At 69.0% G+C, this 55,483-nt stretch carries 52 protein-coding genes and 1 riboswitch (1 of these 53 cut by a window edge); of the genes, 19 read left to right on the forward strand and 33 right to left on the reverse strand.

What is annotated here, in order from left to right; all coding sequences use genetic code 11:
* The coding region (locus AC1PPL_RS17860) for an ABC transporter substrate-binding protein (protein WP_479973827.1) at positions 1–306 on the reverse strand (306 nt) is incomplete at its 3' end.
* 259 nt (positions 307–565) lie between these two features.
* Here AC1PPL_RS17860 and AC1PPL_RS17865 point away from each other — a divergent pair.
* On the forward strand, positions 566–1,339 hold the full coding sequence (locus AC1PPL_RS17865) for a ferredoxin--NADP reductase (RefSeq protein WP_088887909.1): 774 nt from the start codon (positions 566–568) through the stop codon (positions 1,337–1,339).
* A gap of 169 nt (positions 1,340–1,508) precedes the next feature.
* Here the strand turns inward: AC1PPL_RS17865 and AC1PPL_RS17870 are convergent, their stop codons facing one another.
* Positions 1,509–2,351, reverse strand: a complete 843-nt coding sequence (locus AC1PPL_RS17870) for an outer membrane lipoprotein (RefSeq protein WP_479973828.1) — start codon at positions 2,349–2,351, stop codon at positions 1,509–1,511.
* Between the two features lie 125 nt (positions 2,352–2,476).
* Positions 2,477–3,394, reverse strand: a complete 918-nt coding sequence (locus AC1PPL_RS17875) for a YihY/virulence factor BrkB family protein (protein ID WP_088887911.1) — start codon at positions 3,392–3,394, stop codon at positions 2,477–2,479.
* Between the two features lie 131 nt (positions 3,395–3,525).
* Here AC1PPL_RS17875 and AC1PPL_RS17880 point away from each other — a divergent pair, with 131 nt between their 5' ends.
* Positions 3,526–4,062: a shikimate kinase gene (locus tag AC1PPL_RS17880; RefSeq protein WP_012655272.1), complete on the forward strand. Its 537-nt coding sequence runs from the start codon at positions 3,526–3,528 to the stop codon at positions 4,060–4,062.
* Positions 4,063–4,131: 69 nt separating this feature from the next.
* On the opposite strand, the gene mepK is transcribed toward AC1PPL_RS17880, so the two are convergent.
* The 4 genes from mepK to AC1PPL_RS17900 form a co-directional block, all read right to left on the reverse strand.
* Positions 4,132–4,704: a peptidoglycan L,D-endopeptidase MepK gene (mepK, locus tag AC1PPL_RS17885; protein ID WP_172205309.1), complete on the reverse strand. Its 573-nt coding sequence runs from the start codon at positions 4,702–4,704 to the stop codon at positions 4,132–4,134.
* A gap of 33 nt (positions 4,705–4,737) precedes the next feature.
* On the reverse strand, positions 4,738–6,339 hold the full coding sequence (locus AC1PPL_RS17890; protein WP_479973829.1) for a L,D-transpeptidase family protein: 1,602 nt from the start codon (positions 6,337–6,339) through the stop codon (positions 4,738–4,740).
* A gap of 35 nt (positions 6,340–6,374) precedes the next feature.
* Positions 6,375–9,164: a methionine synthase gene (gene metH / locus AC1PPL_RS17895; RefSeq protein ID WP_479973830.1), complete on the reverse strand. Its 2,790-nt coding sequence runs from the start codon at positions 9,162–9,164 to the stop codon at positions 6,375–6,377.
* A 30-nt stretch (positions 9,165–9,194) separates the two neighbouring features.
* Positions 9,195–9,316: riboswitch (S-adenosyl-L-homocysteine riboswitch) on the reverse strand.
* A 166-nt stretch (positions 9,317–9,482) separates the two neighbouring features.
* The gene (locus AC1PPL_RS17900; RefSeq protein WP_047350179.1) at positions 9,483–10,835 is read right to left on the reverse strand and encodes a sigma-54 interaction domain-containing protein; all 1,353 of its coding nucleotides are present in this window, start codon (positions 10,833–10,835) and stop codon (positions 9,483–9,485) included.
* 203 nt (positions 10,836–11,038) lie between these two features.
* Between AC1PPL_RS17900 and petA the strand changes: the two genes are divergently transcribed.
* A complete protein-coding gene (petA, locus tag AC1PPL_RS17905) occupies positions 11,039–11,653 on the forward strand; it encodes a ubiquinol-cytochrome c reductase iron-sulfur subunit (protein WP_479973831.1) in 615 nt (204 codons plus the stop codon).
* Positions 11,654–11,697: 44 nt separating this feature from the next.
* On the forward strand, positions 11,698–13,110 hold the full coding sequence (gene ccoG / locus AC1PPL_RS17910; RefSeq protein ID WP_252101635.1) for a cytochrome c oxidase accessory protein CcoG: 1,413 nt from the start codon (positions 11,698–11,700) through the stop codon (positions 13,108–13,110).
* A gap of 86 nt (positions 13,111–13,196) precedes the next feature.
* Here the strand turns inward: ccoG and AC1PPL_RS17915 are convergent, their stop codons facing one another.
* The 4 genes from AC1PPL_RS17915 to AC1PPL_RS17930 are packed head-to-tail and all read right to left on the reverse strand — an operon-like array spanning position 13,197 to position 16,713.
* Positions 13,197–14,189, reverse strand: coding sequence for a tripartite tricarboxylate transporter substrate binding protein (locus AC1PPL_RS17915; protein ID WP_479973832.1), 993 nt, complete (start codon positions 14,187–14,189; stop codon positions 13,197–13,199).
* A 26-nt stretch (positions 14,190–14,215) separates the two neighbouring features.
* The gene (locus AC1PPL_RS17920) at positions 14,216–15,139 is read right to left on the reverse strand and encodes a dioxygenase family protein (RefSeq protein WP_479973833.1); all 924 of its coding nucleotides are present in this window, start codon (positions 15,137–15,139) and stop codon (positions 14,216–14,218) included.
* A gap of 46 nt (positions 15,140–15,185) precedes the next feature.
* A complete protein-coding gene (gene catC, locus AC1PPL_RS17925; protein WP_011803610.1) occupies positions 15,186–15,482 on the reverse strand; it encodes a muconolactone Delta-isomerase in 297 nt (98 codons plus the stop codon).
* Between the two features lie 28 nt (positions 15,483–15,510).
* Complete coding sequence (locus AC1PPL_RS17930; RefSeq protein WP_479973834.1) at positions 15,511–16,713, reverse strand: muconate cycloisomerase family protein; 1,203 nt, start codon at positions 16,711–16,713, stop codon at positions 15,511–15,513.
* Between the two features lie 149 nt (positions 16,714–16,862).
* On the opposite strand from AC1PPL_RS17930, the gene cynR reads away from it, so the two are divergent.
* A complete protein-coding gene (gene cynR, locus AC1PPL_RS17935; protein ID WP_012655261.1) occupies positions 16,863–17,789 on the forward strand; it encodes a transcriptional regulator CynR in 927 nt (308 codons plus the stop codon).
* Positions 17,790–17,833: 44 nt separating this feature from the next.
* On the opposite strand, the gene AC1PPL_RS17940 is transcribed toward cynR, so the two are convergent.
* Positions 17,834–18,322, reverse strand: coding sequence for a PACE efflux transporter (locus AC1PPL_RS17940; RefSeq protein ID WP_220638303.1), 489 nt, complete (start codon positions 18,320–18,322; stop codon positions 17,834–17,836).
* A 71-nt stretch (positions 18,323–18,393) separates the two neighbouring features.
* Between AC1PPL_RS17940 and AC1PPL_RS17945 the strand changes: the two genes are divergently transcribed.
* The 4 genes from AC1PPL_RS17945 (at position 18,394) to AC1PPL_RS17960 (ending at position 23,080) form a co-directional block, all read left to right on the forward strand.
* A complete protein-coding gene (locus tag AC1PPL_RS17945) occupies positions 18,394–19,317 on the forward strand; it encodes a LysR family transcriptional regulator (RefSeq protein WP_012655259.1) in 924 nt (307 codons plus the stop codon).
* Positions 19,318–19,346: 29 nt separating this feature from the next.
* The gene (locus AC1PPL_RS17950) at positions 19,347–20,264 is read left to right on the forward strand and encodes a PPK2 family polyphosphate kinase (RefSeq protein ID WP_287803907.1); all 918 of its coding nucleotides are present in this window, start codon (positions 19,347–19,349) and stop codon (positions 20,262–20,264) included.
* Positions 20,265–20,444: 180 nt separating this feature from the next.
* Positions 20,445–21,749: a Glu/Leu/Phe/Val family dehydrogenase gene (locus AC1PPL_RS17955; RefSeq protein WP_479973835.1), complete on the forward strand. Its 1,305-nt coding sequence runs from the start codon at positions 20,445–20,447 to the stop codon at positions 21,747–21,749.
* Positions 21,750–22,099: 350 nt separating this feature from the next.
* A complete protein-coding gene (locus AC1PPL_RS17960) occupies positions 22,100–23,080 on the forward strand; it encodes a porin (RefSeq protein ID WP_479973836.1) in 981 nt (326 codons plus the stop codon).
* A gap of 7 nt (positions 23,081–23,087) precedes the next feature.
* Here AC1PPL_RS17960 and AC1PPL_RS17965 read toward each other — a convergent pair whose 3' ends face one another.
* Complete coding sequence (locus tag AC1PPL_RS17965) at positions 23,088–24,374, reverse strand: CaiB/BaiF CoA transferase family protein (protein WP_479973837.1); 1,287 nt, start codon at positions 24,372–24,374, stop codon at positions 23,088–23,090.
* A 128-nt stretch (positions 24,375–24,502) separates the two neighbouring features.
* Between AC1PPL_RS17965 and AC1PPL_RS17970 the strand changes: the two genes are divergently transcribed.
* On the forward strand, positions 24,503–25,417 hold the full coding sequence (locus AC1PPL_RS17970; RefSeq protein WP_088888632.1) for a LysR substrate-binding domain-containing protein: 915 nt from the start codon (positions 24,503–24,505) through the stop codon (positions 25,415–25,417).
* Positions 25,418–25,505: 88 nt separating this feature from the next.
* Here the strand turns inward: AC1PPL_RS17970 and AC1PPL_RS17975 are convergent, their stop codons facing one another.
* The 12 genes from AC1PPL_RS17975 to AC1PPL_RS18030 all read right to left on the reverse strand — a co-directional run bounded on the left by AC1PPL_RS17975 (position 25,506) and on the right by AC1PPL_RS18030 (position 38,136).
* Positions 25,506–25,928: a PaaI family thioesterase gene (locus AC1PPL_RS17975; protein WP_103736886.1), complete on the reverse strand. Its 423-nt coding sequence runs from the start codon at positions 25,926–25,928 to the stop codon at positions 25,506–25,508.
* The gene (locus AC1PPL_RS17980; protein WP_479973838.1) at positions 25,925–27,082 is read right to left on the reverse strand and encodes an acyl-CoA dehydrogenase family protein; all 1,158 of its coding nucleotides are present in this window, start codon (positions 27,080–27,082) and stop codon (positions 25,925–25,927) included. The genes AC1PPL_RS17975 and AC1PPL_RS17980 overlap by 4 nt, the downstream gene beginning before the upstream one ends.
* Positions 27,083–27,108: 26 nt before the next feature.
* Positions 27,109–28,317: a thiolase gene (locus tag AC1PPL_RS17985; RefSeq protein ID WP_479973839.1), complete on the reverse strand. Its 1,209-nt coding sequence runs from the start codon at positions 28,315–28,317 to the stop codon at positions 27,109–27,111.
* Positions 28,314–28,697 (reverse strand): Zn-ribbon domain-containing OB-fold protein, encoded by a 384-nt coding sequence (locus tag AC1PPL_RS17990; RefSeq protein ID WP_172205255.1) that lies wholly within the window; start codon positions 28,695–28,697, stop codon positions 28,314–28,316. The genes AC1PPL_RS17985 and AC1PPL_RS17990 overlap by 4 nt, the downstream gene beginning before the upstream one ends.
* Positions 28,698–28,792: 95 nt before the next feature.
* Positions 28,793–29,770, reverse strand: a complete 978-nt coding sequence (locus tag AC1PPL_RS17995; protein ID WP_312792454.1) for a tripartite tricarboxylate transporter substrate binding protein — start codon at positions 29,768–29,770, stop codon at positions 28,793–28,795.
* 17 nt (positions 29,771–29,787) lie between these two features.
* On the reverse strand, positions 29,788–31,302 hold the full coding sequence (locus AC1PPL_RS18000) for a class I adenylate-forming enzyme family protein (RefSeq protein ID WP_479973840.1): 1,515 nt from the start codon (positions 31,300–31,302) through the stop codon (positions 29,788–29,790).
* A gap of 1 nt (position 31,303) precedes the next feature.
* A complete protein-coding gene (locus AC1PPL_RS18005; protein ID WP_103736889.1) occupies positions 31,304–32,278 on the reverse strand; it encodes a Bug family tripartite tricarboxylate transporter substrate binding protein in 975 nt (324 codons plus the stop codon).
* Positions 32,279–32,537: 259 nt separating this feature from the next.
* Positions 32,538–33,746, reverse strand: coding sequence for an acetyl-CoA C-acetyltransferase (locus tag AC1PPL_RS18010; RefSeq protein ID WP_479973841.1), 1,209 nt, complete (start codon positions 33,744–33,746; stop codon positions 32,538–32,540).
* A gap of 66 nt (positions 33,747–33,812) precedes the next feature.
* Entirely contained in the window at positions 33,813–35,093 is a 1,281-nt protein-coding gene (locus tag AC1PPL_RS18015) for an acetyl-CoA hydrolase/transferase family protein (RefSeq protein ID WP_479973842.1), read from the reverse strand.
* A 171-nt stretch (positions 35,094–35,264) separates the two neighbouring features.
* Positions 35,265–36,059: an enoyl-CoA hydratase/isomerase family protein gene (locus tag AC1PPL_RS18020; protein ID WP_479973843.1), complete on the reverse strand. Its 795-nt coding sequence runs from the start codon at positions 36,057–36,059 to the stop codon at positions 35,265–35,267.
* A 78-nt stretch (positions 36,060–36,137) separates the two neighbouring features.
* Positions 36,138–37,031, reverse strand: coding sequence for a MaoC family dehydratase (locus AC1PPL_RS18025; RefSeq protein WP_479973844.1), 894 nt, complete (start codon positions 37,029–37,031; stop codon positions 36,138–36,140).
* Between the two features lie 187 nt (positions 37,032–37,218).
* Positions 37,219–38,136: an SDR family NAD(P)-dependent oxidoreductase gene (locus AC1PPL_RS18030; protein ID WP_011803589.1), complete on the reverse strand. Its 918-nt coding sequence runs from the start codon at positions 38,134–38,136 to the stop codon at positions 37,219–37,221.
* 193 nt (positions 38,137–38,329) lie between these two features.
* Here AC1PPL_RS18030 and AC1PPL_RS18035 point away from each other — a divergent pair, with 193 nt between their 5' ends.
* The 8 genes from AC1PPL_RS18035 to AC1PPL_RS18070 all read left to right on the forward strand — a co-directional run bounded on the left by AC1PPL_RS18035 (position 38,330) and on the right by AC1PPL_RS18070 (position 46,983).
* Entirely contained in the window at positions 38,330–39,235 is a 906-nt protein-coding gene (locus AC1PPL_RS18035; RefSeq protein ID WP_088887931.1) for an HTD2 family dehydratase, read from the forward strand.
* 71 nt (positions 39,236–39,306) lie between these two features.
* Positions 39,307–40,467 carry an acyl-CoA dehydrogenase family protein gene (locus AC1PPL_RS18040; protein WP_287965031.1) on the forward strand — a complete coding sequence of 387 codons (1,161 nt, stop codon included), beginning with the start codon at positions 39,307–39,309 and terminating at the stop codon, positions 40,465–40,467.
* A gap of 168 nt (positions 40,468–40,635) precedes the next feature.
* A complete protein-coding gene (locus tag AC1PPL_RS18045; protein ID WP_479973845.1) occupies positions 40,636–41,826 on the forward strand; it encodes a CaiB/BaiF CoA transferase family protein in 1,191 nt (396 codons plus the stop codon).
* Positions 41,827–41,876: 50 nt separating this feature from the next.
* Positions 41,877–43,241, forward strand: coding sequence for an MmgE/PrpD family protein (locus AC1PPL_RS18050; protein WP_479973846.1), 1,365 nt, complete (start codon positions 41,877–41,879; stop codon positions 43,239–43,241).
* Positions 43,242–43,329: 88 nt separating this feature from the next.
* A complete protein-coding gene (locus AC1PPL_RS18055; RefSeq protein ID WP_479973847.1) occupies positions 43,330–44,337 on the forward strand; it encodes a tripartite tricarboxylate transporter substrate binding protein BugD in 1,008 nt (335 codons plus the stop codon).
* Between the two features lie 63 nt (positions 44,338–44,400).
* The gene (locus AC1PPL_RS18060) at positions 44,401–44,778 is read left to right on the forward strand and encodes a VOC family protein (protein WP_287952290.1); all 378 of its coding nucleotides are present in this window, start codon (positions 44,401–44,403) and stop codon (positions 44,776–44,778) included.
* A gap of 29 nt (positions 44,779–44,807) precedes the next feature.
* Entirely contained in the window at positions 44,808–45,677 is an 870-nt protein-coding gene (locus AC1PPL_RS18065) for an HpcH/HpaI aldolase/citrate lyase family protein (protein WP_479973848.1), read from the forward strand.
* Positions 45,678–45,759: 82 nt separating this feature from the next.
* On the forward strand, positions 45,760–46,983 hold the full coding sequence (locus tag AC1PPL_RS18070; RefSeq protein WP_012655235.1) for an MFS transporter: 1,224 nt from the start codon (positions 45,760–45,762) through the stop codon (positions 46,981–46,983).
* 36 nt (positions 46,984–47,019) lie between these two features.
* Here AC1PPL_RS18070 and AC1PPL_RS18075 read toward each other — a convergent pair whose 3' ends face one another.
* From AC1PPL_RS18075 to AC1PPL_RS18110, 8 genes are all read right to left on the reverse strand, one after another.
* Positions 47,020–48,132: a CaiB/BaiF CoA transferase family protein gene (locus AC1PPL_RS18075; protein ID WP_479973849.1), complete on the reverse strand. Its 1,113-nt coding sequence runs from the start codon at positions 48,130–48,132 to the stop codon at positions 47,020–47,022.
* 43 nt (positions 48,133–48,175) lie between these two features.
* Positions 48,176–48,964: an IclR family transcriptional regulator gene (locus AC1PPL_RS18080; RefSeq protein WP_088887938.1), complete on the reverse strand. Its 789-nt coding sequence runs from the start codon at positions 48,962–48,964 to the stop codon at positions 48,176–48,178.
* Positions 48,965–49,004: 40 nt separating this feature from the next.
* Positions 49,005–49,799: an enoyl-CoA hydratase/isomerase family protein gene (locus tag AC1PPL_RS18085; RefSeq protein ID WP_479973850.1), complete on the reverse strand. Its 795-nt coding sequence runs from the start codon at positions 49,797–49,799 to the stop codon at positions 49,005–49,007.
* Positions 49,796–50,602, reverse strand: a complete 807-nt coding sequence (locus AC1PPL_RS18090) for an SDR family oxidoreductase (protein WP_479973851.1) — start codon at positions 50,600–50,602, stop codon at positions 49,796–49,798. The genes AC1PPL_RS18085 and AC1PPL_RS18090 overlap by 4 nt, the downstream gene beginning before the upstream one ends.
* A gap of 10 nt (positions 50,603–50,612) precedes the next feature.
* Positions 50,613–51,611 (reverse strand): Bug family tripartite tricarboxylate transporter substrate binding protein, encoded by a 999-nt coding sequence (locus AC1PPL_RS18095; RefSeq protein ID WP_479973852.1) that lies wholly within the window; start codon positions 51,609–51,611, stop codon positions 50,613–50,615.
* 100 nt (positions 51,612–51,711) lie between these two features.
* Positions 51,712–52,476 carry a crotonase/enoyl-CoA hydratase family protein gene (locus tag AC1PPL_RS18100; RefSeq protein WP_479973853.1) on the reverse strand — a complete coding sequence of 255 codons (765 nt, stop codon included), beginning with the start codon at positions 52,474–52,476 and terminating at the stop codon, positions 51,712–51,714.
* Between the two features lie 211 nt (positions 52,477–52,687).
* On the reverse strand, positions 52,688–53,455 hold the full coding sequence (locus AC1PPL_RS18105) for an SDR family NAD(P)-dependent oxidoreductase (protein WP_088887943.1): 768 nt from the start codon (positions 53,453–53,455) through the stop codon (positions 52,688–52,690).
* A 65-nt stretch (positions 53,456–53,520) separates the two neighbouring features.
* A complete protein-coding gene (locus tag AC1PPL_RS18110) occupies positions 53,521–54,699 on the reverse strand; it encodes a thiolase family protein (RefSeq protein ID WP_172205190.1) in 1,179 nt (392 codons plus the stop codon).
* A gap of 209 nt (positions 54,700–54,908) precedes the next feature.
* Between AC1PPL_RS18110 and AC1PPL_RS18115 the strand changes: the two genes are divergently transcribed.
* A protein-coding gene (locus AC1PPL_RS18115) for an AMP-binding protein (RefSeq protein WP_479973866.1) crosses the window boundary here: on the forward strand, positions 54,909–55,483 show its start. Its footprint extends 1,000 nt past the window's final position; 575 of the gene's 1,575 nt are visible here — the first part of the coding sequence; the start codon lies at positions 54,909–54,911; the stop codon falls past the right edge of the window.

Below are 55,483 nucleotides of genomic sequence, written 5' to 3' on the forward strand. Positions count from 1 at the left end.
GCCCACGTGCGACAGAAAGCTGCCCATGAGCACATCCACCTTCTCGCGCGCGATCAGTTCCTCGGCCGCGCGCACCGCGTCGCCGGGGGTGGCGTTGTCGTCGCGCGTGACCAGCCGCAGTTGCTTGCCCTGGATGCCGCCGGCCGCATTGATCTGCTCGACCGCCAGTTCCATGCCCTTCTTGTAGGGCTCCAGGAAGGCGGGCTGGGCCTTGTAGCTGTTGATCTCCCCGATCGTGTAGGCCCCCTGCGCATAGGCGCCACCTGCAAACAGCAGGGCGAGCAGGGGGGTGAAGGGCTTGTGCATGGTCGAATCCTTTGCCACAGGTCAGCTTCCGGGCAACGCAACTGTACCGCTGCCACGAGTTTGCCCGACAATGTGCGGGTTTGCCCGCATGGCAGGGGGCAGCCAACGCCCGCACGCGATGCTTGACGGGTGCCGTGGACACAGCGCAAATGTCGGCTTATGCCGAGAGCGCATATCAAAGCCGCGACACTAACGCCACCGGCCCTGCCCCCACGGCTCCCGTTCGCCCTGTTTTCGTTCATTTTTCTGGCACCCATCCATGAGCGCATTTCACGAAGAGCGTGTACTGACCGTACACCACTGGACCGACCGCCTGTTCTCCTTCACCACCACGCGCGACCCGGCGCTGCGGTTCTCCAACGGCCACTTCACCATGATCGGCCTGAAGGTGGACGGCAAGCCGCTGCTGCGCGCCTACAGCATCGTCAGCGCCAACTACGAGGAGCACCTGGAGTTCCTCTCCATCAAGGTGCCGGACGGCCCGCTGACCTCGCGCCTGCAGCACATCCAGGTGGGCGACTCCATCATCGTGGGCAAGAAGCCCACGGGCACGCTGCTCATCGACTACCTGCTGCCCGCCAAGCGGCTGTACCTGATGTCCACGGGCACGGGCCTGGCGCCGTTCCTGAGCGTGATCCGCGACCCCGAGACGTACGAGAAGTTCGAGCAGGTGATCCTGATCCACGGCGTGCGCCAGGTGGCCGAGCTGGCCTACCACGACTACATCACCAAGGAACTGCCCCAGCATGAGTTCCTGGGCGAGCTGATCACCAAGCAGCTCAAGTACTACCCCACGGTCACGCGCGAGCCCTTCCGCAACCAGGGCCGCATCCCCGACCTGATCGACAGCGGCAAACTGGCCGCCGACCTGGGCCTGCCCGAACTCAATCCGCTGGAAGACCGCGTGATGCTCTGCGGCAGCCCGGAGATGCTGGCCTCGCTCAAGGAACTGCTGGAAAAGCGCGACTTCGAGGAAGGCAACACCACGCGCCCCGGCGACTTCGTGATCGAGCGCGCCTTCGTGGAGAAGTGACGCACGCGGCCCTGGCCGCGCCGGTCTGCTAGCAAAATAGGAGCTATTGGCGCTTGCTCACAGGCGATCCAACGCCAATCCCCCTTCAAAACGGCCTGCCCGCAAGCGCAGGCCGCTTTTATTTTTGTAGCGCCTGCGTGGCCGCGCTCGTCAAACGCAACCCCTGCGCTCAATAGCCCCGGTCCACTACGCGCACCGGCTCCACGCCCGCACGGTCGGCGTCCGCCCCCGGGTCCACGCGCAGGCTCTTGCCCTGCACGCGCACGGCCGTGCCCTCGGCCAGCGGCTGGGCGCGCGTGAAGTTGCGCACCGAACCGTCATCCATGCGCACGCGCATCTGGTAGACCGTGGTGGTACGGGCGCGCTGCTCCACCTTGTGGCCCACGTAGCCGCCGCCCACGGCGCCCAGCACCGTGGCCGCGGTGCGGCCCGATCCCTTGCCGATCTGGTTGCCCAGCACGCCCCCCAGCACACCGCCGGCCACCGCGCCCACGCCCGTGGCCGGCGCGGCCTGCTCGACAGCGCGCACCGACTCCACCCGCCCGCAGGTGGCACACACCGGCGCCGCACTGCGCTGCGCCACGGCCCGCTGCAGCGGTTCGCCGCGCTGGGTTGGCACTGGCGAGGGCGATACCCCCGGCTGTGGATAGCCCTGTGCATACGTCTGTGGGTCGTCCTGTGGATACGCCTGTGGAGAAGGCGGCGCTGCTGCGCGCCGGGCTACGGGATTTGCTCCTGAATCGAGAGCTGCCATCGCTTGCTGAGACTGGGCTGGAGGCGCTTTTTCATTCAACACTTCCGCCTCGGGCGTGCGCGGCGCGGTGGCTGCCAGCGTGGCAGCCGGTCCGCTGGCCGCGGAGTCGCCAGCAGGCGGACCGCCGCGCAGGTTCTGCGCCAGCAGCGTGCCACCCAGGGCCAGCACACTCACGCCCAGCACGCCCACGGCGGCCCACAGCCATTTGAGCGAAGCCGCGGACGGGGCTGCGGCGGAGGAAGCAGAGGTGGAATGCATGTGCTCGTTCGGTTGCCAGAAGAAAAGCCGCGGGCTGCGCATGCAGCCGCCACGGCACCGGCGCCAAGGCTAACGCCGGCCCTGCTTCACAAAACCGCGCGCGGCGTAACGGACGTAATCAGCGGTCAACGGCCCGCCGGCGCGGAGGCGGCGGTACGCGTTTCGTGCAGCGCCCGCGCGCTGGCGGCCGAGAACAGCAGCACCGCGGACGAAAAGTAGATCCACATCAGCAGCACCACCAGCGAGCCCGCAGCGCCATAGGCCGACACCACCGCCGCGGTGGACAGGTACAGCGCCAGCAACTGCTTGCCCACCGTGAACAGCGTGGCGCCCACCACCGCGCCGAATACCAGGCAATGCGTGGGCGGCTTGGGGCCGCTGCCGATGCGCATCAGCCCCAAGAACAGCGCCACCGCCACGGCGAAGGCCACGGCCTCATTGACGATCTGCAGCAGCGTGCCCGAGCCGAACGGCAGCCGCGCGCTGGCCCAGGTGGCCAGCACGTTGATGGCCGTGGACAACACCAGCGACACCAGCAGCAGAAAGCCGATGGCCAGCACATAGGCCAGGCCCCGCAGGCGCAGCGAGGCCATGCGCCACCACGCCTTGCGCTCGGGCGCGGGCTGGCCGTGCGCCCACAGCCGCTCCAGCGCGCTCTGCAGCTCCACGAACACCCCCGTCGCGCCGGACAGCAGCAACACGAAGCCGGCCACCGACGCGAGGCGCCCCTCGGCCGGCTCCTGCGCGCTGGCCAGCGCCAGGCGCACCACCTCGGCGCCGCGCTCGCCCATCACCCCGCGCACCTGGGCGATGAGGTTGCTCTCCAGGTAGGCCTGGTCGATCCACCACCCGAGCACACCCACCAGCAACAGCAACAGCGGCGCCAGGCTCAGCATGCCGTAGAACGACATCGCCGCGCTCATGCGCAGGCCGTCGGCGTCCAGCCACATCTGCACGGCGCGCACCAGCGGCGCAATGGGCTGCAACACTCGCTGCAGCAGTGGCTGGGCAATAGATTTGAGGCTCTGCAGGGACAGTGGCATGGCCCGATTGTGAACAGTGCGGGCCCGGCCCCCTGTCGGCGCAAGCCGATAGCCGGCTGCGCACCGGCTGCCGCACGGACCAGGTGGACGCTCTTACACTTCCCAGTCTTCACTCACCACGACAGACAAGCATGCAAACGCGTTGCGCCCTGGTCGGCATGCCGGGCTCGGGCAAATCCACGGTGGGCCGCCAGCTCGCCCGCCGTCTGGGGCTTCCCTTCGTGGACCTGGACCAGCGGCTGGAGCAGCGGCTGGGCACCAGCATCCGCGACTATTTCGACCAGCATGGCGAAGCGGCCTTTCGCGACCACGAGGCTGCGCTGCTGGCCGAGCTGGCCGCCCAACCCGGCGGCATGGTGCTGTCCACCGGCGGCGGCGCCGTGCTGCGCGAGGACAACCGCGCCACGCTGCGCCGCGGCTTTCCCCATGTGATGTACCTGCGCGCTTCGCCCGACGAGATCTTCAAGCGCATCAAGCACGACCGCACGCGCCCCCTGCTGCAGGTGGACGACCCGCTGGCCCGCCTGCGCGACCTCTACCGCGCGCGGGACCCGCTGTACCGCGAGGCCGCGCACTACGTCATCGAGACCGGCCGGCCCACGGTGCACACGCTGGTCAACATGATCATGATGCAGCTGGAGATGGCGGCGCCGGGCGACCCGGTGTAGCTAGCGCCCTTCCTCAGACATGAAAAAGGCCCCGCATGCGGGGCCTTGGTTCTCTTGCGGCGCAGAGGCTTACCAGCTGCGCACACGTCCGGTGTCGATGTGCACGAACTGTTCCCGGGCGTAGTAGCCCACGCCGCCCGCCCGCAGGGAGATGGCGGCGTCGCGCAGGTCGCTCAGGGACACGCCGGGCAGGCGCACGTCGATGGCCTTGCCGTCCATGTGCAGGCTGCGCCGCGCCACACCGCCGCCGCGCGTGGTGCGCAGCGTCTCGTTGGTGTGGGGGCTGCGGTAGCCGGAGATCACCTCGAACGGCTGCTGCGTCTGCAGCGTCTGTCGCACGCGGTGCAGCAGGTGGAACAGGTCCGGGTCCATCACGCCGACGTCGCCGCTGTAGTGGTCGCGCAGGAAGTGGTTGAGCGTGGGCAGCGCCGCGGGAACGAATTGTTCGCCCTGGGCGTAGACCAGCGCCAGCCGCTCATGGGTGTGCAGGTGGTTGAAGGCCAGGCGCCGCGCAAGGTCCTGCGCTTCGCTGAGCGACGCCAACGCCGCCTTGGGCAGCAGCACCGCGGCCGCTGCGGCGTGCGCGACGGCGGCGCCGCGCCCCAGGAATAGACGGCGGTGGGGGTTGTGCGGTGGAGCCATGCGCGAAAAACCTCGAAAAAGCGAAAAAACGCGCTATTTTGGACCGATCACCCCGGCAGCACTACCCGCGCGGACCGCATCGTAGGGTTTTGCCGAATGCTGGCGCAGCAGGCTGGCGAGCTTGCGGTCATGGCCGTACAGGTCGCCATAGAAGTGCGGACGGCCGTCCTGCACCACCACGGTGATGTGCGTGATGATGACCGGCACCGGATGCGGCAGCCGTACGAACACAGGCTTGGGCTGCGCCATGGCCGCACGGATGCGCTCCACGGTCCAGGTGGGATCGTCCTGCAACACGAACTGGGCGAGCGCCACCGGCTCCTCGACACGCACGCAGCCGTGGCTCAGGTCGCGCCGGCTGCGGCCGAACAGCGTGGGCGCCGAGGTGTGGTGCAGGTAGATGTTGTCGTTGTTGGGCAGCACGAACTTGATATCGCCCAGCGCGTTCAGCGGCCCCGGGCGCTGGCGTATGCGCGCCTGGCCTGCCAGCACGGCGCCCAGCATCTCGGGTGTAGCGTCGGTGCTCACTCCCACCGCGCTGACGAACTCCATGCCCTGCCGTGCCAGGTAGCCCGGGTCGCGGCGCAGGCGCGGCACGGTTTCGCCGCGGGCGATGGACGGCGGGATGTTCCAGTACGGACTGAATTCGATGGACTGCATGTCCTCATCGAACAGCGGCGTGCGCGTATCCAGCGCCTTGCCGACGATGACCGCCATGGACAGGCGCAGCGTGATCCTGCCACCCGCGTACTCATAGGCGCGCAGGCGGTATTCGGGCACGTTCACGGCGATCATGCGCGGGCCCTGCAGCACGGGCGTCCAGCGCAGGCGCTCCATCTGCAGCGCGATCTGCTCGGCGCGTGCGGCCGGGGGCACATTCAGCGCCGCCAGCGTGGTCGCGCCCAGCACCCCGTCCGCCTCCAGCCCGTGGCGGCGCTGGAAGGCCGTGACGGCCTCGACCAATGCGGGGGTGTATTGCGCCGGCGCGGACGCTGCGGGCGGCTCGCCCGTGGGCTGCGGCGGCAGGTCGCCCAACGCCACCAGCCGCTCGGCCAGCACGCCCAGGCCCTCCCAGGGCTGGCCCGGCGTGAGCTTGCGGCCCGGCAGCGCGGGCAGCGGCTGCGCCCAGGCAGGGTGAGCGCCCATCGCGCGGTACTGCGCCAGCAGTGCGCGCAGCGCCGGGTACATGGGCACGCGAGGGATGGCCGCGTCCCGCGCCTGCTGGATCTGGCCGTCGGCCAGCGCGGTCTGCAGCGCGGCGCGCAGGTCGGGCTGGGGGCGGCGGGAGTGGTCGTAGCGCTCGTTGAGCCGTGCCGGATCGATGCGCCCGCCGTGCAGCTCATACAGGTAGCGCTCCACGGCCTGCGTCAGCTCCTGGTCGAGCGCCACGGCGGAGGCGGCATCCAGGCCGCGGGCGGCTGCGGCCGCCAGCGCATCACTCAGGTGCTGCGCGCCATAGTCGGCCGGCTCCAGCCCATCGGCTGCGGCTTCGTTGAGCCAGCGCACCGCTTCATGCGCAGCCGGCAGGGGGCGCCCGTCAGCCGTCAGCCAGGACGGGTTCGCCCAGGCAGCCAGCGGCATCCAGGCCGCCAGCAGCAGGGGGGCAGTGTGGTGTGTCAGCAGGCGCAGGTTCATGGGTCGATCTTGGCATGGCCTGCGCCGACCAGGCGCTATAGCCCCAGATTCGGCGCAAGCGCGCGCTCCACCTCGGCCAGGGGCACTCCGCTGCGCTGGGCCATGTCCTGCACCTGCGCATCGTCGATCTTGCCGACGCTGAAGTAGGTGCTCTCGGGGTGGCTGAAGTAAAAGCCGCTCACACTGGCCGCGGGCGTCATGGCGTAGCTGTCGGTAATGTCCATGTCCACGTCGGCCGTGCCCAGCAATGCAAACAGCGGCTTCTTCACCCGGTGATCGGGGCATGCGGGGTAGCCCGGCGCGGGGCGGATGCCCACGTACTTCTCGGCGATCAGTTCGTCGTTGGACAGCTGCTCGCCCGCCTGGTAGCCCCACCAGTCGGTGCGCACGCGGTGGTGCAGCCATTCGGCACCGGCCTCGGCCAGGCGGTCGGCCAGGGCCTTGAGGGTGATGGCGTTGTAGTCGTCGTGGTCGGCCATGAACTCGGCCACCTTGGCATCCACGCCGATGCCGGCAGTGACGGCAAACGCGCCAATGTGGTCGGCCTGCGTGGGTGCGCCACCCTCCGGGCGAGGCGCGATGAAGTCGGCCAGGCAGCGGCTGGGGCGCATGCGGCCCTCGGCGTCGGGCTGCTTCTCGGCCTGCTGGCGCAGGCCGTACCAGGTGAGCACGACCTTGTCGCGCACGGCATCGGCATACAGCTCGATGTCGTCATCGCGCACGGTGTTGGCGGGCCAGAAGCCCACCACGGCGTGGGCCGTGAGCCAGCGGCCCTCCACGATCTTCTTGAGCATGGCCTGTGCGTCGCGGAAGACGCGCGTGGCTTCCTCGCCCACCACCTCGTCCTGCAGGATGTCGGGGTACTTGCCGGCCAGGTCCCAGGTCTGGAAGTACGGCGCCCAGTCGATGAAGGGCACCAGCTCGGCCAGGTCGATGTTCTTGATCACGCGCCGGCCGATGAACTTGGGCGCCGGCGGCTGGTAATGCGCCCAGTCGATGCGCGTCTTGTTGGCGCGGCACTGCGCCAGCGGCCACACCGGCGTCTTCTTCTTGTTGGCATGCAGGTGGCGCACATGGTCGTAGTCGGCCTGCACCTCCGCCAGGTAGCTGTCCTTTTGCTCGCCCAGCAGGCTCTGCGCCACGCTCACGCTGCGCGAGGCATCGGGCACGTAGACCACGGGGCCCTGGTACTGCGGCGCGATCTTGACGGCCGTGTGCACGCGCGAGCAGGTGGCGCCGCCGATCAGCAATGGAATCTTCTTGATGCGGAAGTACTCGTCCTTGTCCATCTCGCCGGCCACGTACTGCATCTCTTCCAGGCTGGGCGTGATGAGGCCCGACAGGCCGATGATGTCCGCGCCTTCGGCCTTGGCGCGCGCCAGGATTTCATGGCAGGGCACCATCACGCCCATGTTGATGACCTCGAAGTTGTTGCACTGCAGGACGACGGTCACGATGTTCTTGCCGATGTCATGCACGTCGCCCTTCACGGTGGCGATGACGATCTTGCCCTTGCTGGACACGTCCAGGCCGGCGGCTTCCTGCTGGCGCTTTTCTTCCTCGATGTAAGGGATCAGGTGGGCCACGGCCTGCTTCATCACGCGGGCGCTCTTGACCACCTGCGGCAGGAACATCTTGCCCGCTCCGAACAGGTCGCCCACGATGTTCATGCCGTCCATCAGCGGGCCTTCGATCACGTGCAGCGGGCGGCCGCCGCCTTGCACCACGATCTGCTGGTAGGCCTCCTCGGTGTCTTCGACGATGAAGTCGGTGATGCCGTGTACCAGCGCATGCGACAGGCGCTCGCCCACGGACTTGGGCGCCTCGGGTGTGCCGCGCCACTCCAGCTTCTTGCTGTCGTCCTTGGCGGCGCCCTTGGCGGCCTCGGCAATCTCCAGCAGGCGTTCGGCCGCGTCGGGGCGGCGGTTCAACACCACGTCTTCCACACGCTCGCGCAGCTCAGGGTCGAGGTCGTCGTAAACGCCGACCATGCCCGCGTTGACGATGCCCATGTCCATGCCGGCCTTGATGGCGTGGTACAGGAACACGGTGTGGATCGCCTCGCGCACCGGCTCGTTGCCGCGGAAGCTGAACGACACGTTGGACACGCCGCCCGACACCTTGGCACCCGGCAGATGCTGCTTGATCCAGCGCACGGCCTCGATGAAGTCCACGGCGTAGTTGGCGTGCTCTTCGATGCCCGTGGCGATGGCGAAGATGTTGGGGTCGAAGATGATGTCCTCGGGCGCCATGCCCACCTCGTCCACCAGGATGCGGTAGGCGCGCTCGCAGATCTCGGTCTTGCGTGCGAAGGTGTCGGCCTGGCCCTTCTCGTCGAAGGCCATGACCACGGCGGCCGCGCCGTAGCGGCGGATCAGCTTGGCCTGGCGCTTGAACTCCTCCACGCCCTCCTTCATGCTGATGGAGTTGACGATGCCCTTGCCCTGCAGGCAGCGCAGGCCGGCCTCGATGACCTCCCACTTGGAGCTGTCCACCATCACCGGCACCCGGGCGATGTCGGGCTCGGAGGCAATGAGGTTCAGGAAACGCACCATCGCGGCCTTGCTGTCCAGCATGGCCTCGTCCATGTTCACATCGATGATCTGCGCGCCGTTTTCCACCTGCTGGCGCGCCACCGACAGTGCCTGCTCGTACTGGTCGTTCAGGATCATGCGCGCGAACGCCTTGGAGCCGGTGACGTTGGTGCGCTCGCCCACGTTGACGAACAAGCTCCCCTCGCCGATGAACACGGGCTCCAGCCCCGACAGGCGCATGGGCGGCACGGCGTGCGAAGGGACGGAAGATGCGGGGGCGGACGACGGCATGGGGCTCACCTGGATAACAAGAACAGACACATCAGGTGAGCGCCGTTGGTACACGCACGGCTGCATGCCGCGGTGGGCCCGAGCCTGACGCCGCCACGCGCGGGCCGCCTGTACGGCCCCGGCCGGCGGGCGCTGCAGCGCTCCTCGGGAAAGCGTCGAATTCTACGCGGCCCACCTTTGGGGGGCAGGCATATGGATATACCCCCGCGTGCACTGTGCGCCCAGAACATGGCCCCTACACGGGCCGGTGGCTGTTTCAAGCAAAAACAGACCGCAAGCCAGCCACAGCAAGCGCTGAAAGCTATCAAACAAGGAGCATCAGCCCTGCTCCCGTAACAGTCGCAGTTTGCGGTACAGCGTGCGCGTGCTGACCCCCAGGGCGCGCGCCAATTCGCGACGCGACGCGGCCCCCCCCGCCAGCGCCGCGCGCAGGGCCTCGGATTCGATGTCACGCAGGGTGGCATGGTCGGGCTGCTGCGCAGCGCGGGCCGGCGCCGCCGCGGGCGCATCGAACGAGAGCGCGCGCTCGATCGTATGGGCGGTCACCACCGCGCCGTCGGTCAGCAGCGCGGCACGTTCCAGCACGTTGCGCAGCTCGCGTACGTTGCCGGGGAAGGGGTGCTGCGCCAGCCGGCGCAGCGCCGCGGGCGCAAGCACCAGGCCCCGCCCCCCGGCCACGCGCTGCAGGAGCGATTCCGCCAGCAGCGGAATGTCCTGCGGGCGTTCGCGCAGCGCGGGCAGCTGGATGGGAAAGGTGCTCAGGCGGTAGTACAGGTCCTGGCGAAACCGCCCCTCGCGCACCATGGCGCGCAGGTCGCGGTGGGTGGCCGCCACCAGGCGGATGTCCGCGCGGCGCAGCTCGGTGTGGCCCACGCGGCGGTAGGTGCCGCTTTCCAGCAAACGCAGCAGCTTGACCTGCATGGTGAGCGGGATGTCGCCCACCTCGTCCAGGAACAGCGTGCCGCCGTGCGCCGCCTCCACCAGGCCGGCGCGTGCGGCATGGGCGCCGGTGAAGGCGCCACGCTCGTGGCCGAACAGTTCGCTCTCGAACAGCGTCTCGGGCAGGCTGGCGCAGTCCACCACCACCAGCGGCCGCCCCGCGCGGGGGCTGGCCTCGTGCACGGCGCGCGCGGCCAGCTCCTTGCCCGTGCCCGACTCGCCCAGCAGCAGCACGCTGGCCTGCGACGGGCCCACGCGCGCGATCAGCTCCAGCACGGCCTGGAACGCGGGCGCGCGCCCGATCATGCCCGGCGCGCCCGGCTGCCCCTGGGCAATGCGCAGCGGCTCCATCTTCTCCAGAAAGTACTGAGGCTGGCCCGCCTCGTCGCGCAGCGGCACCAGTTCGATCTGCACGTATTCCTCGCCCGCCGGGGTGTGGTGCAGGTGCAGCACGCGCTCGCGCTGGCCACTGAAGAGCGAGCGCGCCAGCGGGCAGGTCTCGCCCGCCTGGTCGCACGGCACGGGCGAATGGTGCGAGACCGCATGGCAAGTGCGCCCCACCACCGGCGCGCCCTGGCCGAACTGGCGACGGTAGGCGCCGTTGGCGGCCACGATGCGGTAGCCGCGGTCGAACAGGATGTGCGGCTCGGGCAGCCCCTCCAGCCAGGAGGCAAGCAGCGCGGTCTGCGCCACCTGCGCCGGGGTGGGAGAAAGATCAGGAGTGTCGGCCATGGTGACATATGGTGTCACAAATGGCATGCATTGGCAGTGTTTCTGCCGTCCACCATGGCAGCGCTGACTCCGTGGGTGGATGTAAGCCTTTGTTCCACATAGGGATTTCGCACGCAGTGCCGCGCAGCCAGGCTGGCACGGCTCTTGAGTCAGGACAAGCAAGCGCGCGGTCCTTTGGCCGCGCCCATCGTGAAGGAATCGCCATGACTGCCCTGCCCGCCTCGTGCACCTGCGCTGCGCCCGACGCAGAACGCCGCACCCTGATCCACGCCACGGCCGCCGCCGGGGGTCTGGCCGCCGTCGGCGCGGCCGTGCCCCTGGTCAGCAGCCTGGCGCCCAGCGAACGCGCACGCTCCCTGGGCGCAGCCGTGGAGGTGGACATCGCCGGCTTGCCGCCGGGCGGCATGTTCACGGTGGAGTGGCGCGGCAAACCCGTCTGGATCGTGCGGCGCACGCCGGAGATGCTGCAGTCGCTGCAGGGGCTGGAGGCACAGTTGGCCGACCCCGCATCGGCCAAGGACCAGCAGCCCGACTACGCGCGCAATACCCACCGCTCCATCCAGCCGGAGGTCTTCGTGGCCATCGGCATCTGCACGCACCTGGGTTGCTCGCCCACGGCCGTGGCCCCGGGCGCGCCGCAGTCCGGCCTAGGCGCGGGCTGGCCCGGGGGCTTCTTCTGCCCCTGCCATGGCTCCACGTTCGACAACGCGGGGCGCGTGTACCGCAACAAGCCCGCACCGACGAACCTGGAGGTGCCGCCGCACCGCTTCCTGAGCGCCACGCGGCTGCTGATCGGCGAGGACAGCGCCAGCGCCTGATCGACCGCCCTTCGCCCAAGACCATCACAACCACGCCCCCTTCCATGCCCGCCCCACAGACCCAGCCCCCCGCTGCCGAACGCGACGTCTACGTCGACCTGTACGAAGCCAAGAAGAAGATCTACCCGCGCGCCATCGGCGGCGTGTTCACGCGCTGGCGCTGGGCACTGGTGCTGCTCACCCAGGGGGTGTTCTACGGCCTGCCCTGGTGGCAGTGGGGCGAGCGCCAGATGGTGCTGTTCGACCTGGGCGCGCGGCGCTTTTACCTGTTCGGCCTGGTGCTGTACCCGCAGGACTTCATCTACCTCACCGGCCTGCTCATCATGTCGGCGCTGTCGCTGTTCCTGTTCACGGCGGTGGCGGGGCGGCTGTGGTGCGGTTTTGCCTGCCCGCAGACGGTGTACACCGAGCTGTTCCTGTGGCTGGAGCGCCTGACCGAAGGCGACCGCAGCGCGCGTATGCGCCTGGACAAGGGCCCGTGGACCTTCGAGAAGCTGTGGCGCAAGACGCTCAAGCAGCTCGCCTGGGTGTCGGTGGCGCTATGGACCGGATTCACGTTCGTGGGCTACTTCGTGCCGATCCGCCAGCTGGGCGGCGAGCTGCTGGCGCTGCACGGCACCTGGCAGATCTTCTGGGTGGGGTTCTACAGCTTCGCAACCTATGGCTTTGCGGGCTACATGCGCGAGCAGGTGTGCAAGTACATGTGCCCGTATGCACGCTTTCAGAGCGCGATGTTCGACAAGGATACGCTGATCGTCACCTACGACACCCAGCGCGGCGAGCCGCGCGCCGCGCGCAGCAAGAAGGTGGACGCCAAGGCCGCCGGCCTGGGCGACTGCATCGACTGCTCGCTGTGCGTGCAGGTGTGCCCCACGGGCATCGACATCCGCAAGGGCCTGCAGTACGAATGCATCGGCTGCGGCATGTGCGTGGACGCCTGCAACACCGTGATGGACAAGGTGCAGTACCCGCGCGGGTTGATACGCTACGCCACGCAAAACGGCATGCAAAACCGCTGGAGCAGCGCACAGATGCTGCGCCGCGTGCTGCGTCCGCGCGTGCTGTTCTACAGCGCCGTGCTGCTGGCGCTGTGCACGGCCATGCTGGCCAGCCTGGTCACGCGCACGCCGCTGAAGGTGGATGTGGTGCGCGACCGTGCCGCGCTCTCGCGCGTGGTGGCGGGTGGGCAACTGGAGAACATCTACCGCGTGCAGGTCATGAATGCCACCGAGCAGCCCCAGCGCTACCGCATCACGGCCAGCGGCCTGCAGGGGCTACAGGTGGCCTCGGAGCCCGAAGTGGAGATCGGCCCCGCCGAGTCGCGCTGGGTGGCGGTGCGGCTGCAGGTGCCCTATGGCGCCGCGCCCGCCGGTTCGCACACCGTGCACCTGGACGTACAGGCGCTGGGCGACCGGGCGCAGGTGTCGGAAAAGACCGTGTTCCTCGTGCCGCGGTAGGCGCGGCCGCACATTACAAGCCAAAAGAGCTTCCAGCGCGCTTCTATCAAGCGCTGGAAGCTCCTTATTTCATAGCAACTTCGCTATCAATCCATGCGGATGTTGCGCTCCTTGATCAGCGCGCCCCAGCGGGCCAGCTCCTTGTCCAGGTGCGTGGCCAGCTGCTGCGGCGTGGTGCCGATGGGCTCGGCGCCGATGGTCTCGAACTTGGCCACGGTATCGGGCTGCTTCATGGCGTCGATCAGCGCGGCGTTGATCTTGTTCACGATGGCCGCCGGCGTGCCCGCGGGCGCGAACACGGCAAACCAGGGCGAGACCTCGTAGCCCGGCACGCCGGCCTCGGCGATGGTGGGCACGTCGGGCAGCGTGGCCGATCGCTTGGCGCTGGTCACGCCCAGCGCGCGCAGCTTGCCGGCCTGGATGTGCGGGCGCGCCGAGGTGATGCTGTCGAACATCAGGTCCACCTGGCCGCCCAGCATGTCGGTCACGGCCGGGCCGCTGCCCTTGTAAGGCACGTGCAGCAGGTTCAGCCCGGCCATGGAGGCGAACACCTCGCCCGCCAGGTGAATGGAGGTGCCGTTGCCGGCCGAGGCATAGGTGAGCTTGCCGGGGTCGCGCTTGGCATGGGCGACCACGTCGGCCACGGACTTGTCGGTCGTCTTGGCGGTGTTCACCACCAGCACGTTGGGCACGATGGCCAGCAGGCTGATGGGCGCGAAGTCCTTCACCGGGTCGTAGCTCAGGCGCGGGTACAGCGCCTTGTTGGTGGCCATGCCGATGGACGTGATCATGATGGTGTAGCCATCGGCCGGCGACTTGGCCACGGCGTCGGCGCCGATGTTGCCGCCCGCGCCGGGGCGGTTCTCGATCACGAAGGGCTGGCCCAGCGTGCGGCCGGCCTTCTCGCCCAGCGTGCGGGCAATCACGTCCATGGCGCCGCCCGGAGGGAAGGGCACGACCCACTTGATGGGCTTGGCAGGCCAGTTGGCGTCGGGCTGCGCCATGGCGGCAGCGGGCAGCAGGCCGGCGGCGGCCAGGGTGCAGGCGCCCAGCAGGGCAATGCGGCGGGAGAAAGTCATGGTGTGTCTACCTCAGGTCCAGGATGTCAGGCGGCGGCCACGCGGTCCATGCGTGCCTCGGGGCGCTGCTCGTCGGCCGACAGGGCCTTTTGCAGCACGAAGTCAAAGCGCACGCGGGTGAACGGCGCGCTGATGCCCAGCGATTCATAGCCGGCGGCGGGCGTGCCCGGCTCCAGCGTGACCACCAGGCCGTCGCGCGTGGCGAAGGCGAAGTCGTCGTCCAAGAAGCTGTCGCCCGGAATGTTGACCTGCGTGGTCAGCGTGCGCAGGCCTTCTGCTACCACCAGGAAGTGGATGTGCGCGGGGCGGTTGCCATGGCGGCCCAGGGCGTCGAACAGTTCGGCCGTGGGGCTGCCCGGCGGGATGGCGTAGCCCGGCGGGATGAAGCTGCGAAAGCGATAGCTGCCGTCCGCCCCCGTGCGGATCTTGCGGCGCAGGTGGTAGGGCGCCTGGTCGGGGTCGAAGTGCGAGTAGCGGCCCAGCTCGTTGGCGTGCCACACGTCCACCAGCGCGCCGGCCACGGGCTGGCCCGCGGTGTCGAGCACGCGGCCTTCCATCACCACCACCTCGCCGCGGGGCGGCTCCTCACCTTCGTCCAGGCGCACCTCGCGCTCGGACAGCGGCGCGCCGGCCACGAACAACGGGCCCTCGATGGCGCGCGGCGTGCCCGCGGCGCGCTGGGCGCGCTCGTCGGCCTCGTCCATGCGGATGTCGATCAGGCGGTCAAAGCCCAGGCCGGCGGTGATCAGGCCCGTCTGACCGGCGGCGCCCAGGCGCGTGAGCCAGCCCACGCCGGCCCAGAACTCGTCGGGCGTCACGTCCAGGTCTTCGATGGTGCGGAACAGGTCCGTGACGATGCGCTGCGTGATCTGGCGCACGCGGGCATTGCCCTCGGCCACGTGCACGGTGTTGACGATGTCCAGCAACTGCTGGGCGGTGTATTCGGCCATGTCTCTCTCCTGTGGGATGGAATGTGGGGTGTCGGGGGGCCGTGCGTCAGCCGGCGGCGCCTTCTTGCACGATGGCTGAAGGGTGGTTCGCCAGCGGCGTCACGTGGATGTCCATGTAGGGGAACAGCGGCAGTTGCGACAGCAGCTGGTGCAGCTCGTCGTTGGACTGCACGTCGAACACGCTGTAGTTGGCGTACTCGCCCACCACGCGCCAGATGTGGCGCCAGCGGCCGTCACGCTGCAGGTCTTGCGAGTACTTCTTCTCGCGGGCCTTGATTTCGTCGGCCTGCGCGGCGGGCAGGTCGTGGGGAATCTTCACATCCATGCGAACGAGGAACAGCATCTGGGTTTCTCCTGGCAAAAAAAGGGGTTCAGGCGGGCTGCGCGCTGGCGCGGCCCAGGTCCACGTGCACGGGCGTGAGGCCCTGGCGTGCACGGTCGAAGCGGTCGAGCCGCTCGGGCACCACGGTGAGGCCGAAGCCCGGCCCGTCGGGCAACTGCAGCGCGAAGTCGGAAAGGACCATCTGCTGCTCCACGATGTCGTCCACCAGCAGCTGCGGGCCGAACAGCTCGCAGTTGTGGTGCGTGCCGCCCAGCGTCGCAAACACATGGGCCGAGGCAGCGCTGCCGACGGAGGTCTCCAGCATCGTGCCGCCGTACCAGCCGATGTCGGCGGCGCGCGCCACGTCGGCCACGGCGCGCGTGCGCAGCAGGCCGCCGTGCTTGGCGATCTTGAGCGAGAACACGTGGCAGGCGTTATGGCGCGCCAGGCGCATCGCGTCCTGCGGCGTGCAGACGGTCTCGTCGGCCATCACCAGCGCGGTGTGGGGCAGCGTGGCGGTGAGCTGGCGCAGCGCCTCCTCGTTCCACTGGGCCACGGGCTGCTCGATCAGGCCCACACCGGCGTCGATCATCTCGGGCAGGTAGCGGCGCGCGGTGGCGCCGTCCCAGGCCTGGTTCACGTCCACCGTCATGCTGGCGCGGCCGTCCAGCGCGCGGGCGATGCGTGCCACGTGCGCCACGTCGTCCTGCGGCGCGCGCGCGCCGATCTTGAGCTTGAAGATGCGGTGGCGGCGCGCGGCCAGCATCTTCTCGGCCTCCTCGATGTCCTTGGCGGAGTCGCCGCTGGCCAGCGTCCACGCCAGGGGCAGGCTCTCGCGCTGCTTGCCGCCCAGCAGTTGCCACACGGGCAGGCCCATGCTGCGCGCCACGGCGTCGATGGCGGCCTGCTCCACGGCGCTCTTGGCAAAGCGGTTGCCCTTGCAGGCCTGATCCATGCGCTGCAGCAACTGCTCGAAGCGGCCCGCGTCCTGGCCGATCACGGCAGGCGCGAGGTAGCTGTCGATGGCATGCCGGATGCTCTCGGGCGATTCCTCGTTCCACGAGGGGCCGCCGATGGTCGCGGCCTCGCCGAAGCCGCTGGCGCCATCGCTCAGCCACAGCTGCACGATCACGGGGCTCTGGCGCTGGATGGCGCCGAACGAGAGCTTGTGCGGGCGGATCGTGGGGATGTCCAGGATGCGTGCCTGGATGCGTTCGATGCGCAGCACGGAAGCGGAAGGAGAAGTCATCATGGAAAGCGGGCCGTGGCGGAAAAAAGCGTTACGGGCCATGACCTTAGCGCTGGCATCGGGGCGAATCCAATGAGATATATTGCAGTTTTTGTTCGACACCATCGAACAGTCACAGGTTTTAGGGTTAACCCTTAGAACGGATTGCACCCATGGAACTACGCCAGTTGCGGTACTTCTTGAGCGTGGCCGAGACCGAGCACCTCACCCGCTCGGCGGATGCGCTGTTCGTCACGCAGTCCACGCTCTCGCACGGCCTGCGCCAGCTGGAGGCCGAGTTGGGCGTGCCGCTCTTTGACCGCCTGGGGCGCGGGCTGCGCCTGTCCCAGGCGGGCCACGCCTTTCGCGACCACGCGGCGCGCGCGCTGCAGGAGCTGGAAGCCGGGCGGCAGGCCGTGGCCGACATGAGCGCGCTGCAGACCGGCACGCTCCAGGTGGGCGTGATCCCCACCTTCCTCACGCGCTTCGTGCCCGACGCGGTGGCCGCCTTCAGCGCGCGCTACCCGGGCGTGCAGCTCACCGTGCGCGACCTGCGCAGCGGCCAGATCGAGGAACTGCTGATCGCCGGCCGGCTGGATCTCGGCATCGCCTTCCATCCGGCCAGCCGCGAGGAGATCGAGGCCGAGCCGCTGTTCGAGGAACGCATGCATCTGGTGGTGCACCAGGGCCACCCGCTGGCGCGCAGGCAGCGCCTGCGGCTGGCCGAGCTGGCGGGCGTGCCGCTGGCGCTGCTGCCGGCCAGCTTCGCCACGCGCCGGTTGATCGACGCGGCCTTCGCCCAGGCGGGCGTGACGCCGCTGGTGCGCGTGGAGATGGAGTCGGTGGATGCGCTGCTGCAGGCCTGCCGCAGCGGGCCGCTGGCCACCATCGCCGCCGAGCACGCGGCCCTGCACGCGGGCCCCGACATGCGCGCCGCCGTGCTCACCGAGCCGCGCACCGTGCGCCGCGCCGGCCTGCTGTGGCGCCGCGGCGCCTCGCGCAGCGCCGCGGCGCGCGAGTTCGTGGCGCTATTGCGGCCCGCCATCGCACGCACCGCTGCTCCGCCTTCCCTGCAGGGCGGTGTTGCACAGCAAGAGTAAAAAATGGCTCTAGCGCTTACCAGTCAAGCGCAAGCAGCTATGAACTAAGGAGCGCCTACCGCTACCCCGGCTGGCGCGGCAGCAGGCACGGCCTGGGCCGATGCGGGCAGGCCGAAGATGCGGTCGAACGCCCAATTGAAGGCGTAGGTGTAGACAAGGAAAAACAGCAGCAGGCCGGCCTCCATCACCGTGGCCTGCCACAGGCTCACGCCGAACCACCAGGCCATCAGTGGGATGAGGACCAACGCTAGACCGCCCTCGAAGCCCACGGCGTGCACCACGCGCCGCAGTACGGAGCGGCCCTTGACGCGCTGGCGCGCCTCCCAGCGCTCGAACAGGGCGTTGAAGGTCACGTTCCAGGCGATGGCCAGCGCGGACGCGACGACGGCCATCACCCCCGAAGCGCCCGCGCCCTGGCCAATGGCCATGAAGAGCAGGCTGGAGACGATGATCGCGATGATTTCGTAAAGGGTGACAAAGACCACCCGGCGCTTCGGCCCCTGCAGGCCGACCGCATGTGTTGTTGCACTCATGCGGCGCAGTATAGGGAGTGAAATCTGAAGGAAAAAGTCATCTTCTTTCAGAAATATTGATAGATTGGCGCATGGCCTTCACTTCCGACAACGTCCTCGTGTTCCTGGCCGTGCTGGACCGCGGCTCGTTCTCCGCCGCGGCGCGGGCGCTGTCGCGCGTGCCCTCGGCCGTGAGCATGGCCATCGCCCAGCTGGAAGCCGAGCTGGACATGCCCCTGTTCGACCGCAGCGGCCGCGAGCCGCGCCCCACGGCGGCCGCGCGTGCGCTGGAGCCGCAGGCACGCGCGCTGGCGGCGCAGCTGCAGCAGCTCAATACCCAGGCGCTGGCGCTGACCCAGGGGCTGGAGGAGCGCCTGACCCTGGCCATTGCACCCGAGCTGTTGGCCGCGCGCTGGCACGGCCCGCTGGCCACGCTGGCGCAGGACTACCCGCTGCTGCAGGTGGAGGTGCTGGCCGCGCCCCAGGCCGATGCGCTGGCCCTGCTGCATGCCGGGCGCGCCCAGCTCGCGCTGGTGTTCGAGCGCCCCAGCCTGGACGGGCGGGAAGACTTCCAGGAGGTGGGCAGCGAAACCCTGGTGGCCGTCATCGCGCCGCAACATCCGCTGCTGGCGCCGCGCGCGGCGGGTGCGGGCCCTGCAGGCCTGCGCGAGGAACACCTGGCCGGCACGCGCCAGATCGTCGTGGCCGGGCGCGACCTGGGGCAGACCGATGCGCGCTTCGTCTACGCGCGCCACCATTGGCGCACCGACAGCCACTTGGCCGCGCTGGGCTTGATCGAGGCCGGCCTGGGCTGGGGCTGGCAGCCGCGCGCGCTGGTGGCGCCGCGCATCGCCGCCGGCACGCTGGTGGAACTGCCCCTGGAGAACCTGAGCAACGGCGCCCAGTTGTGGGTGGACGTGGTCTGGTCGCGCGAGCGCCCGCTGGGCCTGGGCGCACGCCGCTTCGTAGAGTTGATGGCGCGCCAGCGCCCCGGCAGCAGCCCGGCGCCACAATAGCCAGGCACTGACCATCTTGAGGAGCGTTCATGCCCACCTACCTGCCACCCTTTGACATCGCCGACGACGCGCTGGCCAAGCAATGGCGCCAGTGGCAGCCCAAGGACTTCGCCCCGAACGGCGGCAACGGCAAGAACGACAAGAACGGCAAGCACGCCGACAAGGACAACGGCGCGCTGCACCTGAAGGACTACGACCCTGGCGCCAAGCCTTTTTCCTGCGGCGACAAGGCACTGGACAAGGCCCGCGTGGAGGAGCTGGCGCTGGAGCTGGACGCGCTGCAGGACCTGCTGTACGCCGACCGCCGCTACAAGCTGCTGGTGGTGCTGCAGGGCATGGACACCGCCGGCAAGGACGGCACCGTGCGCGGCGTGTTCGGCCGCATGAGCGCCCTGGGCGTGCATGCCGTGGGCTGGAAGGCGCCCACCGAGCTGGAGCGCGCGCACGACTACCTGTGGCGCATCCACCGCCAGGTGCCGGGCGCGGGCGAGCTCACCGTGTTCAACCGCAGCCATTACGAAGACGTGCTGGTGCCCGTGGTGAACGGCTGGATCACGCCCGAGCAGCAGCGCCAGCGCTATGCGCACATCAACGACTTCGAGCGGCTGCTGGCCGAAACGGGCACGGTGGTCATGAAGTTCATGCTGCACATCAGCAAGGACGAGCAGCGCCAGCGCCTGCAGGAGCGCCTGGACGACCCCACCAAACACTGGAAGTTCGACATGGGCGACATCCAGGTGCGCGAGCAGTGGGACGCCTACCAGCGCGCCTATGAGGCCTTCCTGCCCGCCACGCACACCCCGTGGGCGCCGTGGACCATCGTGCCCGCCGACTCCAAGACGCACCGCAATCTGATGATCGCCAGCGTGCTGCGCGGCGTGCTGCAGCGGTTGGAACTGCGCTACCCACCGGGCGAACCCGCGCTGGAAAAGTTCACAGTCAAATAGGGCTCTAGCGCTTGCATGGCAAGCGCCAACAGCTCCTTTTAAAGGAGCAAATTTCACCAAGGCGCGGGCATAGCAAGGTTATGCATCGAATGCATTAGATGGAAACATGGCGGCGTTGGACAGCCCTGGGCGACAGGCATAAAGTGCTTCGCTTGGTAGACATTCCCCAAGGAATTCCGCATGTCCAACACCCCCAACCCACCCCTTCCCACCCACGCGCTGCCGTCCTATCTGGACCCCAACCACCTCGGCCCCTGGGGGGTGTATCTGCAGCAAATCGACCGCGTCACCCCTTACCTGGGCAGCCTGGCGCGCTGGGTGGAGACGCTGAAGCGCCCCAAGCGTGCGCTGATCGTGGATGTGCCCATTGAGCTGGACAACGGCACCATCGCCCACTTCGAGGGCTACCGCGTGCAGCACAACGTCAGCCGAGGCCCGGGCAAGGGCGGTGTGCGCTTTCACCAGGACGTGACCCTGTCCGAAGTCATGGCCCTGTCGGCCTGGATGAGCATCAAGAACGCGGCCGTGAACGTGCCCTACGGTGGCGCCAAGGGCGGCATCCGCGTCGACCCCAAGACCCTGTCGAAGGCCGAGCTGGAGCGCCTGACGCGCCGCTACACCAGCGAGATCGGCATCATCATCGGCCCCTCCAAGGACATTCCCGCGCCGGACGTGAACACCAACGCCCAGGTCATGGCCTGGATGATGGACACCTATTCCATGAACGTGGGCACCACCGCCACCGGCGTGGTCACGGGCAAGCCCGTGGACCTGGGTGGCTCGCTGGGCCGCGTGGAGGCCACGGGCCGCGGCGTGTTCACCGTGGGCGTGGAGGCCGCGCGCCTGAACGGCATGGCCATCGAGGGTGCGCGCGTGGCCGTGCAGGGCTTTGGCAACGTGGGTGGCACGGCCGGCAAGCTGTTTGCCGAGGCCGGCGCCAAGGTGGTGGCGGTGCAGGACCACACCGGCAGCATCCACAACGACAAGGGTCTGGACGTGCCGGCGCTGCTGGCGCACGTGCAGCGAACCGGCGGCGTGGGCGGATTCGCCGGCGCCGAGCCCATGGACAACGACGCCTTCTGGGGCGTGGCCTGCGACATCCTGATCCCCGCAGCGCTGGAGAGCCAGATCACCAAGGACAACGCGGGACGGATCCAGGCCAAGATGGTGATCGAGGGCGCCAACGGCCCCACCACCCCTGAGGCCGACGACATCCTCAACGACAAGGGCGTACTGGTGCTGCCCGACGTGATCTCCAACGCCGGCGGCGTGACGGTCAGCTACTTCGAGTGGGTGCAGGACTTCTCCAGCTTCTTCTGGACCGAGGACGAGATCAACGCCCGCCTGGTGCGCATCATGAAAGAGGCCTTCGCGGGCGTGTGGCAGGTGGCGCAGGAGAACAAGGTCACGCTGCGCACGGCGACCTTCATCGTGGCCTGCAAGCGCATCCTGCATGCGCGCGAGATGCGCGGCCTGTACCCCTGAAACGGCCCGCTCCGTGCGCAAGGCGGCCTGCGGGCCGCCTTTTCTTTGCCTGCCCTTCCGGCCCCGGCGCACGCGCATACGGGACATCGCGGATGACGCGCGCGCACCCCATTTTTATAATCGGCCGTGCAGACTGCCCTTGGCGGCCTGCATGCGCCCTTTTGTTCGGGCAGGCCGCAGTCCCTGTGGCCACCTGGAATCCCGAACCGTCTGCCGGGCGCGTCATCGCGCTGGCCATTCCTGCGATGGCCAGTTTCATTGCTCTCCCTGCTGCCTGCGGCAGCGCCACGCCCATGCCTTCCCCGAGAGGGAGCGGCAGGGCGTTTCATCACACAAGGAGTCTCCCCAGGATGCGCATGTCCCAATGCCTGCCTCTCAGTTTTGCCACCCTCGCCGCCCTCGCCCTGCCGGCCGCCGCGCAGTCGCAAGTGACCATCAGCGGCTATCTGGACACCGGCGTCTTTCGTGACTACGACAAGACCCGCAAGCTGGGGACGATCCAGCGCAGCCATCTGGCGGTGGCCGGCACGGAAGACCTGGGCGGTGGCCTCAAGGCCACCTTCCGCCTGAGCACACGCTTCGAGCTGGACACGGGGCAATCCGAAGGGGCGGGCAGCAAGCCCTTCTGGCATGACGAATCCACCGTGGGCCTGCAAGGCGGCTGGGGCCAGTTGCGCCTGGGCCGCGCCCTCAGCGCGATGTGGAGCCAGGAATGGAAGTTCGACGCCTTCTCGAACTTCAACCGCATTGCCTCCACCGCCTGGCACATGGCCCACTACTACACGCCTACCGACCGCGCCAGCAACAACGGCGCCGCGGAATATGGACGCATGACCAACGGCATCTACTACGACTCGCCCACCTGGGACGGCTTCTCGTTCAATGCCAGCGCCTCGACCGAGCGCACCCAGGCACCCGGCCGCGACGGGCGCGGCGGCTCGGTGGCACTGAACTACGACCAGGGCCCGGTGGCCGCCATGGTGGGCTACGAGCGCAACGGCAGCGGTGACAAGGACCTGTTCCTGGGCGGCCTCTACCGCCTGGGCGCCGCCACGCTGATGATGGCCTACGACCACAGCCGCGCGGGGAGCAGCCCCGATACATCACGCATGGTGTCGGTGGGCGGCATTTACGCCCTGGGTGTCACCACGCTGCGCGCCAGCTACGGTCGCCAGCGGCTGAACGACGGGGTAACCCACCACATGGCGTCACTGGGGGCGGAGTACCACCTGTCCAAGCGCACCATGCTCTACGCGAGCCTGGGGCACCAGCGCTACGAACACAACCCCTCGCGCACGGCGTTCGGCGTGGGCGTGGCCCACGCCTTCTGACGCTGCCTCAGAGCACGCGCTGCGCGCGCAGCGCCTGCAGCTGCGCGGCATCCAGCCCCAGCCGCTCGCGCAGCACCTCGTCGGTGTGCTGACCCAGTGCGGGCGGGGCATAGCGCAGGGTGACGGGCGTATCGGACAAGCGCAGCGGGCTGGCGGTGGTCACCACGCGGTTGACCACCTCGCCGGCCGGCGGCTGGGCGCCGGGGTAGCGCTGCTGCTCCACGCGCAGTCCGCGTGCGCGCACCTGCGCATCGTCGAACGCCTGGCCGACGTGGTTGATCGGGCCGCAGGGCACGGCCTTGTCCTCCAACAGCGCGATCCAGGCGGCCGTGGGCCGCGTGCGCGTGAGGGCGGCCATCAGGGGGATCAGCGTCTCACGGTGGGTCACCCGGCCGGCGTTGGTGGCAAAGCGTTCGTCACCGGCCCAGTCGGTACCCGCCGCTTCGCAAAAGCGCGCGAACTGCCCGTCGTTGCCGATGGCCAGCAGCATGTTGCCGTCCTGCGTGGGAAAGTCCTGGTAGGGCACGACGCTGGGGTGGGTGTTGCCCTGGCGCTTCGGAATGTTGCCGGCGTTGAGGAAGCCCGCACCCTGGTTGGCCAGCACCGCCATGGCCACGTCCAGCAACGCCATGTCGATGTGCTGGCCGCGTCCCGTGCGGTGGCGCGCCTCCAGCGCACCCAGGATGGCGGTGGTGGCATACATGCCGGTGAACAGGTCGATCACAGCCACGCCCACGCGCATCGGGCCGCCGCCAGGCTCGCCATCGGCATGGCCGGTGATGCTCATCAGGCCGCTCATGGCCTGGATCAGCAGGTCGTAGCCGGCCCGCGGCGCATACGGCCCGGTGTGGCCGAAGCCGGTGACCGAGCAGTAGATCAGGCGCGGGTTCAGGGCCGACAGGCTTTCGTAGTCCAGCCCGTAGCGCTTGAGGCCGCCGGTCTTGAAGTTCTCCACCACCACATCGCTTTGCTGGGCCAGCTCGCGGATCAGCCGCTGCCCCTCGGGCGTGGCCATGTCCACGGTGACGGAGCGCTTGTTGCGGTTGCAGGCGACGAAGTAGCAGGCGTGTTCGCTCGGCTGGCCGTCGGCATCGGGAAAGAACGGCGGGCCCCAGTGGCGCGTGTCGTCGCCATCGCCGGGCTTCTCGATCTTGATCACGTCGGCGCCCATGTCGGCCAGGTTCTGGGTGCACCACGGGCCGGCCAGCACGCGCGATAGGTCGAGTACGCGCAGATGGCCGAGCGCGCCGGCGCGGCCTGCGCCTGGGGAAGAGGAGGAATCAGGGGTGGTCATGGACAGGCGGTGTTTGCCGAGCGGAAAGCGCATGGTACGGCCAGCCCCGGCGCCGCGGCTTTGCATTTGTGAAAGCTGGCGTTCACGCAGGGCCGCCAGGGTATCCAGCGCTTTCTACAATGCCGGCCATGGCCATGCATTTCGATCTTGTGGATCTGCGCCTGATGGTGCACATCGCCGACGCCAACAGCATGACGCGCGGCGCGGAACTCTCCTTCATCTCCCTGCCGGCGGCCAGCACGCGCATCAAGAACCTGGAAGAAAGCATCGGCACCAAGCTGCTGTACCGCACCAGCCAGGGCGTGACGCTCACACCGCCGGGCCAGGCCTTCGTGTCCCACGCGCGCATGGTGCTCGGGCAGATTGAACACCTGCGCGGCGACATGCAGGAATACGTGCGCGGCATCAAGGGCCATGTGCGCGTGTTCGCCAACACCACCTCTCTGGGCGAATTCCTGCCGCCGGTGCTGCGGCACTTCCTGCGCCGCAACCCCGACGTGAACATCGACCTGCGCGAGCGCCTGTCGCACGACATCGTGCGCGCCGTGACCGAGGGGCAGACCGACATCGGCATCGTCGCCGGCCTGGTGCGCACCGAGAACCTGGAGACCCTGCCCTACCGCCGCGACCGGCTGGTGTTGGTGGTCCCCAAGGGCCATGCCCTCGACGGCGAGATGCAGATCGACTTTGCCGACACGCTGGAGCTGGACTACGTGGGGCTGCACGAATCCAGCGCCATCCACGCCTTCCTGCGCCACGCCAGCGACCAGCTGCACCGCCCGATCAAGCTGCGCATCCAGGTCGGCAACTTCGAGACGGCCTGCCGCATGATCGAGGCCGGCGTGGGCGTGGGCGTGCTGCCCGAGTCCGCCGCCAGCCGCCATGCGCAGGCCATGGCCATCGCCATCGTGCCGCTGTCGGACGCCTGGTCGGTGCGCGAGATGCAGATCTGCGTGCGCAGCATGGAGGCCCTGCCCAGCTTTGCGCAGGAACTGGTGGACCTGCTGGTGGCCGATGCGCAAGGGCGGCTGCAGCTGGAGTGACCGCCGCAGCCACAGCGGTAGCGGCAGCGGCCCGCGCGATCTTTGAATGAAATTGGCCTCTAGCCCTTGCTAGACAAGCGCTAGCAGCTCACTTTTTTGAATCAAGCGTGGTCGGCGCCAGCCAGTACTTGAAGGTGCCGTGTGCGGTGGCCACGAGCCGGCCGTCCTCGTCCAGCAGCTGGCCCGCGCAACTGCACAGGCTGCGCGTGGCATGCACCACCCAGCCTTCGGCCAGCAGCGCGCCGCGCCCCGGGCGGTGAAAGCGACTGCTCATCTCCACCGTCACCGCGGTCTGCGAGGGCGCCTCGGGCAGCTCGCCCGCGGCGCGCGACATCACGGAATCCAGCAGCGCCATGACCACGCCGCCATGCGCAGCGGGTAACTGGTTGAGCAGTTCCTCGCGCAGGTGCGGCAAGCGCACCTGCACCTTGCCCGGCGGCGCCGGCACCTGCGCGGCGCCGATCAGGCGCATGAAGGCGCTGCGGTCCACCAGCGGCGGCACCCCGCTCATGCGGCGCGCGCCTCGCGCACCATGTTGCGCGCGATGATGATCTGCTGGATCTGCGTCGTGCCCTCGTACAAGCGGAACAGGCGCACGTCGCGGTAAAAGCGCTCGATGCCGTACTCGGCCATGTAGCCTGCGCCGCCCAGGATCTGCACCGCGCGGTCGGCCACGCGGCCGCACATCTCGGTGGCAAACATCTTGGCGCACGAGGCCTCGGTGGAGACGTTGTGCCCGTCGTCGCGGCGGCGCGCGGCGTCGATGGTCATGCACTCGGCGGCGTACAGCTCGGCCTGGCTGTCGGCCAGCATGGCCTGCACCAACTGGAAGTCGCAGATGGGCTGGCCGAACTGCTTGCGCTCCAGGGCATATGCGAGGGCGTCGCGCAGGATGCGCTGGGCCACACCCACCGCCACCGCGGCGATGTGGATGCGGCCCTTTTCCAGCACCTTCATGGCGGTCTTGAAGCCGCGGCCCTCCTGCAGGCCGATGAGGTTGGCCGCCGGCACCTTGACGTTGTCGAAGTTCACGTCGCAGGTGTGGGCGCCGCGCTGGCCCATCTTTTTGTCGTACTTGCCAAAGCTGATGCCGGGCGTCTTGGCGTCCACGATGAACGAGGACACGCCGCCCGCGCCCTTGTCGGCCGGGTTGGTGCGTGCCATCAGCGTGAACATGCCGGCGTGCGGCGCATTGGTGATGTAGCGCTTGGTGCCGTTGACGATGTAGTGGTCGCCGTCCTTGATGGCCGTGGTGCGCAGCGATGCGGCGTCCGATCCCGCCTCGGGTTCGGTCAGCGCGAACGAGGCGATGACCTCGCCGGTGGCCAGCTTGGGCAGCCACTGGGCCTGCTGCTCGGGCGTGCCATCCATCAGGATGCCCTGCGAACCGATGCCCACGGTGGTGCCGATGATCGAGCGGAAGGCCGGCGCCGTCTGGCACAGCTCGAACAGTACGCGGCACTCCTCCTCCATCGTCAGCTCCAGGCCGCCGAACTTCTCGGGAATGGTCATGCCGAACAGGCCCAGCTCGCGCATCTCCTGCACGATGGACTCGGGGATTTCATCGGTCTCGGCCACTTCGTTCTCGGCCGGCACCAGGCGTTCTCGCACAAAGCGGCGCACGCTGTCGAGCAGGGCTTCCAGGATGTCTGGGTCGCGGATCATGAGGGTTCTTTCTTCGGTATGCGGGTTCAGAGGGTGTCGGCGGTGCCGAGCACGGCGGTGGACTGGCTGGACAGCGTGCCGCCGTTGCCATGCACCACGGAGGTGTCATGACGCGATAGCTGGCGCGCGCCGGCCTCGCCACGCAGCTGGCGCACGGCCTCGATCAGCGCGAAGATGCCGTACATGCCCGGGTGCACGCACGACAGGCCGCCGCCGTTGGTGTTCACGGCCAGGCGCCCGCCGGGCGCGATGCCGCCGTTCTGCACGAAGGCACCGCCCTCGCCCTTGGCACAGAAGCCCAGGTCTTCCAGGAACAGCAGGGTGTTGATGGTGAACGCGTCGTAGACCTGGGCCATGTCCATGTCTTTGGCCTGCAAACCCGCCATCGCGAAGGCCTGGGCGCCCGACTGCGCTGCCGCGGTGGTCGTCAGGTCGGGCATGCAGGAGATCTGGCGGTTCCAGATCGCGGTGGCATTGCCCAGCACATAGACGGGCGGATTGGGCAGGTCGCGCGCGCGCTCGGCGCGGGTGAGCACGAGGGCGCCGCCACCGTCCGTCACCAGGCAGCAGTCGCGCACGGTGAGCGGGCTGGCGATCGGCCGGGCCGCCAGCACATCCTCGATGGTGAGCGGGTCGCGCATGAACGCCTCGGGGTTCTGCTGCGCCCAGGCGCGTGCGGCCACGGCCACCTCGGCCAGTTGTTCGCGCGTGGTGCCGAATTCGTGCATGTGGCGCGCGGCGGCCAGCGCATAGGCGGACACGGGCAGCACCGGCTCATAGGGAAATTCGTAGGGCTGCGGGTCCAGGAAGCGGCGTGCGGCCACGCTTTCCTTGCGCCCGAAGGTGGCCGAGCGCTGCGCGCTGCCGTAGCACACCAGCACGGCCTTGCACTGCCCGGCCTCCAGCGCGCGGATGGCGGGCAGCAGGTGGGCGATGAAGCTGGAGCCACCGATCATCGTGCCGTCCACATAGGTCGGGTTGATGCCGAGGTGTTCGATCACCGGCATGGTCCACATGCTGGCGTTCACACTGCAGGTGGCCAGGCCGTCGATGTCCTGCATGGTCAGCCCCGCGTCGGCCACGGCCGCGTGTGCTGCACGCACCAGCAGCGTCATGTCGTCCATGCCGGGCGCCTCGCCGCAGCCGTAGGTGGCGGCGCCGACGATGGCTGCGCGGCCGCGCAGCGGCCGGTTCACGGCGGCGGCGTCCAGGGGGGATTGCGGAACGCGGCTCATGCGGCACCCCCTTGCGCTGCGGGCTGGAACAGCACCAGGCCGCGCCCGTCCTTCTGCGCCACGCGGGCCTGCACCCGCTGGCCGATGCGCACGTCTTGGGGCGCCACCCCCTCCACGCGGCTCATCATGCGCACGCCTTCATCCAGATCGATCAGCGCGACGTTGTAGTTGCCCCCCGCGTCCGCCTTGCGTGCGATGGTGGTGGCGGAATACACGGTGCCCAGGCCGCTGGCACGCACCCAGCGCAGCGGGCTGGCGCCACAGTGCGGGCACAGCTCGCGCGGCGTGAATACGTGGTTCTTGCACTGCGGACAGTGCTGCAGGCAAAAGCGGCCGGCATCCAGCTCGGCCTGGTAGTGGGTCTGTGCGCTCAGGTGCATGGGATTCTTCGAGTCTTCGGAGTACGAGGCACAGCATGCCCCGGCCACCGCATCACTTCAATTCGACAATCTGAAAGGGCGTCTTCGCCGCGGCATCAACCCGGCGTGATCCCCGCCGTCTTGATCACCTTGGCCCACTTGTCCAGCTCGCCGCGCAGGCGCTGGCGCATCTGCTCCTGCGTGCCGGGATCGGCCTCGGCGCCGGCGTCCAGCAGGCGCTGGCGTACGGCGGGGTCTTTCATCGCGGTGTTGAAGTCGGCGTTGATCTTGTCCAGCACAGCCTGGGGCGTCTTGGCGGGCGCGAACAGCGCGGCCCACGAATACGCCTCATAGCCCGGCAGACCCGATTCCACGCCCGTGGGCACGTCGGGCAGCATGGCCGAGCGCTGGCGGCTGGCCACGCCCAGCACCTTCACGCGGCCGCTCTTGATGTGCTGCAGCGCCGTGGGTGCGTCGCTGAACATGAGCTGCACTTGGCCGCCCAGCAGGTCGTTCATCGCGGGGGCGCTGCCCTTGTAGGGAATGTGCTGCAGCTTGGTCCCCGCCTCCATGTTGAACAGCTCGCCCGCCAGGTGCGTGCCGCCCCCGTTGCCCGACGAGCCATAGGCCAGCGGCGTGCCCTTCTTGGCCAGCGCGATCAGCTCCTGGATGGTGTTGGCCGGCACCGAGGGGTGCGCCACGATGAACACGGGGAACATGGCCGCGAAGCTGATGGGCGCGAAATCCTTCTCGATGTCGTAGGGCAGCTTGCCCATCAACGAAGGGTTGACCGAGTGGTGGATGGCACCCACGAAGAGGCCGTAACCGTCGGGTGCCTCCTTGGCGGCGGCCGTGGCGCCCACCACGCCGCCCGCGCCGGCGCGGTTGTCGATGACGGTGGGCGTCTTCCAGATCTCGGACAGCCTGTGGCTGAAGACGCGGGCGGTGGTGTCCACCGGGCCGCCGGGCGGGAACGGCACGATGAAGCGCACGGGCTTGCTGGGCCAGGGATCGGCCGCGAGCGCCGCCAGCGGATGGGCGGCGGCAAGCAGGCTGCCGGTGATGAAGCTGCGGCGGGAGGTGGTGGAATGCATGGTGTGTCTCCTATCGTTCAGGTGGTCAGGCCCAAGGCCTGGTCTTTCAAGGTGCGCTTGAGCACCTTGCCGTTGGTATTGGTGGGCAGCTCGCTCAGAGCGACGATGTGGGACGGGCGCTTGTAGGGCGCGAGCAGCTCGCGCAAATGGGACTGCATGGCATCGGCATCCAGCGCGGCGCCGGGGCGCAACTCCACAAAGGCCACGATCTCCTCGTTGCCGTCCTCCACGGTGCGGCCCACCACGGCCGAGCGCTGCACGCTGGGGTGGGTGTTGAGCGCGGTCTCCACCTCGGCGGGGTAGACGTTGAAGCCCGAGCGGATGATCATTTCCTTCAGGCGCCCCACGACGAACAGCGCGCCGTCGGCATGCATCTCGCCCAGGTCGCCGCTGGCGTACCAGCCGCCCTCGCGCATCACCGCGGCCGTGGCCGCGGGGTCGCGGAAGTAGCCGGGCATCAGCCCCCGGCCGCGGATCCACAGCTCGCCGCGCTCGCCCAGCGGCAGCGGCTCGCCGGTGGCCGGGTCGGTCACGCGCACCTCGGCCTCGGCCACGGCGTAGCCGGCACTGGTGTCGGGCCGCTGCTCGCCCAGGCGCGTGAGGTGCACCGAACCCGCGTATTCCGACAGGCCGTAGCCGTGGTGCAGCGCCTGGCCGAAGGCGGCCTCCACGCGCTGCTTCAGCGCCAGGTCGAGCGGGCCCGCTCCGGTGTAGAGATAGCGCAGCGCCGGCGCCTCGGGCCGCTGGATGCCGCGCTCCTGCAGATGCGCCAGCAGGCGCGAGAACAGCGCGGGCGGCCCCTGCAGCTGCGACACGCCATGGTGGACCAGCGCATCCAGCAGGTCGTCGGGATCGAACTGCGGACGCATCACGAGCTGCGCACCGGCCAGCAGCGAGCTGATCAGCACCGTGCCCAGACCGAAGATGTGGGTCATGGGCACAAAGGCGTAGCTGCGGTCCTGCGGACCCAGCGCACGCGATGCCCCCGACACACGCGCGAAGTGGATCAGCGCATCGTGCGTGAGCATCACGCCCTTGGGCTGGCCCGTGGTGCCCGAGGTGAAGATCAGCGAGGCGACCGTATCGCGCAGCGCACCTGCCTCAGGCTGCGCGTCCTGGAGAACTGCGCCGTGCTGCATGCCCGGCAGCGCGGAATCGACCGCCGCGAAGCGCTGGGCATGCGCGGCAGCGCTGCGCGATGCCGCAGCCGTGAAGAACACCACGCGCGCATCGGCCTTGCCGACGAAGGCGTCGATCTCGGCGGGCGCCATGCGTGCGTTCACGCCGCAGGACCAGGCGCCCACGCGGCTGCAGGCCAGGATCAGCGCAGCATGCTCGGGGCAGTTCTCGGCCACCACCAGCACGCGGTCGCCAGGGCGCACATCCAGGGCCCGCAGTTCGGCCTCGGCCGTGTCGGTGAGCGCGCCCAGGTCGACAAAACTCAGGCTGCGGCCGTCCGGCAGATGAATGAAGGGCCGCGCGGGCGCCTCGGCCAGCCAGCGGTCCAGCAGGTGATGGATGCGCTCTGCCATCTCAATCCACGGTGATGCCCTGGGTCACCGTGGCCCACATGGCGCGCTCCTGGGCGCCGCGCTCGGCCAGCTTCTGCGGCGCGCCGGTCCACTCGTCGTAGCCCAGTTCCTTGTAGCGCTTCTTCAGATCGGGTTGCTGCAACGCTGCATTGACGGCCTTGTTGAGCTTGGCCACCAGCTCGGGCGACATGCCCTTGGGACCATAGACGCCGTACCAACCACCCACGTCGAAGCCCTTGAGGCCGTCGATGCCCGACTCGGCGAACGTGGGCACGTCTGGCAGCGAGGCATTGCGCTGCGGCGAGGTGACGGCAACGGCGCGCACCTTGCCGCTGTGGATGTAGGCGCTGGCGGTGCTGATGATGTCCAGCATCATGTTGAGCTGGCCGCCGATCACGTCCGTCATCGCCGGGGCGTTGCCCTTGTAGGGGATGTGGTTCATCTCGATGCCGCTGCGCTTGGCGAACAGCAGCGCGCCCAGATGGTTGGATCCGCCCACACCGGCCGAGCCGTAGGCCAGCTTGCCCGGATTGGACTTGGCGGTGGCCACCAACTCGCGCACGCTCTTGTAGGGCTCGTTGTTGTTCACCACCAGCACGTTGTAGTAGCTCAGGATGGGCGCCACAGGCGTCAGGTCCTTGGCCGGGTCGAACGGCATCTTGGTCATCACATTGGGGCTGATGGTGATGGTGGGGCTGGCCGCAAACCACAGCGTCATGCCATCGGGCTTGGAGCGCACGACCTCGCTGCCGGCAATGGTGGCGTTGGCGCCGGTCTTGTTTTCCACCATGACCGGCATGCCCAGTTCCTTGGACAGGGCCGGTGCGAACAGGCGCGCCCCCTGGTCCACGGGGCCACCCGCGGCATAGCCCACGATGAGGCGCACGGGCTGGCCGTCCTGCGCGGCGGCAGGCAGAGCGAAGGCGAAAGGCGCCAGGGCCAGGGCGGCCGTGGCGAGACGACGGGAAGCGGGCATGGTGTGTCTCCTGATGTTGTAGGTAACGCGGGCACCGCTGGGGCGAAGGGCCAGCGCGTTGGCAGCAATGGTGCGGCCCGGTGCGCACGCTGGGAATCTGCTTTTGCCAAAGCCGGGGTTCAGGTGTCCTTAGGGCCAGGCCAACAACGCGCACGCTGGCGCGCGCCTTGCACCGCAGCCGTGCAAGGCGCCAGGTCACGCAGTCACACGCGGCGGTCTGCGGGGGCGCAGATCCGCCGCTCAGTGCAAGCGCCGCGCGTCAGACGCGCTCGAACACCGCGGCGATGCCCTGGCCGCCGCCGATGCACATGGTCTCCAGGCCGTAGCGGCCCTTGCGGCGCTGCAGCTCATGCAGCAGCGTGGCCAGGATGCGCACGCCCGTGGCGCCGATGGGGTGGCCCAGCGAGATGCCCGAGCCGTTGACGTTGAGCTTGTGCGCGATGGCATCCTGGTCCCGCCATTCCCAGCCCTTGAGCACGGCCAGCACCTGGCAGGCGAAGGCCTCGTTGAGCTCCACCAGATCCATGTCGTCGATGCGCAGGTTCAGCCGCGCGAGCAGCTTCTTCACGGCCGGCACCGGGCCGATGCCCATGTGCGAGGGCTCGCAGCCCGCGGCCGCCCAGCCCACCAGCGTGGCCATGGGCGTGAGGCCCAGCTCGGCCAACTTGTCCTCGGCCACGATCAGGCAGGCGGCCGAGGCATCGTTTTGCTGGCTGGCGTTGCCGGCGGTCACGGTGCCGTTCGGCATCAGCACGCGCAGCTTGGCCAGGCTCTCGGGCGTGACGTCGGCGCGAAAGCCCTCATCGCGGGCAAACGTGACCGGCTCGCCCTTGCGCTGCGGCACCTGCACGGGAACGATTTCGTCGGCAAAGCGGCCCGCCTCCCAGGCGGCGGCCGCACGCTGGTGGCTGCGCAGCGCGAAGGCATCGGCCTCCTCACGCGTAATGCCATAGTCGCGCGCCAGGTTCTCCGCCGTCTCGATCATGCCGCTGATCTTGCCGAAGCGCTCCACCGGCTGCGAGCGTTCACGGCCGCGGTCCAGGCGGTCAAAAAAGCGCACATTGCCAGAACGCGCGCCCCAGCGCATGTCGGTGCTGTAGTACTCGATGTTGCTCATGCTCTCCACGCCGCCGGCGATCACCACGTCGGCGGCGCCGCTCTGCACCATCATCGACGCGGTGACGATGGCCTGCAGGCCGCCGCCGCAGCGCCGGTCCAGCTGCATGCCCGGCACCGACACCGGCAGGCCCGCCTGCAGCGCGGCCCAGCGGCCTACGCAGGGCACCTCGCTGTTGGCGTACGACTGGGCCATCACCACGTCGTCGATGCGTGCGGGGTCGATGCCGCTCCTCTCGACCACGGCGCGCACCGTGGTGGCGGCCAGCTCCTCGACGGGCACGGGCCGCAGGCTGCCGCCAAAGGTGCCGACAGGGGTGCGGACGGGGGTGACGATGGCGGCTCTGCGCATGGTGTTGCTCCTTGAAATATGAATGAAAATGGCCGCTAGCGCTTATCTGGATTGCGCTAATAGCTATCAAATTTGAAATGCCGCGCCACAGCGGCGCAGCGTGTCGTGGGCCTGGCGCTCCAGGTCGGCGCGGTGTTCGGGGGCGGCAATGTCGATCAGCCGGCGCACGCGGCGCGACAGCGTCTGGCCGCGCAGGTCGGCCACGCCATGCTCGGTGACGATCAGACCCGCGTCGCTGCGCGGCGTGCTCACCGGGCCCGAGAGCTGCGCCACGATGCGCGTCTTGCCCTTGGCGGTGGCGGGCAGGGCCACGATGGGCAGGCCGCCTTTGCTGCGGGCGGCGCCGCGCAGGAAGTCCACCGCGCCGCCCACAGCGCCCACGTAGCAGCCGGCGGCCACCTCGGCATTGATCTGGCCGGTCAGGTCTACCTCGATGGCCGCGTTGATGGCGGTGAGCTTGTGGCTGGTGGCCAGCACCTCGGGGTCGTGCGTGTAGTCGGTGCCGCGCAGCTCGATCTGTGGGTTGCGGTGCGCCCAGCGGCGTAGCTTCTCGCCGCCCATGAGGATGCCGCCAATGCCCACGCCGGTGTCCAGGCTCTTCCTGGCGTTGGTGAGCACGCCGGCCTCGGCCAGAGCGGCAATGCCGTCGCCCACCGCGCCGCTGTGCAGGCCCAGGTCGCGGTGGCCGTGCAGCGCGGCCAGCACGGCCTCGGGCAGGTTGCCGATGCCCAGCTGCAGCGTGGCGCCGTCTTCCACCCACCCCGCCACATGGCGCGCAATGGCCTGCTCCACCGGGCCGGGCGCGCTGCGGCTTTGGTCCAGCGGCGGGTGCTCGGCGTCGATGAGCAGCGCGAAGTCGCTGGCCTGCAGGTGCAGGCCGCCGTGCGTCCAGGGCACGTCGGGGTGCACCTCGGCAATCACCACGCGCGCGCGCTCGATGGCGGCGGGCAGGTATTCCTGCACCAGCCCCAGGCTGTAGCGGCCCTGCGCATCGGGCGGCGACACCTGCAGCAGCACCACGTCGGCCGGCAGCACCCCCGCGCGGATCAGGCCCGGCAGATGGGAATAGTGGCTGGGCAGGATGTCCAGCACGCCGGCCTGGGCCAGGGCGCGGTGCGGCCCGCCCGCGGCATAGCCGAAGAAATCGATGGCGTCGGCCTGCCCGGGCTGGAGCGTGTCCGACGCGCCGATGCCCACGAACACGCGCAGCCGCCCGCCCTGCGCCAGCGCGTGGCGCTGCTGCACCACGGCGCGCGTGAGCGTCAGCGGCTCGGCCGTGGCCTGGCCCCACCACAGCGTGTCGCCGGGGCGGATCAGTGCCTGCAAACGTTCGGCCAATACGCTCATATCAGCCATCCATGGCGCAGCGCGCCCCCCGCAACCCATGAAACTGGCGCGCCGGCACCGGTCCGATGGCCGCGGAGCAGGCCATGCCAGCGGACGCCGTGGTGCGGGCTTTGCCCGGCCACTGGCGTCGCCCCCCTGGGGGGATGGCGCCGAAGGCGACACGGGGGGGAGTCATTTCCTGTCCCAGTCGAAGCGCAGCGGCTGCTTGTCCTTGAACCGTCGCACCGCGTCCTGGTGGTAGTCGGAGCCACGGCACACAGATTGCGCATAGGACTCCAGCTCGGCGATGGTGCGCGCGTCGCTCTCGAAGGACTGGTTCATGATGGTCTTGGCCATGCCGATGGCAGCCGTGGAGGCCTCGCCAAAACGCCGCGCCAGCGCCAACGCGGCCTCGGTCAACGCGGTGGCGTCGGCCACAATGTCGAACACCATGCCCAGTTGCTTGGCTTCTTCGGCATCGACGGTGCGCGCGGTGAAGACCAGCTCCTTGGCCTTTTGCTGGCCCACGATGCGCGGCAGCAGGTGCATCGCGCCCAGGTCGGGGATCAGGCCAATGCGGCCGAACACCGCGCAGAACTTGGCGCGGCGCGTGGCCAGCACGAAGTCGGCCGCCAGCGCCAGGCTCAGGCCCGCGCCGAAGGCCGGGCCGTCCACCGCGGCGATCACGGGCTTTTCCAGGTTCACGAGTTCGGGGAACCACTGGTGCAGCTCGCGCATGCCCTTGCGAAAGGCCAGGCCGGTGCGGGTGGTGTCCAGCATGGCCGAGATGTCGCCGCCCGAGCAGAACGCGCCGCCCGCGCCGGTGAGGATGACCGCGTGCACCTGCGCGTCGTCGCGCATCTGCGCGATGGCGGCGGCCAGGGCCGGGCGCATGGCCTGGTTGAGCGCGTTGCGTGCCTCGGGGCGGTTCAGGGTGATGGTGCCGATGCCGTCCTGCACGGAGGTCAACACGGGGGATGCGCTCATGGCGTGCTCCAGGGTATTTGATTCAGAACGAGCTCCAGCGCTTACCTATGAAGCGCCGGCAGCTCACTTTTTGATAGCTCACGCCAGTTCGGCGAAGCCGTGGCTCAGCACCACCTTGTCGCGTTCGAGCACACGGGCGCGCAGCTGCACCTGCGCCGGCTGGCCGGGCACGCGCCAGATCTCGGTCACCAACGTCTCGCCTGGGTACACCGGGGCGGCGAATCGGATGTCCAGCGCCTTGAGGCGCGCGGGATCGCCGCCACAGCACTGGCGCAACACCGCATGCGCCACCAGGCCGTAGCTGGCCAGCCCGTGCAGGATGGGGCGCTCGAAGCCGGCCTTGGCGGCCACGGCCGGGTCGGCGTGCAGCGGGTTGTAGTCGCCCATCAGGCGGTAGAGCAGCGCCGCCTCGGGGCGGGTGGGTTGGGTGTCGGTGAAGTCGGGCGCGCGGTCCTGCGGCGTGGGCTGCAGTGCGGGCAGCGGTGCGTCGCTGGGCTGGCCGCCGCCCTGCTGGCTGTAGCCGCCATCCCCGCGCAGGAAGGTCACCTGCTGCACGGTGGCCAGCAGCTCGCCGGCGGCGGTTTCCAGGCGCCGCTCGGTCACCATGATGGCGCCCTTGCCCTCGCCCTTGTCGGTCAGGTGCGTGATGCGGTTGTGGCCCACGACCTCGCAGCTCGCGGGCAGCGGGCGGTGCAGGCGCATGCGCTGCTCGCCATGCAGGAGCTTGACCCAGTCGATGCCCGTGTCCGGCTCGCGCGCCCAGAAGCCCGGGTAGCCCAGCACCACGGCCTGCGACGGCAGGGCGCGCAGGCCGCCTTCCAGCCCCTCGTAGACAAAGCGCAGCGCGCTGGCGTTCAGCGGATCGTTGCCCAGCCCGAGGCTGAGCGCGTAGAGCATGGTGTCGCGCTCGGTGTAGTGCTGGTGCACCGGCGGGAAAACCCGGCTTTTCAAGTGTTGGTAGTCAATAGCCATTTCGTTCCTCCATGACGCTGCGCGTCACCTGCATCGCTTGAAACTGGCGCGCCCCACACCAGGGCAGCCGAGCAAGGGCCTGGGCCTGCCGCGCCGCCCCGCAGCGAGGGCTGCGTCCCCCTTCCCGTAGCGCGCAGCGCTGCGAGAGAAGGGGGAAGGCGCGCAGCGCCTCAGGGGGTTGTCTCTGTCACACAGGATCCCAGGAGAACACGTCGCCCGAGCGCTCCATGGGCACGAACGAGGCCTTGAGCGCGGGCATGCCGTGCTCGGCGATGAACTCGGGCGTCCAGCCTTCGCTGCGGTGCACCGAGCGCAGGGGGCGCGGCTGGCTCATCAGGAAGATCTCGTTGTTGCGCACGGCGAAGACCTGGGCGTTCACGTCCTGGGCCTGGTCCGACAGCAGGTACACGGCCAGCGGGGCGATCTTGTTGGGCGTCATCTGCTGGATCTTGGCCACGCGCGCCTGCTGCTCGGGCGTGTCGGTGGGGATCGAGCCGATCATGCGGCTCCACGCAAAGGGCGCGATGCAGTTGGAGCGCACGTGGAACTTCTGCATGTCCAGCGCGATGGACTTGGACAGCGCCACCAGCCCCAGCTTGGCCGCGCTGTAGTTGGCTTGGCCGAAGTTGCCGATCAGGCCCGAGGTGGAGGTCATGTGCACGAAGGCGCCGCTCTCCTGCTCCTTGAAATGGTTGGCGGCCGCGCGGCTCATGTAGTAACTGCCGTACAGGTGCACCTTGAGCACGGCGTCCCACTCGTCCAGGCTCATCTTGTGGAAGAAGCGGTCACGCAGGATGCCCGCGTTGTTGACCACGCCGTCGATACGGCCGAAGTGGTCCAGCGCGCACTGGATGATGCGGCCCGCCGCGGCGGCCTCGGCCACGCTGTCCATGTTGGCCACGGCCTGGCCGCCGGCGGCCTTGATCTCCTCGACCACCTTCTGCGCGGGGCCGGCGTCGGTGCCTTCGCCCGTGGTGGAGGTGCCGATGTCGTTCACCACCACCTTGGCCCCGGCGGCGGCCAGCGCCAGCGCCATGTCGCGCCCGATGCCGCCGCCAGCCCCCGTCACCACCACCACCTTGTCCTGCACCATCTTCTGCGCCATGTCTGTCGTCCTTTGTTTGCGATAGGAAATCAATGGCTGCGAGCATGACGGCAAAGGGCCGCCCGCGCTATTCGGCAATCGCAAGGGCGGGCTTCGGCCCCATGAAAGCGGCGCGAAGACCCCGGGGGCTTCATGGGCGCCGAAGAGGCGCTTTCACAAACGCGGATTGCGCGGGTGTCGGCCAGACCGCACGATGGCGACCATGACCGAACCCACCATCGACACCGCCCAGCTCGCGCACCTGCAGACCTGGCAGGGCCAAAGCGAAACCCTGAGCGACACCCTCACGGCCACGCCCATCGCGGCGCTGTCGGCCACGCTGGACCGCGACGACCCCGCGCCGGCCCCTGGCACCACCGTACCGCCGCTGTGGCACTGGCTGTACTTCCTGCCGCATGCGCGCCAGAGCGAGATCGGCCCGGACGGGCACCCCAAGCGCGGGGGTTTTCTGCCGCCCGTGCCGCTGCCGCGCCGCATGTGGGCGGGCGGGCGCCTGCGCTGGGAAATGCAGGGGGATGGTGCCAACCCGCTGCAGGTGGGCCAGCAGGTGCAGCGCACCTCCACCATCCAGTCCGTCAAGCACAAGGCCGGGCGCTCGGGTGAGCTGCTCTTCGTGCTGGTGGAGCACCAGTACCGCAACGCGCAGGGCCTGGCGCTCACCGAGGAGCACGACATCGTCTACCGCAGCGCCGCCCAGCCCGGCGACCCGGCGCCCACGCCGCAAAAGCCGCCGCTGGAGGGCCAGGCCGCCTGGTCGCGCACCATCGTGCCCGACGACGTGCTGCTGTTTCGCTACTCCGCGCTCACCTTCAACGGCCACCGCATCCATTACGACCGCAAGTACGTGACCGAGGTCGAGGGCTACCCCGGCCTGATCGTGCACGGCCCGCTGATCGCCACGCTGCTGCTGGACCTGCTGCGCCGCAGCCTGCCCGGTGCGCAGGTGCTCACGTTCGACTTCCGCGCCGTGCGACCGACGTTCGACCTGCACCCGTTCAGCGTGCACGGCAAGCCCTCCAGCGACGGCAAGACCGTGGAGCTGTGGGCCCAGGACCACGAGGGCTGGCTGACCATGCAGGGCACCGCCACGCTGGCCTGAACACTACCAAATCCATAGCTACTAGCACTTGCTGCATCAGCGCTAAAGAGCAAAAACACTTGAAATCCACCATGATCCACCAGCCCGACCAGTACCAGGAAATCCGCGACGCCGTGCGCGCTCTGTGCGCCCAGTACCCTGACGAATACTTCCGCAAGGTCGATGAGGCCCGCGCCTACCCTGAGGCCTTTGTCGATGCCCTGACCCAGGCCGGCTGGATGGCCGCGCTGATTCCGCAGGAGTACGGCGGCTCGGGCCTGACCATGGCCGAGGCCTCGGTCATCATGGAAGAGATCAACCGCAGCGGCGGCAACTCCGGCGCCTGCCACGGCCAGATGTACGTGATGAACGCCATCGTGCGCAGCGGCAGCGAAGCGCAAAAGCAGAAATACCTGCCCAAGATTGCCTCGGGCGAGCTACGCATCCAGTCCATGGGCGTGACCGAGCCCACCACGGGCAGCGACACCACCAAGCTCAAGACCAGCGCCGTCAAGAAGGACGGCCGCTGGGTCATCAACGGCCAGAAGGTCTGGATCTCGCGCATCCAGCACAGCGATCTGATGATTTTGCTGGCCCGCACCACGCCCGCCGATCAGGTGAAAAAGCGCTCCGAAGGCCTGTCGTGCTTCCTGATCGACCTGCACCAAGCGATTGGCAACGGCCTCACCGTGCGCCCCATCCTAAACATGGTCAACCACGAGACCAACGAACTGTTCTTCGACAACCTCGAGATCCCCGAGGACGCGCTGCTGGGCGAAGAAGGCAAGGGCTTCAAGACCCTGCTGGACGGCCTGAACGCCGAGCGCACGCTGATCGCCGCCGAGTGCATTGGCGATGGCTACTGGTTCATCGACCGGGCCAGCAAATACGCCAAGGAGCGCGTGGTGTTCAACCGCCCCATCGGCCAGAACCAGGGCGTGCAGTTCCCGATTGCCGATGCCTTCATCGAGCTGGAAGCCGCCAACCTGATGCGCTGGAAGGCCTGCGAGAAGATTGACGCCCACCAGAACGCGGGCGCCGAGGCCAACATGGCCAAGTACCTGGCGGCCAAGGCCAGCTGGGAAGCGGCCAACGTCTGCCTGCAGACCCACGGCGGCTTTGGCTTCGCGTGCGAATACGACATCGAGCGCAAATTCCGCGAGACGCGCCTGTACCAGGTGGCGCCGATTTCGACCAACATGATCTACAGCTACGTGGCCGAGCACATCCTGGGCTTGCCCCGTTCGTTCTGAGATGAACAACCCCCTGAGCGGCTGCGCCGCTTCCCCCTTCTCTCGCGCTTCGCGCGGGAAGGGGGACGACGCCAGCGCGGCGGGGCGGCCCTTGCGCGGCGTCTGCTGGCTTGGGTCGCGCCGGTCGCAAGCGCCGCTCACCGCGCTCCTACAGGGAACGACTGACCGATGACAAAAACCATCCGCCCCCTTGACGGCATCACCGTCGTCTCGCTGGAACACGCGGTGGCCGCGCCGTTCTGCACGCGCCAGCTGGCCGACCTGGGCGCGCGCGTCATCAAGGTAGAGCGCCCCGGCAGCGGCGACTTCGCGCGCGGCTACGACCAGCGCGTGAAGGGCCAGTCGTCGCACTTCACCTGGATCAACCGCAGCAAGGAGAGCCTGGCGCTCGATGTGAAGCAGCCCCAGGCCAAGGCCGCGCTGCTGCAGCTGCTCAAGACCGCCGACGTGCTGGTGCAGAACCTCGCGCCCGGCGCCGCCGCGCGCATGGGCCTGTCGTACGAAGCCCTGAAGGCGCACAACCCCAAGCTCATCGTGTGCGACATCAGCGGCTACGGCGCGGACGGCCCGTACCGCGACAAGAAGGCCTACGACCTGCTGATCCAGAGCGAGGCGGGGTTCCTCTCCGTCACGGGCACGCCCGAGACGCCATCCAAGTCCGGCATCTCGGTGGCCGACATTGCCGCGGGCATGTATGCCTACACCAACATCCTGTCGGCCCTGCTGCTGCGCGGCAAGACGGGCGAGGGCAGCCACATCGACGTGTCCATGCTCGAAGCCATGGGCGAGTGGATGGGCTATCCGATGTACTACGCCTTTGACGGCGCGCCGCCGCCGCCGCGCACCGGCGCATCGCACGCCAGCATCTACCCCTATGGCCCGTTCGTGGCGGGCGATGGCAAGACGGTGATGCTGGGCCTGCAGAACGAGCGCGAATGGAAGGCCTTTTGCGACGCCGTGCTGCAGCGCCCCGAAGTGGCCACGGACGCGCGTTTTGACAGCAACGGCCAGCGCAACGCCCACCGCGACGCGCTGCAGGCGCTGATCCTGCAAGAGTTCTCCACGCTCAGCGCCGCCCAGGTCGTCGAACGGCTGGACCAGGCGGGTATCGCCAACGCCCGCGTGAACGACATGGCCGACCTGTGGGCGCACCCGCAACTGGCCGCACGCCAGCGCTGGAGCGAGGTGGATTCCCCCGTGGGCCGCATCCCGGCCCTGCTGCCGCCGGGCGTGAACAGCGCGTTCGATTACCGCATGGACGCCGTGCCCGCCGTGGGCCAGCACAACGCCGCCATCCTGGCCGAGCTGGGCTGGAGCGCCGAGCAGATCGACGCCCTGCAGGCTTCGCAACCTCTCTGACGCAAAAACCATAGCTACCCGCGCTTGATACACCTGCACTGGAGCCCGAAATGAAACAAGAAACCCAAGCCACCATCCATCCCCTGGCCCAGTTTGCCGCCACGCTGCAATGGAGCGACGTGCCCGCGCCCGTGCAGCGCCGCACCGAAGACCTGTGGGTGGACTGGTTCGGCTCCGTGCTCGCCGGCTGCCGCGCGCGGCCGGTGGCCAGCATCACGCGCTTTGCCCTGTCGCAAGGCCCTGCCAGCGGCCCGGCCGAGGTGATCGGCCACGGCGCCACCAGCAGCCCCATGATGGCCGCGCTGGCCAACGCCGCGGCCAGCCATGTGGCCGAGCAGGACGATGTGCACAACGGCTCGGTGTTCCACCCGGCGGCCGTGGTCTTTCCGCCCGCGCTGGCCGTGGCGCAGAGCATCGGCGCCAGCGGCGCGCAGCTCATGGCGGCCTGCGTGGCGGGCTACGAGGTCGGCATCCGCGTGGGCGAATTTCTGGGCCGCAGCCACTACAAGGTGTTCCACACCACGGCCACGGCGGGCACGCTGGCGGCGGCGGCGGCCGTGGGGCGCCTGCTGGAGCTCACGCCCGCGCAGATGCAGCATGCGTTTGGCTCGGCCGGCACGCAGTCGGCGGGGCTGTGGGAATTTTTGCGCACCGCGGCCGACAGCAAGCAGCTGCACACCGCCCACGCCGCCGCGGCCGGCCTGATGGCCGCCTACCTGGCCCAGGACGGCTTCACCGGCGCGCAGGACATCTTCACCGGGCCGCAGGGCCTGGCCGCGGGCATGTCCAGCGATGCCAACCCGGCCAAGCTCACCGAGGGCCTGGGCACCCGCTGGGCCACGGCCGAGACATCGTTCAAGTGGCATGCCTCGTGCCGCCATACGCACCCTGCGGCCGACGCGCTGCAGCAGGTGATGCGCGAGCACGGCCTGGCGCCCGCCGACATCGCACAGGTGACCTGCCATGTGCACCAGGGTGCCATCGACGTGCTGGGGCCGGTGGTCTCGCCCACCACGGTGCACCAGTCCAAGTTCTCCATGGGCACGGTGCTGGCATTGGCCGCACGCTTTGGCCATGCGGGTTTGACCGAATTCGACGAGCAGTTCCTGGCCCCGGACACTGTGACCTTGCGCGAGAAGGTGGGCATGGTGCTGGACCCCGAGGTGGACGCTGCTTACCCGCAGCGCTGGATCGGCAAGGTCACCGTGCAGACGACCGACGGCCGCACGCTGGCCGGGCGCGTGGAAGAGCCCAAGGGCGACCCCGGCAACACCCTCTCGCGCGAGGAACTCACGGCCAAGGCCCTGCGCCTGGCCGCCTACGGCGGCGCGGTGTCCGATGCGCAGGCTCGGGCGGCCGTGCAGCGCCTGTGGCAAGTGCAGGAGTGGCCGCGCACGCAGCATCTGCTGGGCTGACCGGCGGTCCCGCCTGCGCCGCGGCCCATGATCCCCCCAGGGGCGCAGAAGACGCCCTCTTCACCACCACCGACAAGGAGACATACGCATGACCGCACGCTTCATCCCGATTTCCCGGCGCACCACCTTCGGCGCCATCGCCGCGGCCTGCGCGGCGATGGCCTTGGGCGGCCCTGCCGCCGCCAACACCTGGCCTGAAAAGAACGTCACCCTGGTCGTGCCCTACAGCGCCGGCGGCCCCACCGACGTGGTGGCGCGCCTGCTGGCCGTGCCCATGGGCCAGTCGCTGGGCCAGACGGTGGTGGTGGAGAACACCGTGGGCGCGGGCGGCACGCTGGCGCCCGCGCGCATCGTGCGCTCCAAGCCCGACGGCTACACCATCCTGATCCATCACATGGGCATGGCCACGGCCCCGGCGCTGTACAAGAAGCTGCCCTATGACCCGCTCAAGGACTTCGAGTACATCGGGCAGGTGCTGGATGTGCCCATGACGCTGCTGTCGCGCAAGGACTTCCCCGCCAACACCTTCCCCGAGCTGCTGGACTACGTGAAGAAGAACCAGGACAAGGTGTCGCTGGCCAACGCGGGCGTGGGTGCCGTGTCGCAGCTGTGCGGCATGCTGTTCATGCACCAGGTGGGCGTGAAGCTGACCACCGTGCCCTACAAGGGCGCCGGCCCGGCCATGAACGACCTGATGGGCGGCCAGGTGGACCTGCTGTGCGACCAAACCACGCAGACCGCCCCGGTGATCCAGGATGGCAAGCGCGCCAAGGTGTTCGGCGTGACCACGCCGCAGCGCCTGGCATCCATGCCCAACATTCCCACGCTGGACGAGCAGGGCCTCAAGGGCTTCGACGTGAAGGTGTGGCACGGCATGTACGCCCCCAAGGGCACGCCCAAGGACGTGATCGAGAAGCTCAACAAGGCATTGAACGTGGCGATCAAGGACGAGAACGTGAAAAAGCGCATCGCCGAGCTGAGCTCCGACCTGGTCACACCCGAGAAGGCCACGCCCGAAGGCCTGCGCAAGCACCTGGAAGCCGAGGTGGCGCGCTGGGACAAGGTCATCAAGGCCGCTGGCGTGAGCGCGGAGTAATCTCGCCCGTTTTGCCCCGGCTGGCACGCTGCCGGCCGGGGCGCATGCACCACAAGGCACCCCATGATCGACCGGCTGGACCACCTCGTGCTCACCACCGCCCATGAGGCGCGTTGCGTGCACTTCTATTGCACCGTGCTGGGCATGGCGCTGCAGACCTTTGGCGAAGGCCGCAAGGCCTTTGTGTTCAACGGGCAAAAGATCAACCTGCACATCCAGGGCCGCGAGTTCGAGCCCAAGGCCCTGCACCCCCTGCCGGGCGCGCTGGACCTGTGCTTCATTGCGTCCATCCCGCTGGCGCAGGTGCAGCAGCGCCTGGCCGAGCACGGCATTGCCATCGAGTGCGGCCCGGTGCAGCGCACCGGCGCGCGCGGCCCCATCCGCTCGGTCTACGTGCGCGACCCGGACCACAACCTGATCGAAATCTCCGAATACGCCTGACCCGCGCTGTTCCCGCCTCCCTGCTTCCCATGACCGACTCCGTGCGCCACGCCTGCTCCTTCCTCTTCGTTCCCGCCACCCAGCCCGAGCGGCTGCCCAAGGCCCTGGCCTGCGGCGCCGACCTGGTGATTGCCGACTGGGAGGACGCCGTGGCCCCCGCCGACAAAGAACGAGCCCGCACCGCCCTGGCCGACGCGCTGGCCGCCCTGCCAGCCCCGCAGCGCGCACGGCTGCTGGTGCGCATCAACAGCGAGACAACCCCCTGGTTTGCGGCCGACCTGCAGGCGTTGGCACAACTCACCGCCCAGGGTTTGGCCGGCGCCGTGGTGCCCAAGGCCGAGCGCGCGCAGACCCTGCAGGCCGTGGCCCAGGCCGCCGGGCTGCACGCCGCGCTGGTGCCGCTGGTGGAAAGCGTGGCGGGCCTGGCGGCCGCCGACGCGCTGGCTGCCGCGCCCCAGGTAGCGCGGCTGGCCTTCGGGCATCTCGACTTCCAGGTGGACGCAGGCATGGCCTGCGCCGAAGACGAACAGGAGTTGCTGCCCGTGCGCATGGCCCTGGTGCTGGCCTCGCGCCGCGCGGGGCTGGCCGCGCCCATCGACGGCGTGACGGTGGACACGCGCAACCCCGAGCGCATGGGCCGCGATGCCGAGCGCGCGCGGCGCATGGGCTTTGGCGGCAAGCTGTGCATCCACCCGGCGCAGGTGCCAGTGCTGCATGCCGCGTTCGACCCCGATGAGGCCGCCGTGACCCATGCGCAGCGCGTGCGGCAGGCGCTGGAGCAGGCGGGCGGCGGCGTGTGCGTGCTGGACGGCCGCATGGTCGATGCACCAGTGCTGGCGCAGGCCGAGCAGACCTTGCTGCGCCACGCGCGGGCGCTGCAGCGCCTGGCGAGGGTCTGAGCGCCCGCTCCGGTTTCGTGCCCGCAGCTCTGCCGCGCGCCGGCACAATCACCGGCGTGCCCCTACCGTCATTCCTCCCTTGATGAGACTCTTCCGTACACAACCGCTGTGGGTCATGCTGCTCACGCTGCTGTCGGGCTTTGCACTGAGCCAGGCTTACCGCACCACCACCGCCATCGTGGCCCAGGGCCTGCAGGCAGATTTCGGCCTGCAGGCTTCCTCGTTGGGGGCGTTTGCCGGACTGTTTGGTTTGTCGTTCGGCATTGCGCAACTGCTGATGGGCATCGCGCTGGACCGCTACGGCCTGCGCCGTACGGTGCTGGTGGCTGCGCCCCTGGGCATCGCTGGCGCGGCCCTGTCTGCGCTGGCGCCCAGCTATGGCTGGCTGATGGTCGGTCAGGTGCTGATCGGGGTGGGCTATTCACCCGCCTTCGTGGCCTGCACGCTGTTCATTGCGCGCTATTTCGCGGCCGACCGGTTTGCCTTTTTCTCGGGCCTGAGCATGGGCCTGGGCGGGCTGGGGTTGCTGTTCACCGGCACGCCGCTGGCCTGGGTGGTGCAGCACTGGGGCTGGCGTGCCGGCTTTGGCCTGCTGGCAGGCCTGAGCCTGCTGTCGTGGCTGTTGATTTATGCGCTGGTGCATGAACCGGTACGTGCCGATACCGCACACCGTCCAGCCAGCAGCTGGGGGGAGGCACTGACGGGCATGGGACGGCTCTTTACCGTGCCACACACCTGGGGCATCGTGATCCTCGGCATGTCGTGCTATGCGGCCTTTTTGTCGCTGCGCGGCCTGTGGCTGGGGCCTCTGCTGATCGACCGCTACGGTTTTTCGCTGGTGGACAGTGGCAACGTGGCGCTGGTGTTGTCGCTGATTGCGCTGTTCACCCCCGCCGCTTTCGGCCGCATGGACCCGGGCCCCGCCCGGCGCCGCACCTGGGTGGGCCGCGCTTCGCTGTCGATGGCCGGCCTGTTCGCCATCATGGCCTGGGTCAACAACGCCCAGGCCACGGTGGCGCTGATGATCGCGATGGGGTTGCTGTCAGGCTACAGCATCTTGCAATATGCCGACGTGCGCTCGTCCTACCCCAACGAACAGACGGGACGCGCCCTGTCGCTCTACACCATGGCCATGTTTCTGGGGGTGGCGCTGATGCAATCGCTGACCGGCGCCGTGGCCGCCTGGGCCACCAGCGCCGGGCTGGAGCCCTACCGCGCGGTGTTGCTGTGCATCGCCGCCTGGCTGGCGCTGGCGTCGCTGGCTTTCAGGCTGCTGCCAGCGTCCGCGCTGCTCCAGCAACGGTAACCAGGGCCGCGCGGGAGACTGCCCCGCGCAACGCGCTCAGCGCTGGCGCCACACGGCCCGCGCGCCGGACTGGCCCAGTCCTTCCATGACCGACTGCGTATGCGCGCCGGGCGCGCATGCCTCGCCCGGCTCGTAGGCTGCACCGTCAAAGCGGGGCGCGGGTGCCGCCTGTAGCACCCCCTGGCGTTCGGAATACACACCCCGCACACGCATGTGCGGGTGCTGCGCCGCCTCGACGGGGCTGAGCACGACGCCAAAACAGGCGTCGGTGGGCTCCAGCAGCGCCTGCCAGTGCGCACGCGGCTGCGCCAGGAACAGCGCGGCCAGCCTCGCGCGGCGCACCGGCCAGGCGGCCTTGTCCCATTGCGACCCGGTGAAATCGGGGTCCTCGGCCAGCCCCAGCACCTGCAGCAGCAGGGTGTAGAACTGCGGCTCGATAGCGCCCACGGTGACGTAATGACCGTCGGCGCAGACATAGGTGTCGTAGAAGGGCGCGCTGTCGTGGATGCTCTGGCCACGCACATCGGCCACCAGGCCGCTCTGGCGCGCACTCAGCATCAGGTTCAGCATATGGGCCGAGCCGTCCACGATGGCTGCGTCCACCACCGTGCCGCGGCCCGTGGCGCGCGCCTGCACGATGCCCGACAGCAGCCCCGTCATCAGGTACATGGCACCGCCGCCGATGTCGCCAAGCACGGCGAAAGGCGAGACGGGCCGCGCGTCCGCCGGACTGCAGCCCCACAGCGCGCCGCTGACGGCGGCATAGTTCGTGTCGTGCCCCGCACGCAGTGCCAACGGTCCGCTCTGGCCCCAGCCCGTCATGCGCCCGTACACCAGGCGCGGGTTGACCGCCAGGCACTCCTCGGGGCCCAGACCCAGGCGCTCCATCACGCCAGGGCGCATGCCCTCGATGAGCGCATCGGCCTCGGCCACCAGAGCCAGCACCAGCTGGCGGCCCTCCTCGGTCTTGAGATCGGCAAACACCGAGCGCTTGCCGCGATTGAGCAAGGCGCCGGTGGTCTCGCGGCCCTTCGTTTCACGGACTATCGAGATCACGTCTGCACCCAAATCGGCCAGGTGCATCGCACAAAACGGCCCCGGCCCCAGGCCGCCAATCTCCAGTACGCGCACGCTGTCCAGAACCTTCACGATGTCTCCTTGGTAGATGTTGTATGGGTGGCGGGCGCGGGTATCAGGTGAGGCCGGAGGCCCCGAGCACGCTCTCCACCGAGCGCACCAGCGTGCGCAGGCGCGGGCCCAGGTCTGTCTCCAGCCGGGCGTACATGGGGCTGAACACCGGCACCGAGACGGCGAACACCCAGAGTTCCCCGTCCTGCGGCTGCGACATGGGCACGGCGATGGATTCGATCTCGCGGTGCAGGTCGCCGTGGCTGCGGCAGAAGCCGTGGCGCGCGAAGTCGTCGCGCGCGTCCGTCAGGCGCTGCTCCAGCCACGCGGCGCGCTGCGGGTCGTTGCGCTGCAGGTCCTGCAGGTAGGCCTTGCGCTCATCCTCGGCCATGCCCAGCAGATAGGCGCGGCCCGTGGCCGTGCGCGACAGCGAGATGGGCACGCCGATTTCCTGGCGGAACACGGTGTTGCCCATGCCGTTGGCCAGCTCCACCATGCACAACCGGCGCTTGTGGCCCACGGCCAGCTGCACCTGCCCCTCGGTCAGGTCGGCCAGCGCCTGCATGTGCGGCCGGGCGAACTGGCGCAGGGCCATGCGCGTGAGCACGGGCGAGGACAACTGCAGCAGGCCCAGGCCGGGCACGTACTTGGACAGGCGCTCCGAGTAGCGCAGCAGGCCCAACTCGCACAGCGTGTCCGTCAGGCGAAACAGCGTGGGCTTGGGCAGGCCGGTCAGGTCCATCAGCTCCTTGGCGCTGAGTTCCTGGCACTTGCTGGAGAAGCACCGCAATATGGAAACGCCACGCACCAGGGCGCTGACCAGTTTGCCGTCCGGATCTGCGTTCACGTTCACATTGACCTCAAAAAGCTTGAGATTTTCACCTGTTTCAAAGTCAGGTCTGCGGCCACTGGAAGGGCATCGGCCTTTTCTCCAGGAAGCAGCGCACGGCCTCGCGGTGCTCGGGCGTGCCCATGGCCAGGGCCTGGGCGTTGGCCTCCTGCTCCAGCAACGACGGCAGGTCGCTCGCGGCCAGCGCGAGCGAGCGTTTGATCAGGCTCAGCGCCACGGGCGATGCGCCCACGAAGCTGCGCGCAATCGCCTGGGCGCGGACCTGCAGCGCATCGGGCTCTACCAGTTCGGTGGCAATGCCCAGGCGCAGCGCCTCTTCGGCCTGCACCTCGCGGCCCGACAGCATGAGCTCGCGCGCGCGCTGCACGCCCACCACGCGCGGCAGGGTGTAGAACGCCGCGCAGTCCGGCACCACGCCCACGCGGATGAACGACATGGCAAAGCGCGCGCGGGTGCTGGCGATGATGAAGTCCGCCGCCAGCGCCAGGCTGAAGCCCGCGCCATAGGCCGCGCCATCGACGGCAGCAATCACCGGCTTGTCCAGCAGCACCAGGTCCTTGAGCCAGTCGTGCAGGCTGGTCAGGCGCTGGCGCCAGCCGCCGTTGTCCAGCCCGCTGGCGGCGATGTTGGAGAGGTCGCCGCCCGAGCAGAAATGCGCGCCCGCGCCCGTCAGCACCAGCGCGCGAATGACCGGGTCGGCCTGCACCTGGCGCACCACCGCGGCCATCTCCCCGCGCATGGCGGGGTCGAAGGCGTTGCGCTTGGCGGGGTTGCTCAGGGTCAGCGTGGCCACGCCGTCCTGCACCTCGAAAACGATGCGCTCGTATATCTGACTCATGCCGCGCTCCGCGGCACGTACGACGCGCGCATGTCGCGCCCGCCACGCAGCGACGATCCGCCGTCCACCGGGATGACGGCGCCCGTCACGTAGCCCGCCTGCGGCGACGAGAGGAACAGCGCCATGTTCGCAATGTCATCGAGCCTGCCCATGCGCTGCAGCGGCACGGTGGCGACCGCGTTGGCCAATGCCTCGGGCGTGGGCGCCAGGCGCCGCATGCCCTCGGTGTCACCGATCGGGCCGGGCGCGATGGCGTTCACGCGCACGCCCACCTCGCCCCATTCCATGGCCAGCACGCGCGTCATCATGTCGATGCCAGCCTTGGCGGCGCAGGCATGCACCTGGTACATGGTGGGGTTCACGCCCTGCGGCGCCGAGATGTTGATGACGCTGGCGCCCGGTTTCTTAAGCATCGGGTACGCCAGGCGCAGCACGTGGAAGCTGCCGTTCAGGTCGATGTCGATCACGGTCTTGAAGCCGTTGGGCGACAGGTCGGCCGCGGGCGCGATGAAGTTGCCCGCTGCGCCGGAGATCAGCACGTCGATGTCACCGAACTGCGCATGCGCCTGGCGCAGCGCGGCGTCCACCGCAGCGGGGTCGCGCACGTCGGCGCTGATGCCCAGCGCCTGCGCACCCAGCGCGCGCAGGCCTTCGGCCGCCTGCTGCACCTTGTCGGGCGAGCGGCTCATGACCACCACGTGGGCGCCCGCGCGTGCAAACGCCTGGGCGATGCCGAGGTTGATGCCGCTGGTGCCGCCGGCCACGAAGACGTGGCGGCCTGCGAAGGAGGAGGACTCAGCCATGGCGCGCTCCTCAGTCCAGCTGCAGCTTCTGGCTGCGGATCAGCGCGCCCCAGTCCTGCCGGTCGCGCTCCACCATCTGCGAGAACTGCTCGGGCGGCATGCCGCCGGGGCGGCCGCCCAGCTCGCGGTAGCGTTGGACCACGGCCGGGTCCTGCAGCACGGCGATGAGGTTGTCGGTGAGCTTCTTCACGACGGCCGGCGGCGTCTTGGCGGGCACGAAGAAGCCCATCCAGCCCACCTTGTCGAAGTCCTTCATGCCCAGTTCGGTCATGGTGGGCACGTCGGGCAGCTCGGGCTCGCGCGTGGCGCCGGTCACGGCCAGCGCACGCAGCTTGCCATCCTTCACATGGCCCAGCGACCCCGTGAGGTTGTCGAACATGAACTGGGTCTCGCCGGCCACGATGGCCATGGTGGCAGGCGCCGAGCCCTTGTAGGGCACATGCACCACGTCCACCCCCGCACTCTGGCGCAGCAGCTCGCCCATCAGGTGCGTGGTCTGGCCCACGCCCGCGGACGAAAAGGCCAGCTTGCCCGGCTCGCGCTTGGCCGTGGAGACAAGCTCCTTCAGGCTCTTGATGGGCGACTTCACCGGCACGACCAGCACGTTGGCGAACGAGATCATGTCGGTCAGCGCCACGAAGTCCTCGACCTTGTAGGGGAGCTTCTGGTAGGCGGTGTAGTTGATGGCGTTCGAGCCGGTGTTACCCACCAGCACGGTGTAGCCGTCCGGCTGCGCGCGCGCTACGAGACTGCTGCCCAGCGAGCCGCCCGCGCCGGGCTTGTTGTCCACCACGATGGGCTGGCCCAGCCGCTCGCTGAGCTTTTGCGCCATGAAGCGCACGGGCGTGTCGGTGGTGCCGCCGGCCGCGCCGGGCACGACGAAGGTGATGGGGCGTGTGGGCCAGGCGGCGTCGGCCCGTGCGGGGTGCGACGCCGTCAGGGCGGCCAGGCCCAGCAGGGCGGTGGCGCCTGCGAGGCGCAGCGCGTGGCGGCGGGGAGGGAATGGCATGGTGGTGTCTCCTGGGGTCCTTGCGGCACTGCGGCCGCTTTTGCTATGAATTAAATAGCTGTTAACGCTGAATGGACGGGCATCAACGCCTCTTTTTCCATCAAACGCCCTTCCAGACCGGCGCGCGCTTCTCGGCAAAGGCCGCAGCGCCCTCGCGCGCGTCCTGCGAGGCGAATACCGGCGCGGTGATGGGGGCCTGGCGCTCGAACATCTCGGCCTGCGACCAGTCGGCCGACTCCTGCGCCACGCGCTTGCTAGCAATCAGCGCCAGCGGCCCGTTGGCGGCCACGGCCTGGGCCAGCTCCAGGGCGGCGTCCAGCGCCTGGCCGGGCTCGACCAGGCGGTTGACCAGGCCATGGGCGTGCGCGCGCTCGGCGCTGAACATCTCGCCCGTGAGGATGGCTTCCATGGCCACGTGGTAAGGCAGGCGCCTGGGCAGGCGCAGCAGCCCGCCGGCCGCGGCGGCCAGGCCGCGCTTGACCTCGGGAAGGCCGAATTGGGCCGTCTTGGCGGCGACGATCAGGTCGCAGGCCAGCACGGTCTCAAAGCCGCCGGCCAGGGCATAGCCCTCCACGGCCGCAATCAGCGGCTTGCGCGGGGGCTGCTGCGTGAGTCCCAAAAACCCCCGCCCCGGCAGGCTGGGGCGCTTGCCCTGCAGAAAGCCCTTCAGGTCCATGCCGGCGCAGAACGTGCCGCCCGCGCCGGTGATGACGCCCACCTGCAGCGCGGGGTTGCGGTCCAACTCGTCCAGCGCCGCCGCCATGGCCTCGGCCATCTCCAGCGTGGCGGCGTTGCGCGCCTCGGGGTTGCTCAGCGTCATGACCAGCACGTTGCCGCGCACTTCGACCCATACCGTGGATGCCATCACAAATTCCTTTCAGTTGTTCGCCGGGTTACATGGCCCGTGTCGCATGCAACCGGCACCTCGGCCAATTACTCCGAAGGCCGCGGAGCAGGCCACGCCAGCAGACGCCGTGGAGCCGGCTTTGCCGGGCCACAGGCGTCGTCCCCCTTCCCGGAGCGCGAAGCGCGCAGAGAGAAGGGGCTGAGGGACGCGGGCGCTCCTCAGGGGGTTGTTATCTAGGCGCCATGCGAATGGCCCCATCCAGGCGGATGGTTTCGCCATTCAGCATGGGGTTCTCGAGGATGTGCAGCGCCGTCATCGCGTACTCGCTGGGGTGGCCCAAGCGCGCGGGGTTGGGCACCGACGCACCCAGGGACTGGCGCACGGCCTCGGGCAGCTTGGCCAGGATGGGCGTGTCGAACAGGCCCGGTGCGATGGTGCACACGCGGATGAACTTGGAGGCCAGGTCGCGCGCCGCCACGATGGTCATGCCGATCACGCCGGCCTTGGACGAGGCATAGGGAATCTGGCCGATCTGCCCCTCGTAACCCGCCACCGACGCGGTGAGCACGCACACGCCGCGCTCGCCGTCGATCGGCTCGTTCTTGGCCATGGCAACGGCCGCCAGGCGCAGCGTGTTGAAGGTGCCGATCTGGTTCACGCGGATGATGTTGATGTACTTCTCCAGCGAGCCGGGGCTGCCGTCCTTTTCGATCAGGCGCACCGGGCCGCCGATGCCCGCGCAGTGCACCAGCGCGCGGAAGTTGCCGAAGGCCTCGGCCGCGGCGATGGCCTGCTGCATCTGGCCTTCGTCGGACACATCGGCCTTCACATAGCGCAGGCGGCCGGCGTATTGCTGTTCCATGGCCTGGCCGCGCTCGTCGTTCAGGTCCACGGCCACCACGTTCAGGCCACGCTCCAGCAGCGCGATGGCCGAGGCCTCGCCCAGGCCCGAGACCCCGCCCGTGACGAGGGCGGTCATTCCTTGTTGCAGCTTCATGCTTTTTTCCTCATTTTGGCTTCCAGCGCCCGTCCATCAAGCGCCAGCAGCTATCAAATCAATAGTTACAGACGTTCGATGATGGTGGCGTTGGCCATGCCGCCGGCCTCGCACATGGACTGCAGGCCGTAGCGCTGGCCGCTGTCTTCCAGCGCGTGCAGCATGGTGGTCATCAGGCGCAGGCCCGAGGCGCCCAGCGGGTGGCCCAGGGCAATGGCACCGCCGCGCGGGTTCAGGCGCTCACCGTCGGCCTTCAGCTCCTTCTGCCAGGCCAGGGGCACGGAGGCGAAGGCCTCGTTGATCTCGTAGTGGTGGATGTCGTCCAGCTTCATCTTGGCCTTGGCCAGCACGCGCTGCGTGGCCGGGATGGGCGCGGTGAGCATGTACAGCGGGTCGTCGCCCACCACGTCGAAGGCCACGAAACGCGCACGGGGACGCAGGCCCAGCTGCTGAGCACGCTGCTCGCTCATGATGAGCATGGCGCTGGCGCCGTCGGTCATCTGCGAGGCGTTGCCGGCCGTGGTGGCCCACTGGATCTGCGGGAACCGCGCGGACAGCTCCTCGTTCTCGAACACGGCCTTCAGGCCGGCGAGCTTTTCCACCGTGGTGCCGGCGCGGATGGTCTCGTCTGCCGTCACGCGGCCGGCAGGGGTGTCGATGCCCACGATCTCGCGCGCAAAGCCTCCGCTGGACTGCGCCGCGTGGGCACGCTGGTGCGAGCGCGCGGCATAGGTGTCCAGCGCGGTGCGGTCCAGGCCCCATTGGGCGGCCACCAGGTCGGCCGAGACACCCTGCCCCACCAGGCCGGGGGCGTAGCGGGCGTCAAAGCGCGGGCCGGTGGTGTTCTTGCCCATGCGCGAGCTGCCCATGGGCACGCGGCTCATGGATTCCACGCCGCAGGCGATCACGATGTCCTGCGTGCCCGCCATGATGGCCTGCGCCGCGAAGTGCACGGCCTGCTGGCTGGAGCCGCACTTGCGGTCGATGGTGGTGGAGGGCACGTGCGCAGGCAGGCCCGCGGCCAGCCAGGCCAGGCGCCCGGGCGTGCCCGCCTGCTCGCCGGCTTGGCTCACGCAGCCGCAGATCACGTCGTCCACCGTGCCAGGATCCAACTGGTTGCGGGCGACCAGTTGCTCCAGCACCTGCGAGAGCAGGTCCACAGGATGCACCTCGGCCAGTGCGCCATCGGGCTTGGCCCGGGCCATGGGGCTGCGGATGGCATCGACGATGACGGGAATATTCATGCTGACTCCATGTGTTTGTGAGACAAATGATCCATTAAAAATGATTTTCAGCCGGTTTGAATGTGCTGAAGACCGTGTTTACCCGATGTGTTTTGGTCTGTACGCCTGAAAAAATCGTCTCACACAACATTTTTGTGAGACATGCATTTCGCATTTTTGGGTGACTCCAGTCCCCATGGCGGCGCACCGAGGAGCAACGGGTGACAGGTATGCAGGACTTCTTTGGCCGCGCGGCGGCAGCTCCCGACCGGGTGGTACTGGTCATGGCCGAGACAGGCGCGCGCTTCACCGCCGGCGAAGTGGCGCAACGTGCCCTGGCGATGGCGCAGTGGCTCCACACCCAGGGCCTACAGGCGGGCGAGCGCTTCGCGGTGGTGCTGGAAAACCGCGTCGAGATCCTGGCGCTGGCGCTGGCGGCCCGGCAGGCCGGCCTATATGCCGCCGTGCTCAGCACGCACCTGACACCGGCCGAGGTGGCCTACATCGTGCAGGACTGTGGCGCGCGGCTGGTGGTGGCGTCCGCCAAGACCCTGCCCCAGCTGGCCGAGTTGCAGGCCCACCATCCCCTGCCCTGCTGGACGGTGGACGAGGCCCCTGCGCAAGCCACGTCAGTGCAGGCCCCATCGCTACAGGCCGCGCTCGACGCCCTGCAGGGGCCGCCTGCGGACTTCGCCGACCGACCGCTGGGGCGCGATCTACTGTATTCCTCGGGCACCACGGGCCGGCCCAAGGGCGTGCTCAAGCCCCTGTGGCCCGCCCACCTGCGCGGCCAGACCGACCCCGA

This window comes from Diaphorobacter sp. B2A2W2, from assembly GCF_056730635.1.

What these genes read in the sequence shown, in the direction of transcription:
- AC1PPL_RS17950 (WP_287803907.1), top strand. Translation starts at nt 19,347, where the DNA reads ATGCCCACCTACCTGCCACCCTTTGACATCGCCGACGACGCGCTGGCC.
- ccoG (WP_252101635.1), top strand. Translation starts at nt 11,698, where the DNA reads ATGCCCGCCCCACAGACCCAGCCCCCCGCTGCCGAACGCGACGTCTAC.
- AC1PPL_RS18050 (WP_479973846.1), top strand. Translation starts at nt 41,877, where the DNA reads ATGAAACAAGAAACCCAAGCCACCATCCATCCCCTGGCCCAGTTTGCC.
- AC1PPL_RS17865 (WP_088887909.1), top strand. Translation starts at nt 566, where the DNA reads ATGAGCGCATTTCACGAAGAGCGTGTACTGACCGTACACCACTGGACC.
- AC1PPL_RS18035 (WP_088887931.1), top strand. Translation starts at nt 38,330, where the DNA reads ATGGCGACCATGACCGAACCCACCATCGACACCGCCCAGCTCGCGCAC.
- AC1PPL_RS17970 (WP_088888632.1), top strand. Translation starts at nt 24,503, where the DNA reads ATGGCCATGCATTTCGATCTTGTGGATCTGCGCCTGATGGTGCACATC.
- mepK (WP_172205309.1), bottom strand. Translation starts at nt 4,704, where the DNA reads ATGGCTCCACCGCACAACCCCCACCGCCGTCTATTCCTGGGGCGCGGC.
- AC1PPL_RS18040 (WP_287965031.1), top strand. Translation starts at nt 39,307, where the DNA reads ATGATCCACCAGCCCGACCAGTACCAGGAAATCCGCGACGCCGTGCGC.
- AC1PPL_RS17955 (WP_479973835.1), top strand. Translation starts at nt 20,445, where the DNA reads ATGTCCAACACCCCCAACCCACCCCTTCCCACCCACGCGCTGCCGTCC.
- AC1PPL_RS18045 (WP_479973845.1), top strand. Translation starts at nt 40,636, where the DNA reads ATGACAAAAACCATCCGCCCCCTTGACGGCATCACCGTCGTCTCGCTG.
- AC1PPL_RS18000 (WP_479973840.1), bottom strand. Translation starts at nt 31,302, where the DNA reads ATGGCAGAGCGCATCCATCACCTGCTGGACCGCTGGCTGGCCGAGGCG.
- AC1PPL_RS17975 (WP_103736886.1), bottom strand. Translation starts at nt 25,928, where the DNA reads ATGAGCGGGGTGCCGCCGCTGGTGGACCGCAGCGCCTTCATGCGCCTG.
- AC1PPL_RS18060 (WP_287952290.1), top strand. Translation starts at nt 44,401, where the DNA reads ATGATCGACCGGCTGGACCACCTCGTGCTCACCACCGCCCATGAGGCG.
- AC1PPL_RS17980 (WP_479973838.1), bottom strand. Translation starts at nt 27,082, where the DNA reads ATGATCCGCGACCCAGACATCCTGGAAGCCCTGCTCGACAGCGTGCGC.
- AC1PPL_RS17880 (WP_012655272.1), top strand. Translation starts at nt 3,526, where the DNA reads ATGCAAACGCGTTGCGCCCTGGTCGGCATGCCGGGCTCGGGCAAATCC.
- AC1PPL_RS18110 (WP_172205190.1), bottom strand. Translation starts at nt 54,699, where the DNA reads ATGAATATTCCCGTCATCGTCGATGCCATCCGCAGCCCCATGGCCCGG.
- AC1PPL_RS18030 (WP_011803589.1), bottom strand. Translation starts at nt 38,136, where the DNA reads ATGGCGCAGAAGATGGTGCAGGACAAGGTGGTGGTGGTGACGGGGGCT.
- AC1PPL_RS18005 (WP_103736889.1), bottom strand. Translation starts at nt 32,278, where the DNA reads ATGCCCGCTTCCCGTCGTCTCGCCACGGCCGCCCTGGCCCTGGCGCCT.
- AC1PPL_RS18010 (WP_479973841.1), bottom strand. Translation starts at nt 33,746, where the DNA reads ATGCGCAGAGCCGCCATCGTCACCCCCGTCCGCACCCCTGTCGGCACC.
- AC1PPL_RS17965 (WP_479973837.1), bottom strand. Translation starts at nt 24,374, where the DNA reads ATGACCACCCCTGATTCCTCCTCTTCCCCAGGCGCAGGCCGCGCCGGC.
- cynR (WP_012655261.1), top strand. Translation starts at nt 16,863, where the DNA reads ATGGAACTACGCCAGTTGCGGTACTTCTTGAGCGTGGCCGAGACCGAG.
- catC (WP_011803610.1), bottom strand. Translation starts at nt 15,482, where the DNA reads ATGCTGTTCCTCGTTCGCATGGATGTGAAGATTCCCCACGACCTGCCC.
- AC1PPL_RS18025 (WP_479973844.1), bottom strand. Translation starts at nt 37,031, where the DNA reads ATGGCTATTGACTACCAACACTTGAAAAGCCGGGTTTTCCCGCCGGTG.
- AC1PPL_RS17915 (WP_479973832.1), bottom strand. Translation starts at nt 14,189, where the DNA reads ATGACTTTCTCCCGCCGCATTGCCCTGCTGGGCGCCTGCACCCTGGCC.
- AC1PPL_RS17990 (WP_172205255.1), bottom strand. Translation starts at nt 28,697, where the DNA reads ATGCACCTGAGCGCACAGACCCACTACCAGGCCGAGCTGGATGCCGGC.
- AC1PPL_RS17920 (WP_479973833.1), bottom strand. Translation starts at nt 15,139, where the DNA reads ATGGCCGAATACACCGCCCAGCAGTTGCTGGACATCGTCAACACCGTG.
- AC1PPL_RS18100 (WP_479973853.1), bottom strand. Translation starts at nt 52,476, where the DNA reads ATGGCATCCACGGTATGGGTCGAAGTGCGCGGCAACGTGCTGGTCATG.
- AC1PPL_RS18065 (WP_479973848.1), top strand. Translation starts at nt 44,808, where the DNA reads ATGACCGACTCCGTGCGCCACGCCTGCTCCTTCCTCTTCGTTCCCGCC.
- AC1PPL_RS18095 (WP_479973852.1), bottom strand. Translation starts at nt 51,611, where the DNA reads ATGCCATTCCCTCCCCGCCGCCACGCGCTGCGCCTCGCAGGCGCCACC.
- AC1PPL_RS18070 (WP_012655235.1), top strand. Translation starts at nt 45,760, where the DNA reads ATGAGACTCTTCCGTACACAACCGCTGTGGGTCATGCTGCTCACGCTG.
- AC1PPL_RS17985 (WP_479973839.1), bottom strand. Translation starts at nt 28,317, where the DNA reads ATGAGCCGCGTTCCGCAATCCCCCCTGGACGCCGCCGCCGTGAACCGG.
- AC1PPL_RS17930 (WP_479973834.1), bottom strand. Translation starts at nt 16,713, where the DNA reads ATGATGACTTCTCCTTCCGCTTCCGTGCTGCGCATCGAACGCATCCAG.
- AC1PPL_RS17995 (WP_312792454.1), bottom strand. Translation starts at nt 29,770, where the DNA reads ATGCATTCCACCACCTCCCGCCGCAGCTTCATCACCGGCAGCCTGCTT.
- petA (WP_479973831.1), top strand. Translation starts at nt 11,039, where the DNA reads ATGACTGCCCTGCCCGCCTCGTGCACCTGCGCTGCGCCCGACGCAGAA.
- AC1PPL_RS17945 (WP_012655259.1), top strand. Translation starts at nt 18,394, where the DNA reads ATGGCCTTCACTTCCGACAACGTCCTCGTGTTCCTGGCCGTGCTGGAC.
- AC1PPL_RS18020 (WP_479973843.1), bottom strand. Translation starts at nt 36,059, where the DNA reads ATGAGCGCATCCCCCGTGTTGACCTCCGTGCAGGACGGCATCGGCACC.
- AC1PPL_RS17890 (WP_479973829.1), bottom strand. Translation starts at nt 6,339, where the DNA reads ATGAACCTGCGCCTGCTGACACACCACACTGCCCCCCTGCTGCTGGCG.
- AC1PPL_RS18015 (WP_479973842.1), bottom strand. Translation starts at nt 35,093, where the DNA reads ATGAGCGTATTGGCCGAACGTTTGCAGGCACTGATCCGCCCCGGCGAC.
- AC1PPL_RS17900 (WP_047350179.1), bottom strand. Translation starts at nt 10,835, where the DNA reads ATGGCCGACACTCCTGATCTTTCTCCCACCCCGGCGCAGGTGGCGCAG.
- AC1PPL_RS17960 (WP_479973836.1), top strand. Translation starts at nt 22,100, where the DNA reads ATGCGCATGTCCCAATGCCTGCCTCTCAGTTTTGCCACCCTCGCCGCC.
- AC1PPL_RS18085 (WP_479973850.1), bottom strand. Translation starts at nt 49,799, where the DNA reads ATGAGTCAGATATACGAGCGCATCGTTTTCGAGGTGCAGGACGGCGTG.
- metH (WP_479973830.1), bottom strand. Translation starts at nt 9,164, where the DNA reads ATGCCGTCGTCCGCCCCCGCATCTTCCGTCCCTTCGCACGCCGTGCCG.
- AC1PPL_RS17940 (WP_220638303.1), bottom strand. Translation starts at nt 18,322, where the DNA reads ATGAGTGCAACAACACATGCGGTCGGCCTGCAGGGGCCGAAGCGCCGG.
- AC1PPL_RS18055 (WP_479973847.1), top strand. Translation starts at nt 43,330, where the DNA reads ATGACCGCACGCTTCATCCCGATTTCCCGGCGCACCACCTTCGGCGCC.
- AC1PPL_RS18105 (WP_088887943.1), bottom strand. Translation starts at nt 53,455, where the DNA reads ATGAAGCTGCAACAAGGAATGACCGCCCTCGTCACGGGCGGGGTCTCG.
- AC1PPL_RS18090 (WP_479973851.1), bottom strand. Translation starts at nt 50,602, where the DNA reads ATGGCTGAGTCCTCCTCCTTCGCAGGCCGCCACGTCTTCGTGGCCGGC.
- AC1PPL_RS17870 (WP_479973828.1), bottom strand. Translation starts at nt 2,351, where the DNA reads ATGCATTCCACCTCTGCTTCCTCCGCCGCAGCCCCGTCCGCGGCTTCG.
- AC1PPL_RS17875 (WP_088887911.1), bottom strand. Translation starts at nt 3,394, where the DNA reads ATGCCACTGTCCCTGCAGAGCCTCAAATCTATTGCCCAGCCACTGCTG.